This is a genomic window from Aromatoleum toluclasticum ATCC 700605, assembly GCF_000378245.1.
GTDB classification, from domain to species: Bacteria; Pseudomonadota; Gammaproteobacteria; order Burkholderiales; family Rhodocyclaceae; genus Aromatoleum; species Aromatoleum toluclasticum.
Map to the genome: position 1 here is coordinate 1 of NZ_KB899505.1, position 56176 is coordinate 56176.

Annotated in this window: 52 protein-coding genes, 1 rRNA gene and 1 riboswitch (1 of these 54 cut by a window edge); of the genes, 23 read left to right on the forward strand and 30 right to left on the reverse strand. The window is 67.8% G+C overall.

Features of this window, described 5'->3' with window-relative positions:
• The 10 genes from F464_RS0120780 to F464_RS0120820 all read right to left on the reverse strand — a co-directional run.
• A 16S ribosomal RNA gene (locus F464_RS0120780) occupies positions 1 to 115 on the reverse strand; the annotation flags it as partial.
• A 364-nt stretch (positions 116 to 479) separates the two neighbouring features.
• Complete coding sequence (gene dnaB, locus F464_RS0120785) at positions 480 to 1889, reverse strand: replicative DNA helicase (protein ID WP_018991785.1); 1410 nt, start codon at positions 1887 to 1889, stop codon at positions 480 to 482.
• Positions 1890 to 2005: 116 nt separating this feature from the next.
• Entirely contained in the window at positions 2006 to 2455 is a 450-nt protein-coding gene (gene rplI, locus F464_RS0120790) for a 50S ribosomal protein L9 (protein ID WP_018991786.1), read from the reverse strand.
• A gap of 16 nt (positions 2456 to 2471) precedes the next feature.
• Complete coding sequence (rpsR, locus tag F464_RS0120795) at positions 2472 to 2744, reverse strand: 30S ribosomal protein S18 (protein ID WP_018991787.1); 273 nt, start codon at positions 2742 to 2744, stop codon at positions 2472 to 2474.
• Entirely contained in the window at positions 2707 to 3060 is a 354-nt protein-coding gene (gene priB, locus F464_RS30565) for a primosomal replication protein N (RefSeq protein WP_084600565.1), read from the reverse strand. Before priB ends, rpsR begins: the two co-directional genes overlap by 38 nt.
• 1 nt (position 3061) lies before the next feature.
• On the reverse strand, positions 3062 to 3445 hold the full coding sequence (rpsF, locus tag F464_RS0120800) for a 30S ribosomal protein S6 (RefSeq protein WP_018991788.1): 384 nt from the start codon (positions 3443 to 3445) through the stop codon (positions 3062 to 3064).
• Positions 3446 to 3656: 211 nt separating this feature from the next.
• Complete coding sequence (gene hrpA / locus F464_RS0120805) at positions 3657 to 7739, reverse strand: ATP-dependent RNA helicase HrpA (protein WP_084600566.1); 4083 nt, start codon at positions 7737 to 7739, stop codon at positions 3657 to 3659.
• A 166-nt stretch (positions 7740 to 7905) separates the two neighbouring features.
• On the reverse strand, positions 7906 to 8931 hold the full coding sequence (locus F464_RS0120810; RefSeq protein ID WP_018991789.1) for a M48 family metallopeptidase: 1026 nt from the start codon (positions 8929 to 8931) through the stop codon (positions 7906 to 7908).
• Complete coding sequence (locus F464_RS0120815) at positions 8931 to 10376, reverse strand: YjgN family protein (protein WP_018991790.1); 1446 nt, start codon at positions 10374 to 10376, stop codon at positions 8931 to 8933. Before F464_RS0120815 ends, F464_RS0120810 begins: the two co-directional genes overlap by 1 nt.
• A 251-nt stretch (positions 10377 to 10627) precedes the next feature.
• Positions 10628 to 11224: a Yip1 family protein gene (locus F464_RS0120820; RefSeq protein ID WP_026296195.1), complete on the reverse strand. Its 597-nt coding sequence runs from the start codon at positions 11222 to 11224 to the stop codon at positions 10628 to 10630.
• A 138-nt stretch (positions 11225 to 11362) separates the two neighbouring features.
• Here F464_RS0120820 and F464_RS0120825 point away from each other — a divergent pair, with 138 nt between their 5' ends.
• Both F464_RS0120825 and F464_RS0120830 read left to right on the forward strand, forming a co-directional pair.
• Complete coding sequence (locus tag F464_RS0120825; RefSeq protein ID WP_018991792.1) at positions 11363 to 11857, forward strand: DNA-deoxyinosine glycosylase; 495 nt, start codon at positions 11363 to 11365, stop codon at positions 11855 to 11857.
• Positions 11854 to 13137: a TIGR03862 family flavoprotein gene (locus F464_RS0120830; protein WP_018991793.1), complete on the forward strand. Its 1284-nt coding sequence runs from the start codon at positions 11854 to 11856 to the stop codon at positions 13135 to 13137. Before F464_RS0120825 ends, F464_RS0120830 begins: the two co-directional genes overlap by 4 nt.
• A 46-nt stretch (positions 13138 to 13183) precedes the next feature.
• Here F464_RS0120830 and crcB read toward each other — a convergent pair whose 3' ends face one another.
• A complete protein-coding gene (gene crcB, locus F464_RS0120835; RefSeq protein WP_018991794.1) occupies positions 13184 to 13582 on the reverse strand; it encodes a fluoride efflux transporter CrcB in 399 nt (132 codons plus the stop codon).
• 218 nt (positions 13583 to 13800) lie between these two features.
• Between crcB and F464_RS0120840 the strand changes: the two genes are divergently transcribed.
• The 6 genes from F464_RS0120840 to F464_RS30570 all read left to right on the forward strand — a co-directional run bounded on the left by F464_RS0120840 (position 13801) and on the right by F464_RS30570 (position 20500).
• Positions 13801 to 15534 carry a glutamine--tRNA ligase/YqeY domain fusion protein gene (locus tag F464_RS0120840; RefSeq protein WP_018991795.1) on the forward strand — a complete coding sequence of 578 codons (1734 nt, stop codon included), beginning with the start codon at positions 13801 to 13803 and terminating at the stop codon, positions 15532 to 15534.
• 90 nt (positions 15535 to 15624) lie between these two features.
• Positions 15625 to 16788 carry an efflux RND transporter periplasmic adaptor subunit gene (locus F464_RS0120845; protein ID WP_018991796.1) on the forward strand — a complete coding sequence of 388 codons (1164 nt, stop codon included), beginning with the start codon at positions 15625 to 15627 and terminating at the stop codon, positions 16786 to 16788.
• An 8-nt stretch (positions 16789 to 16796) separates the two neighbouring features.
• Positions 16797 to 17489, forward strand: coding sequence for an ABC transporter ATP-binding protein (locus F464_RS0120850; RefSeq protein ID WP_018991797.1), 693 nt, complete (start codon positions 16797 to 16799; stop codon positions 17487 to 17489).
• Between the two features lie 169 nt (positions 17490 to 17658).
• A complete protein-coding gene (locus F464_RS0120855) occupies positions 17659 to 18867 on the forward strand; it encodes an ABC transporter permease (protein ID WP_018991798.1) in 1209 nt (402 codons plus the stop codon).
• Positions 18864 to 20063 carry an ABC transporter permease gene (locus F464_RS0120860; RefSeq protein WP_018991799.1) on the forward strand — a complete coding sequence of 400 codons (1200 nt, stop codon included), beginning with the start codon at positions 18864 to 18866 and terminating at the stop codon, positions 20061 to 20063. The genes F464_RS0120855 and F464_RS0120860 overlap by 4 nt, the downstream gene beginning before the upstream one ends.
• A 131-nt stretch (positions 20064 to 20194) precedes the next feature.
• Entirely contained in the window at positions 20195 to 20500 is a 306-nt protein-coding gene (locus F464_RS30570) for a hypothetical protein (RefSeq protein WP_084600567.1), read from the forward strand.
• On the opposite strand, the gene F464_RS31140 is transcribed toward F464_RS30570, so the two are convergent.
• Complete coding sequence (locus F464_RS31140) at positions 20444 to 21826, reverse strand: pseudouridine synthase (RefSeq protein ID WP_232429004.1); 1383 nt, start codon at positions 21824 to 21826, stop codon at positions 20444 to 20446. The two genes, F464_RS30570 and F464_RS31140, sit on opposite strands and share 57 nt — an antisense overlap.
• Here F464_RS31140 and F464_RS31910 point away from each other — a divergent pair.
• On the forward strand, positions 21825 to 21956 hold the full coding sequence (locus F464_RS31910) for a hypothetical protein (RefSeq protein WP_018991801.1): 132 nt from the start codon (positions 21825 to 21827) through the stop codon (positions 21954 to 21956). The two genes, F464_RS31140 and F464_RS31910, sit on opposite strands and share 2 nt — an antisense overlap.
• Positions 21957 to 22104: 148 nt before the next feature.
• Positions 22105 to 22836 (forward strand): IclR family transcriptional regulator, encoded by a 732-nt coding sequence (locus F464_RS0120875; protein ID WP_232429008.1) that lies wholly within the window; start codon positions 22105 to 22107, stop codon positions 22834 to 22836.
• A 42-nt stretch (positions 22837 to 22878) separates the two neighbouring features.
• Here F464_RS0120875 and F464_RS0120880 read toward each other — a convergent pair whose 3' ends face one another.
• The 3 genes from F464_RS0120880 to F464_RS0120890 form a co-directional block, all read right to left on the reverse strand.
• On the reverse strand, positions 22879 to 23949 hold the full coding sequence (locus tag F464_RS0120880; protein ID WP_026296197.1) for a serine hydrolase: 1071 nt from the start codon (positions 23947 to 23949) through the stop codon (positions 22879 to 22881).
• Positions 23950 to 24127: 178 nt separating this feature from the next.
• The gene (locus F464_RS0120885) at positions 24128 to 25258 is read right to left on the reverse strand and encodes a patatin-like phospholipase family protein (RefSeq protein WP_018991804.1); all 1131 of its coding nucleotides are present in this window, start codon (positions 25256 to 25258) and stop codon (positions 24128 to 24130) included.
• Between the two features lie 97 nt (positions 25259 to 25355).
• Positions 25356 to 27632 (reverse strand): NADP-dependent malic enzyme, encoded by a 2277-nt coding sequence (locus F464_RS0120890; protein WP_018991805.1) that lies wholly within the window; start codon positions 27630 to 27632, stop codon positions 25356 to 25358.
• Between the two features lie 333 nt (positions 27633 to 27965).
• Between F464_RS0120890 and F464_RS0120895 the strand changes: the two genes are divergently transcribed.
• Positions 27966 to 29813: a phosphoenolpyruvate carboxykinase (GTP) gene (locus F464_RS0120895; RefSeq protein ID WP_018991806.1), complete on the forward strand. Its 1848-nt coding sequence runs from the start codon at positions 27966 to 27968 to the stop codon at positions 29811 to 29813.
• Positions 29814 to 29920: 107 nt separating this feature from the next.
• Complete coding sequence (locus F464_RS0120900) at positions 29921 to 31081, forward strand: pyridoxal phosphate-dependent aminotransferase (protein WP_018991807.1); 1161 nt, start codon at positions 29921 to 29923, stop codon at positions 31079 to 31081.
• A gap of 43 nt (positions 31082 to 31124) precedes the next feature.
• Here F464_RS0120900 and F464_RS0120905 read toward each other — a convergent pair whose 3' ends face one another.
• The 4 genes from F464_RS0120905 to gcvA all read right to left on the reverse strand — a co-directional run bounded on the left by F464_RS0120905 (position 31125) and on the right by gcvA (position 36175).
• On the reverse strand, positions 31125 to 31853 hold the full coding sequence (locus F464_RS0120905; protein WP_026296198.1) for a transglycosylase SLT domain-containing protein: 729 nt from the start codon (positions 31851 to 31853) through the stop codon (positions 31125 to 31127).
• Between the two features lie 417 nt (positions 31854 to 32270).
• Positions 32271 to 32897 (reverse strand): 1,6-anhydro-N-acetylmuramyl-L-alanine amidase AmpD, encoded by a 627-nt coding sequence (gene ampD, locus F464_RS0120910; RefSeq protein WP_018991809.1) that lies wholly within the window; start codon positions 32895 to 32897, stop codon positions 32271 to 32273.
• Complete coding sequence (locus tag F464_RS0120915; protein ID WP_018991810.1) at positions 32890 to 35052, reverse strand: YgiQ family radical SAM protein; 2163 nt, start codon at positions 35050 to 35052, stop codon at positions 32890 to 32892. The genes ampD and F464_RS0120915 overlap by 8 nt, the downstream gene beginning before the upstream one ends.
• A 139-nt stretch (positions 35053 to 35191) precedes the next feature.
• Entirely contained in the window at positions 35192 to 36175 is a 984-nt protein-coding gene (gene gcvA, locus F464_RS0120920; protein WP_018991811.1) for a transcriptional regulator GcvA, read from the reverse strand.
• 130 nt (positions 36176 to 36305) lie between these two features.
• Between gcvA and F464_RS31420 the strand changes: the two genes are divergently transcribed.
• A complete protein-coding gene (locus tag F464_RS31420) occupies positions 36306 to 36482 on the forward strand; it encodes a hypothetical protein (RefSeq protein WP_018991812.1) in 177 nt (58 codons plus the stop codon).
• 28 nt (positions 36483 to 36510) lie between these two features.
• Here F464_RS31420 and F464_RS0120930 read toward each other — a convergent pair whose 3' ends face one another.
• Both F464_RS0120930 and F464_RS0120935 read right to left on the reverse strand, forming a co-directional pair.
• A complete protein-coding gene (locus tag F464_RS0120930; RefSeq protein ID WP_026296200.1) occupies positions 36511 to 36888 on the reverse strand; it encodes a DUF2784 domain-containing protein in 378 nt (125 codons plus the stop codon).
• A 22-nt stretch (positions 36889 to 36910) separates the two neighbouring features.
• Positions 36911 to 37879: an EamA family transporter gene (locus F464_RS0120935; RefSeq protein WP_026296201.1), complete on the reverse strand. Its 969-nt coding sequence runs from the start codon at positions 37877 to 37879 to the stop codon at positions 36911 to 36913.
• Between the two features lie 220 nt (positions 37880 to 38099).
• Here F464_RS0120935 and F464_RS0120940 point away from each other — a divergent pair, with 220 nt between their 5' ends.
• The 4 genes from F464_RS0120940 (at position 38100) to F464_RS0120955 (ending at position 41457) form a co-directional block, all read left to right on the forward strand.
• Complete coding sequence (locus F464_RS0120940; RefSeq protein WP_018991815.1) at positions 38100 to 38885, forward strand: (Fe-S)-binding protein; 786 nt, start codon at positions 38100 to 38102, stop codon at positions 38883 to 38885.
• The gene (locus tag F464_RS0120945; RefSeq protein ID WP_018991816.1) at positions 38885 to 40291 is read left to right on the forward strand and encodes a LutB/LldF family L-lactate oxidation iron-sulfur protein; all 1407 of its coding nucleotides are present in this window, start codon (positions 38885 to 38887) and stop codon (positions 40289 to 40291) included. Before F464_RS0120940 ends, F464_RS0120945 begins: the two co-directional genes overlap by 1 nt.
• On the forward strand, positions 40288 to 40929 hold the full coding sequence (locus F464_RS0120950) for a LutC/YkgG family protein (protein ID WP_018991817.1): 642 nt from the start codon (positions 40288 to 40290) through the stop codon (positions 40927 to 40929). The genes F464_RS0120945 and F464_RS0120950 overlap by 4 nt, the downstream gene beginning before the upstream one ends.
• Before the next feature lie 168 nt (positions 40930 to 41097).
• On the forward strand, positions 41098 to 41457 hold the full coding sequence (locus F464_RS0120955) for a hypothetical protein (protein WP_018991818.1): 360 nt from the start codon (positions 41098 to 41100) through the stop codon (positions 41455 to 41457).
• A gap of 21 nt (positions 41458 to 41478) precedes the next feature.
• On the opposite strand, the gene F464_RS0120960 is transcribed toward F464_RS0120955, so the two are convergent.
• The 9 genes from F464_RS0120960 to F464_RS0121000 all read right to left on the reverse strand — a co-directional run bounded on the left by F464_RS0120960 (position 41479) and on the right by F464_RS0121000 (position 50522).
• Positions 41479 to 42072 carry an acyl carrier protein phosphodiesterase gene (locus tag F464_RS0120960; protein ID WP_018991819.1) on the reverse strand — a complete coding sequence of 198 codons (594 nt, stop codon included), beginning with the start codon at positions 42070 to 42072 and terminating at the stop codon, positions 41479 to 41481.
• A 6-nt stretch (positions 42073 to 42078) separates the two neighbouring features.
• Positions 42079 to 42957 carry a LysR substrate-binding domain-containing protein gene (locus F464_RS0120965; protein ID WP_018991820.1) on the reverse strand — a complete coding sequence of 293 codons (879 nt, stop codon included), beginning with the start codon at positions 42955 to 42957 and terminating at the stop codon, positions 42079 to 42081.
• Positions 42954 to 43544 carry a DNA-3-methyladenine glycosylase I gene (locus F464_RS0120970; RefSeq protein WP_018991821.1) on the reverse strand — a complete coding sequence of 197 codons (591 nt, stop codon included), beginning with the start codon at positions 43542 to 43544 and terminating at the stop codon, positions 42954 to 42956. The genes F464_RS0120965 and F464_RS0120970 overlap by 4 nt, the downstream gene beginning before the upstream one ends.
• A 214-nt stretch (positions 43545 to 43758) precedes the next feature.
• Positions 43759 to 45045, reverse strand: coding sequence for a cobyrinate a,c-diamide synthase (locus F464_RS0120975; RefSeq protein ID WP_018991822.1), 1287 nt, complete (start codon positions 45043 to 45045; stop codon positions 43759 to 43761).
• Between the two features lie 70 nt (positions 45046 to 45115).
• Positions 45116 to 45961 (reverse strand): uroporphyrinogen-III C-methyltransferase, encoded by an 846-nt coding sequence (gene cobA / locus F464_RS0120980; protein ID WP_018991823.1) that lies wholly within the window; start codon positions 45959 to 45961, stop codon positions 45116 to 45118.
• A gap of 167 nt (positions 45962 to 46128) precedes the next feature.
• The gene (gene cobO, locus F464_RS0120985; RefSeq protein ID WP_018991824.1) at positions 46129 to 46740 is read right to left on the reverse strand and encodes a cob(I)yrinic acid a,c-diamide adenosyltransferase; all 612 of its coding nucleotides are present in this window, start codon (positions 46738 to 46740) and stop codon (positions 46129 to 46131) included.
• Positions 46741 to 46749: 9 nt separating this feature from the next.
• On the reverse strand, positions 46750 to 47535 hold the full coding sequence (locus F464_RS0120990; protein WP_018991825.1) for an ABC transporter ATP-binding protein: 786 nt from the start codon (positions 47533 to 47535) through the stop codon (positions 46750 to 46752).
• A gap of 90 nt (positions 47536 to 47625) precedes the next feature.
• Entirely contained in the window at positions 47626 to 48606 is a 981-nt protein-coding gene (locus F464_RS0120995) for a FecCD family ABC transporter permease (protein WP_026296202.1), read from the reverse strand.
• Positions 48607 to 48647: 41 nt separating this feature from the next.
• Positions 48648 to 50522 carry a TonB-dependent receptor domain-containing protein gene (locus F464_RS0121000; protein WP_018991827.1) on the reverse strand — a complete coding sequence of 625 codons (1875 nt, stop codon included), beginning with the start codon at positions 50520 to 50522 and terminating at the stop codon, positions 48648 to 48650.
• A gap of 143 nt (positions 50523 to 50665) precedes the next feature.
• Positions 50666 to 50888: riboswitch (cobalamin riboswitch) on the reverse strand.
• A gap of 91 nt (positions 50889 to 50979) precedes the next feature.
• Between F464_RS0121000 and cobU the strand changes: the two genes are divergently transcribed.
• The 6 genes from cobU to rfaE1 all read left to right on the forward strand — a co-directional run.
• A complete protein-coding gene (gene cobU / locus F464_RS0121005; RefSeq protein WP_018991828.1) occupies positions 50980 to 51531 on the forward strand; it encodes a bifunctional adenosylcobinamide kinase/adenosylcobinamide-phosphate guanylyltransferase in 552 nt (183 codons plus the stop codon).
• Between the two features lie 147 nt (positions 51532 to 51678).
• The gene (locus F464_RS0121010) at positions 51679 to 53115 is read left to right on the forward strand and encodes a diguanylate cyclase (RefSeq protein ID WP_018991829.1); all 1437 of its coding nucleotides are present in this window, start codon (positions 51679 to 51681) and stop codon (positions 53113 to 53115) included.
• Positions 53116 to 53178: 63 nt separating this feature from the next.
• Positions 53179 to 54228 carry a nicotinate-nucleotide--dimethylbenzimidazole phosphoribosyltransferase gene (cobT, locus tag F464_RS0121015; RefSeq protein ID WP_018991830.1) on the forward strand — a complete coding sequence of 350 codons (1050 nt, stop codon included), beginning with the start codon at positions 53179 to 53181 and terminating at the stop codon, positions 54226 to 54228.
• 25 nt (positions 54229 to 54253) lie between these two features.
• Positions 54254 to 55024: an adenosylcobinamide-GDP ribazoletransferase gene (locus F464_RS0121020; protein ID WP_018991831.1), complete on the forward strand. Its 771-nt coding sequence runs from the start codon at positions 54254 to 54256 to the stop codon at positions 55022 to 55024.
• A complete protein-coding gene (cobC, locus tag F464_RS0121025) occupies positions 55009 to 55560 on the forward strand; it encodes an alpha-ribazole phosphatase family protein (protein WP_018991832.1) in 552 nt (183 codons plus the stop codon). Before F464_RS0121020 ends, cobC begins: the two co-directional genes overlap by 16 nt.
• A gap of 85 nt (positions 55561 to 55645) precedes the next feature.
• A protein-coding gene (rfaE1, locus tag F464_RS29225) for a D-glycero-beta-D-manno-heptose-7-phosphate kinase (protein ID WP_018991833.1) crosses the window boundary here: on the forward strand, positions 55646 to 56176 show its 5' portion. Its footprint extends 420 nt past the window's final position; only the first 531 of its 951 coding nucleotides appear in the window; it begins with the start codon at positions 55646 to 55648; its stop codon lies beyond the right edge, outside the window.

Below are 56176 nucleotides of genomic sequence, written 5' to 3' on the forward strand. Positions count from 1 at the left end.
ATTACTCACCCGTTCGCCACTCGCCGGCAGGCCGAAGCCCCCGCTGCCGTTCGACTTGCATGTGTAAAGCATGCCGCCAGCGTTCAATCTGAGCCAGGATCAAACTCTTAAGTTCAATCCAACAAAGCACTCAAAGAAATCATTACTGACTTACATATGAGCACTCAATCTTTGCAACATTAAAACCGCCGAAGCAGTTCCGGTCGCGCCAACCAAGCACCCACACTTATCGGTTGTCCAATTTTTTAAAGAACCGCTGCCGTTGCAGCGAGAAAGAGATTCTGACAAACCCTACCGCTTTCGTCAAGCACCGCAGCAAACTTTTTTAAATCCGCCGCCGCACTACCCACCTCTTTCCACTACCCACCTCTTTCCACTCCCCACCGCCACCAACGAATCCGCTGCAGCGCTGAAGAGGCGCGAATTATATAGAGCTCAATTAAATCGTCAAGCACTTCGGCAAATAAAAACCGACTCGCTTATTCACTCTGATAAAAGCCGGAGCCGCCGGCGTAATTCTCGAACCGCGTACACTCGCCAATAAAGGTCATGCGCACAGTGCCGGTCGGGCCGTTACGGTGCTTGCCGATAATCAGCTCGGCCGTGCCCTTGTCCGGTGAATCGGGGTTATAGACCTCGTCGCGGTAGATGAACATGATGATGTCCGCGTCCTGCTCGATAGCGCCGGATTCGCGCAGATCGGACATCACGGGGCGCTTGTTCGGGCGTTGCTCGAGGCTGCGGTTGAGCTGGGAGAGGGCGACGATCGGCACATGCAGCTCCTTGGCGAGCGATTTGATCGAACGTGAGATCTCGGACAGCTCGGCAGCGCGGTTGTCGCTCTCCTTGGTACCCACCATCAGCTGCAGGTAGTCGATGACGATGAGACCGAGCTTGCCACACTGACGGGAAAGGCGCCGCGCACGGGCGCGCAGGTCGATGGGATTGAGGCCGGGCGTCTCGTCGATGAACAGGGGCGCGTCGTAGAGCTTGCCCATCGCCATCGTGAGGCGCTGCCAATCCTCGTCGCCGAGGCGGCCGGTGCGGATCTTGCCTTGGTCGATGCGCCCGACCGAGGAGATGAAACGGGTGGCGAGCTGCGTGCCCGGCATTTCCATCGAGAAGATGGCGACGGGCAGCTTGCAGTCGATCGCGACATGCTCGGCGATGTTGAGCGCGAAGGTGGTCTTGCCCATCGCAGGACGGCCGGCGACGATGATCATGTCGGACGGCTGCAAACCCGAGGTCTTGTCGTCGAGATCGACGAGGCCGGTCGGCACGCCGGTCACTTCCGTCGGACTGTCGCGGTCGTAGAGCTCCTGCACGCGGTCGACGACCTGCTTGAGGATGGGCTGGATCGACACGAAGCCGGTGGTGGTGCGCGCGCTGGATTCGGCGATCTCGAAGACCTTGGCTTCGGCTTCGTCGAGCAGGGTCTTCGCGTCGCGGCCGGTGGCGCTGAGCGCGGAGGCGGCGATCTCGTCGCCGACGCTGACGAGTTTGCGCAGGATGGCGCGCTCGCGGACGATCTCGGCGTAGCGGCGGATGTTCGCGGCCGACGGAGTGCTGTTGGCGATCTCGGCGAGATAGGCGAGTCCGCCCGCCTGCTCGGATTCGCCGTTCTTCTCCAGCGACTCGAAGACGGTGACGACGTCGGCCGGCTTGCCGAGGTCGAGGAGCTTGCTGATGTGGCGGAAGATGCGCCGGTGGTCGTCGCGATAGAAGTCGGCTTCGCTGGCGAGGTCGGCAACGCGCTCCCAGGCCTGATTGTCGAGCAGGATGCCGCCGATCAGGGATTGTTCGGCTTCGAGCGAGTGCGGAGGAAGCTTGATCGCCGAAATTTCGGGATCGCCGGGGTTCGCGGAAAAGCGACGCTTTTGAGTGGCCATCGGAGACGAGCCTCCAGGGGAGCGAGTGCGGAATTCTACCGAAGCGGCGGCAGCTACCGAAAAAGGAAAGGGGCTGCCGCGGCAGCCCCTTTTGCGATCACGTCAGCGCGGGCGGATTACTGTTCGCCGAGCACGGAGACGGTGACCGGAACGACGACATCGTGGTGCAGAGCGACGTCGATCTGCACGTCGCCGATGGCCTTGATCGGGCCTTCGGGCATACGGATCGCGCTACGCTCGACCTTGAAGCCCTGGGCGTCCAGCGCTTCGGCGATGTCGATGTTGGTGACGGAGCCGAACAGGCGGCCGTCCATGCCTGCCTTGCGGGCGATCTGCAGCATCAAGCCTTCGAGCTTGGTGGCGACTGCCTGGGCTTCGGCGAGCTTTTCGGCCTGGGCCTTTTCGAGTTCGGCGCGCTTGACTTCGAACGCAGCCATGTTGGCCTGGGTCGCACGCTTGGCCTTGCCTTGCGGGATCAGGTAGTTGCGGGCGTAGCCGTCCTTGACCTTGACCACATCGCCGAGGGTACCGAGGTTGGCGACTTTTTCGAGCAGAATGATTTGCATGTCCGATCTCTCCCGATTACTTGTGCAGATCGGTGTAAGGCAGCAGGGCGAGGAAGCGCGCGCGCTTGATCGCCGTCGACAGCTGACGCTGGTAGTGAGCCTTGGTGCCGGTGATGCGGGCCGGCATGATCTTGCTGTTTTCGGTGACGAAGTCCTTCAGGATATCGACATCCTTGTAGTCGACTTCCTCGATCTTCTCGGCGGTAAAGCGGCAGAACTTGCGACGCTTGAACAGGCCGCGATTGCCGCGGTCATCCTTTTTCTTTGCAAACTTCTTGTTGAACGCCATTTTCGTTTCCTTCCAGAAATTCGATCTTGCTCAGGTGCAGTACCGGACTGCGGCTGCGAAGACTCTTCGCGGCGAGAAATCCGGCGACCCTTATCCTCATGCCGGGGGATGCGCCGGCCAGTACGCTGGCCAGATCACCGACTGCAACCGCCTGCAGTTCCACCGAAACGTCGCGGACCAGGCCCGCTTCGATCTGTTTCGATTCGTGCGCGAGGCCGCATGCGGCGATCGGCACTCCTGCCGGGGTTCGACGCAGGGGCTGGAGTTCAGCGATCCGGGCGTCGAGGTGCAGCTGGTTGATCCCCTCGTCAGTCACCTCAGGCGGATTCGGCCTCGGGCTTCGCTTCTTCCGCGACGGGCGCGGCGGTCAGCGAGCGGGACTTCTCTTCCTTCATCATGGGCGACGGGGTGGCGACGGCGCCCTTCATCTTGACGACGAGGTGACGCAGGACGGCGTCGTTGAACTTGAAGGCGTGCTCGAGTTCGGCCAGCGATTCGCCGTCACATTCGATGTTCATGAGCACGTAGTGAGCCTTGTGCACCTTCTGGATCGGATAGGCCATCTGGCGACGACCCCAGTCTTCGAGGCGATGGATCTGGCCATTGCGGGCGGTGACGAGCGACTTGTAGCGCTCGATCATCGCCGGGACCTGTTCCGACTGGTCCGGGTGGACGATGAATACAACTTCGTAATGTCGCATGGAGACTCCTTGCGGTTGATGGCAGCTCCCCGGCATGCGGTCCGGTGGAGCAAGGGAAAGCCGGGAAGGATAGCAGGAAAGGCTTGACGGATCAAAGGGCGTTGTTTAACGGCGCGCGTTGCTCGGCACCTCGGTTGCCGTGCTGCTGATCCGGGCGTCCGGGCGGGGCTGGCCGGACACCCTCGCAACGGTTCCACCCTGGATGGCCTGCTTATCGGGGACGGGCGTCCCAGATTTTTTGCAGGCGCTTGACCGACATCGGCATGGGAGTCTTGAGTTCCTGGGCGAAGAGGCCGACGCGCAGTTCTTCGAGGAGCCAGCGGAATTCGTCGAGCGCGGGATCGTCGACGCCTGCCTTGCGCTTGGCGAGGCGCTCGCGCTCGAAGGGCTGGGCGAGGCTGCGCCAGTCGGCCTGCAGTTGCGCATCTCGCGCGGGGTTGTTGCGCAGCTTGTCGAGCCGTACGCCCGCGGCCTTGAGGTAGCGCGGGAAGTGGGCGAGGCGATCCCAGGGGTAGGCGACGAGGAAGTCCTTGGGCATCAGTTCGCGGACCTGGGCCTGGAGGTCGGTAGCGACTTCGGGGAAACCTTTCATGCCGGTGAGGCGTTTCTGCAGCGCGGCGTGCTCGGCGATGAGGGTCGTCGCGAGGCGCATGAATTCCTGCGCGACGAGGGTGATGCGCGATTTGGCTTCGGCGCAGCGCTTGTCGAAGCTCGCGGCATCGGACGGGAGCGGGTCGAGCAAGCAGGTGCGGTCGAGGGTGGCGGCGACGAGCTGCGCCTTGAGCTCGGCTTCGGTGCCGAAGGGGATGAAGGCGAGCGCGAGTTCGCGCAGGCCTGGCAGGCGTTCGACGGCGCGCACCTGATCCTTGAGGGTCAGGGCGAAGAGCCGGGTGAGGCCTTTGCGGTGGACCTTGGCGGCTTCTTCCGGTGTGTCGTAGGGGCGCAGCGAGACGCTGTCGCCGTCGTCGTGCAACGCGGGGAAGCCGATGACTTCGCGGCCGGCGACCTTGACTTCGAGGAGTTCGGGCAGCGTGCCGAAGGTCCAGGCGGTGAAGCCGGAGAGGGCGGCGGCGGCCGGCTCCGCGGCGGTTTTCGCGGGGGCGCCCTGCCCTTTCGGCCCTCGCTCGGCGGGCGGCGGGGGCGTCTTGGCGGCGGCTGCTTCGGGGAGCGTGATGCGCGCGCCGCGGAAACGTTCGGCGACCTGATCGCGCAGGCGCGTGCGCAGCTCGGCGAGGTTGCGCGACTGGCCGAGCACGCGGCCGTGTTCGTCGATGACGCGGAAGTTCATGAAACAGTGCGGGTTGAGATTCTCCGCACGGAAGGACTCCATCGGCAGCTTGAGCGACACGCGGTCCTCGACGAAGCGCTGCAGCGCGCGCAGAAGGGGTTCGTCGAGATCCCATTCGCCCGCGTCGTACTGCGCCATGAAGGCGCCGGCGCTTTCGCCGATCGGTTGCAGGCGGTGGCGGTGTTTCTGCGGCACGGTGCGCAGCAGCGCGGCGACCTTTTCTTCCAGCAAGCCGGGCACGAGCCATTCGCATCGGTTTGCGGGGATCTGGTTGAGCATCGCGAGCGGAACGGTAAGCGTGACGCCGTCGTCGGCTTCGCCGGGCTGGTGCAGGTAGCCGAGCTTGAGCTTCTGGCCGAGGACCTCGAAGTTCGCGGGGAAGCGGTCTGTGGTAATGCCTTCCGCCTCATGGCGCATGAGCTGGTCGCGCGACAGATGCAGGAGTTTGGGCTCGGCTTTCTCGGCCTGCTTGCGCCAGGCTTCGAAGCTCGGGACATCTAGGATGTCGGCGGGGAGCTTCGACTCGTAGAAGGCGTGGATCAATTCTTCGTCGACGAGGACGTCGGGGCGGCGCGATTTGTGTTCGAGGCGTTCGATCTCGGCGACGAGGCGGCGGTTGTGCTGCAGGAAGGGCATGCCGCGCGCCGGGCCTTCGGCGATCTCGCCCTCGACGAGGCCTTCGCGAATGAAGAGTTCGCGGCACATCCCGGGGTCGATGTCGCGGTAGGCGACGCCGCGGCGGGCGTAGAGGACGAGGCCGTGCAGGGTGCCGCGCTCCCAGGCGCGGACGGCGCCGGAGGTCTTGGACCAGTGCGGTTCATAGCCCTGGCGCTTGAGGAGGTGGGCGCCGACTTCCTCCAGCCATTCGGGTTCGATCTTCGCGAGGCAGCGGCCGAAGAGGCGCGAGGTATCGACGAGTTCGGCGCAGACGATCCATTTGCCGGCTTTCTTGGCCAGGGCAGAGCCGGGGTGGGGCCAGAACTTGATGCCGCGGGCGCCGAGGTAGCTGCCGGCCTGCGGGCCGCTGGCGTCCTCGATCTTGCAGCCGACGTGGCCGAGGAGGCCCGCCAGCAGCGCCTTGTGGATGGCTTCGTACTGCGCGGGCTTGTCGTTTTCCCTCCAGCCGTGTTCGGTGCACAGCGTGTGGAGCTGGGTGTGCACGTCGCGCCATTCGCGCAGGCGCATGTACGAGAGGTGGTGTTGCTTGGCCCACGCCTTCTGCTTGCTGCCGGTTTCGTGGCGGAGCACTTCGCTCCACGCTTTCCACAAGTTCCAGTACCACAGGAATTCGGAGCGCTGGTCCTGCTCGCCGCCGCGGAATTTCGCGTGCGCCTGGTCGGCGGCGCCGGGGCTTTCGGGATTGCGCTCGCGCGGGTCCTGCGTCGACAAGGCGGCTGCGATGACGAGGACTTCGGCGAGGCAGCCGCGGTCGCGCGCGGCGAGGATCATGCGGCCGATCTTGGGGTCGAGCGGGAGCTTCGCGAGCTCGACGCCGGTCGGCGTGAGTTCGCGGGCATCGTCGTCGGTGACTGCACCGAGCTCGCTGAGGAGCTGGTAGCCGTCGGCGATCATGCGCGGCAGCGGGGCGTCGATGAAGGGGAAGTCTTCGACGGCGCCCAGGCGCAGCGACTTCATGCGCAGGATCACGCCGGCGAGCGAGGAGCGCAGGATCTCGGGGTCGGTGTGCGCGCTGCGCCTGGCGAAGTCGTCCTCGTCGTAGAGGCGGAAGCAGACGCCATCCATGACGCGGCCGCAGCGCCCCGCGCGCTGCTTGGCGGCCGACTGCGCGATCTTCTCGACCTGCAGTTGCTCGACCTTGTTGCGATGCGAGTAGCGTTTTACACGCGCGAGGCCCGTGTCGACGACGTAGCGGATGCCGGGAACGGTGAGCGAGGTTTCGGCGACGTTGGTCGCGAGGACGACGCGGCGGCCCTTGCCGGGCGCGAACACGCGCGTCTGCTCCTGCGCGGACTGGCGCGCGTAGAGAGGCAGGATCTCGGTGCCGGAGGCGTGATGGGCCTTGCGCAGGGCTTCGGAGGCCTCGCGGATTTCGCGCTCGCCGGGGAGGAACACGAGGGTATCGCCGGGACCGCTGCGATGGGCTTCGTCGACGGCGTCGACGATGGCGTCGTAGAGGTCGCGGTCCTTGCGGCGGTCGGCGCCGGGGCGCCGGTCCTGTTGGGCGGGTTCGTCATCGGATTCGACGGGGCGGTAACGCAGCTCGATCGGATAAAGGCGGCCGGAGACTTCGATCACCGGGGCGGGCTTGCCGTCGGCGCTGGCGAAGTGGCGCGCGAAGCGGTCGGCGTCGAGCGTCGCGGACGTGACGATCACCTTCAGGTCCGGGCGACGCGGCAGCAGGGTCCTGAGGTAGCCGAGCAGGAAGTCGATGTTGAGGCTGCGCTCGTGGGCCTCGTCGATGATCAGGGTGTCGTAGGCGGCTAGGGTCGGGTCGCCCTGCGTCTCGGCGAGCAGGATGCCGTCGGTCATCAGCTTGATCGCGCTCGACTCGCTGAGGCGGTCGGTGAAGCGGATCTTGTAGCCGACGGCCTGGCCGAGTTCGCTTTTCAGCTCCTGCGCGATGCGGGTCGCGGTCGCGCGGGCGGCGAGACGGCGCGGCTGCGTGTGGCCGATAAGGCCCGCGCCGCCGCGGCCGAGCGTGAGGCAGATCTTGGGCAGCTGGGTGGTCTTGCCGGAACCGGTTTCGCCGCAGACGATGACGACCTGGTGGGCGGCGATGGCGGCGGCGATCTCACCGCGCTTTTGCGTGACGGGGAGTTCGGCGGGGAAGTCGGGTTTCGGCAGGCGGGCCAGGCGTTCGACCAGCGCCGCACGGGAGCGGGTGAGCAGCGCGTCGAAATCCGCCTGCGGGCGCTCGCGCTTCGCCCCCAGGTTGCGACCGAGATCGCGCGCGAGGCGACGCAGGCGCGGGCGGTCGGCGCTGAGGCAGTCGGAAAAATCATCGCGCCAGCGCGCGCTGGCGGGCCGGGATTCGGTAGTTGTCACGCTTGAAGTCGGCGGCGGGCGCCCGCATCCGGGAACGCGGGCGCGCTGTTAACGAGGACCTCCGCCGGCGCCTGGACGCCGCAGGGGCAATACGCCGATTATGCCAGAACGACTTGCGCGGACATGGAGGCGCCGGGCGAAGCTTGCCGCGCGGTGCGCGATGCGATTACGGCGTCAGCCCCTTCGCACCGGAAAGAATCCGTCTGACACGCTCCGGAGTGGGCGGGTGGGTCGATAGGTACGCGCCCTTCTCGTCTCCGGAGGGATCGAGCCTCTGCAGGATGTCTACGAAAGGTTGCGTGCCGATGCCATGGCGACGCAGCGTCTCGACTGCGTACTGGTCGGCTTCACGCTCGAAGGCGCGCGAGTAGCCGAGTTGGGTGAGGATCAGCGGCAACGCGGTGACAATCGAGGAAACGGACGACACGTCGCCAACGACGAGCGTGGCGACGAGACCGACGAAGGAGGCCTGCAGGGAGCTTCGCATCGCGTGGCGATGCCTGATATGGCCGATTTCGTGAGCGAGCACGCCCACGAGCTCTTCGTCATGCTGCGCCAGTTGCACGAGCGGGTCCGTGAGGACGACAGTGCCCGCCGGAAGGGCCAGCGCGTTGGCGCCGAGGGGGCCGGCGGCAGCGCGGAACAGCACGCGCACCGGCGGGTCTTGTGCTGCATCTTCCGTCAGCGGCGCGAAGACTGCGAGCAGACGGGCCTGCTCTTCCTGCGGCAGGCGACTGGGCTCGAACAGCTGGCGATCCATGATTTCCAGGGCCATCCGCTCCGCGTGGCCGGTGACTTCGGCGGGCAGGGAGAAGGCAGCGATCCGCGCAAGCGCGGGCACACCCCACTGCACGCTGCCCCATACGAAAGCAACGGCGACGAGGAGGCCGATGAGGACGTAGCGCAGCTTCGACTCCAACCGGTGGGCGAATCCGCCCACCGACGAGCTCGGGGCGGAAAGCCGGTCGACCGCGTCGTTGTCGTCCGTCTCGAAGCTTCCGCCGCCCGGAAAGCGTAGGAAGCGGGGCGTATTGCCGACACGCGAGGAAAACTCGAGGCGCTCGAGTTCGACGGCCGGCAGCAGCGCGTCGCCCGACGCCCCTTCGACACGGGCGCAACCATCCTCGACGAGGACGCTCGCGCGGTGGCTGCGCGAGCTGGCGCCATCGAAAAAGCGGCCTTCCAACCGCATCAGAGACCCAGATCGACGTCGAACATTTCGCCGATTTCCCCGCCGAGCGCGGAGATCTCTTCGCGCTGCGCGGCAGCGAATTCACCCGGATCGCCGTCGGCCACGAAAGCGATGTGGCGGGCAGCATAACGCGCGCTGCGCACCTTCGCCCAGGGGTAGAACAAGCCGAGGGTGAGTCCGATGCCCACCATGTTCGTGAGCATCAGCATGGTGTAGGAGCCGACGCGGTAGTCGGCCCGCAGGCCGTGCGCACCGAGCGCGGCGTTGTTGTAGCGCAGATTGGTGAACATGACGCTGGACAGCACGAAGATCACCAGATAGACGGCCACGACCGCCAGTGGGGTCAGCAGCGGGAGGACGGCGCCGACGAAGCCGGTAAGCAGGAATCCCCCAACGGCGACACCGGTCAGCACAAGCGCGATCATGTAGAACCCGCGGGGACGCGCTTCAAAGTGGAAGGACTCGGTACCGTAACGGCTGTTTTCGATGACGAACTGCTGCTGACGATAGACGGCGTATGGAAACAGCAGCCCGAGACTGAGCACGCCGACGAACGGCCACAGGGCGAAGACGCGATAGGCTTCGCCGAAGCGGCCGTCGAAGCCGAAGCGCACGCCGCGCCAGGCGGAGTTGCGGTTGCGGAACGCCAGCCCGCGCACCATGACCCACGGGAAGATCAGGGAAAAGACCAGCGCCAGCGCTGCACGGAGCGGTGGCGCGAACTTGTCCGCGAGCAGGTAGAGCACCAGCAGCGCAAACGCGATCAGGCGCCCCTTGAGGATGTTCAGCGGATCGGCGAGGTATTCGAAGCTCGCGCCGGCGCAACGGGTATTGCCGTAGAAGTAGCGCTGCGTGCGCACCTTGGCCCAGGCCGAGTAGATGCCCAGAGTGACGATGCTGAGCAACAGGTTGACGATCCAGATGCGGAAGAACTCGAAGCCGTTGCCGCTGAATTCGAAGGCGAGTTCGCGCGGCTCGTCGGTCGCATCAGCAACCGGCGTCGGCGCTGCGACAAAGGCGCTTGCCGCCTCCCTGCCCTGCCGCGCGGCGTCCGAAGCCGATGCCTGGTCGGCCGCTTCCGCCCGGGGCCTTGCGGCCATGGACGCCGGCACCACCGATTCCTCTTCCGCCAGCTGCCCTGGCTGCGACACCGCGGCCGCCCGGACAACAGGCGACGGCGCGGTTTCCGCTGTGGCGGCGTCGGCCGGCGGATGCACCGTGTCGAGACTGACCGCCATCCCGATCGCCCTGAGGCGGCCCATGTAGGCGTCGGCAGCAGCGCGGTCGAGATTGCGTTTGAGCACCACGCGTGGGTGCCCGAAGATCGTCTCGACGTCGGCCGCCGAGGCGCGGAACAGCTGGCCGAAGCGCTGCATGACCTGCTCGCGCTCGAACCCCGACAGGATGCCGCCGCCAAATACCAGGGTGTAGCTCGCCTCTGCCATCGTGTCTCCGTGGTTGCGCGGGGACCGCCGCCGGATGCGGAGAGCCCCTGTCGCGAAACGGAGCGCGCGCGACAGCGTTCCGGACATGACAAAATCGTAACACCGGACCTGCCCCACATCATAACCGCAGAGCATGTCATGTGCAGTCAGTCACATCGCGAATCGCGAAATACCCGCTGCGGGAGCCAAAAAGGGCGGGGGGCGGGGCGGGGGGAGCGAGGCTCCGAACCGCCCCGGACGTCGGAATTTGCTCAGCGCAAACCGACGATCATGCTCATCGCGAGCGCCAGTACGACCAACAGGGCGCACCATGCGATGACACCCGCCGTAAGCACAAAGGAACCCATCAGGCGCGACTTGCTCCGGTCCTCGAGCTTGAAGAGCGGGTAGACGCCGTGATAGATCAGCGCCGCCGAGGCGACCCACGCAGCCGCGACGACGATCCCTGCCGCCCAGGCGAACGGGATGAACAGCGCCAGCGCGGAGAGCCACAGCGGGGTCGGCGCGACCGAGGCGAGGATGAAGGACTCGGAGTATGGCGGTTTGGCATCCACGACGTCGCCCATCTGCTGGATGATGGACGCCATCAATGCCACCATCGCCAGCTCCGCGACATAGAACGCAATTGCCGCGGCGAGCGCCTCGCCGACGCTGATCTGTGGCACCAGTTCCGGGAATACCGCGCCCGGCGTGGCGAACATCGAGTACAGGAACATCGCCGGCGGAATCAGCGACATCGGCATCACGTACATCGTGAAGATCTTCGCGACGGTCGGATGCACCTGGATCAGGTCCTGCCAGCCCTCCGAGTATGAGTACAACATCTTGGGTAAGTTGTGGGTGTTCATTGCGACCTCCTTGTCTCCCTTGACGAGACTTTCGTTCGACTCCAAACAAAGCAAAGGATTCCCGGCGCGCGGACTTGCCCGACAGCACGCAGCCGACTACCGTGCGTCCCGTTGAGTCCCTGCCCGCCTGCCACGCCGATGTCCCGTCTCGAAGGTTTCCCGCCGATCGCCCTGCTGCACGCCCACACCCTGATCCTGGGCAGCATGCCGGGTGCGGCTTCGCTCGCGGCGGAGCAGTATTACGCGCATCCGCGCAACGGCTTCTGGCCCATCGTGTGTGCGGTGCTTGGCATCGACGCGGCGCTGCCGTATTCGGAACGTGCGCGACTCTTCGCCGAACGCGGCTATGCGCTATGGGACGTCCTCGGCGCATGCCGGCGCAAGGGCAGCCTGGACGCGGACATCGAACCGGAATCGATGGAAGTGAACGATTTCGCCGCCTTCTTTGCGGCGCATCCGGGTATCGCACGGGTGTTCCTCAACGGCACGGCGGCGGCGACGCTGTTCCGGCGGCACGTCGCGCCCGGGCTCGACGCGCGCATCGCGTGGCAGCGGCTGCCTTCGACGAGTCCGGCGAATGCGTCGCACTCATATGCGACGAAACTCACGGCCTGGCAGGAGATTGCACGATGAACGGCACGACCCAGTTGCGGGTTGCGGTGATCGGTGCCGGTCCGGCCGGGTTGATGGCGGCGGAGATGCTCGCGGAGCGCGGCTTCAGCGTAGACATTCATGACGCAATGCCTTCGCCGGGACGCAAGTTCCTGCTCGCGGGCATCGGCGGGCTGAACCTCACCCATTCGGAGCCGCCCGGAACCTTCATCACGCGCTACCGCGAACGGCAGGCCGACCTGGCGCCGCCGCTCGGCCGCTTCGGTGCGGCGGAATTGCGGGAATGGGCGCACGGCCTGGGCATCGAAACCTTCGTCGGCAGTTCCGGGCGGGTATTCCCGAAGGAGATGAAGGCTGCACCGCTGCTGCGCGCCTGGCTGCACCGCTTGCGACAGACAGGCGTCCGCCTGCATGTGCGCCATCGCTGGCTGGGCTGGGAGGATGGGGGCAAGAAACCGCCACGCGGCCTGCGTTTCGCGACACCCGAAGGGGAACGAACCATCGTGGCCGACGCGGTAATCCTCGCGCTGGGAGGCGGCAGCTGGGTGAAGCTTGGGTCGGACGGAAGCTGGATGCCCCTGCTGGCTGGACGCGGCGTCGAGCTTGCCCCGCTGCGTCCGGCAAATTGCGGCTTCGACGTCGGCCACCTGGCCGGCAACGCGCAGCCCGGATGGAGTCGGCATCTTGTCGACCGTTTCGTTGGCGCTCCGGTGAAATCGGTCGCGGCGCGCATTACCGATGCCCGCGGGCAGACGCACGAGCGCGCGGGCGAGTGCATGGTCTCCGCGACAGGCATCGAGGGGGGGCTGATCTACGCGCTGTCGGCACCGCTGCGCGACACGATCGAGGCGACGGGTTCGGCGACGCTATACCTCGATCTCGCGCCCGGACGCAGTCTCGCGCGCCTCACCGACGAGTTGTCGCGCCCGCGCGGCTCGCGCTCGATGGCGAGCCACCTGCAGAGCAAGGCCGGCATCGACGGCGTGAAGGCGGGTTTGTTGCGCGAATGCACGACCAAGGAGACCTTCGCCGACCCGGGCCGCCTTGCCGCCGCGATCAAGGCGCTGCCCATCGTGCTTGCGGCACCGCGACCGCTCGACGAGGCGATCAGCAGCGCAGGCGGGGTACGTTTCGAGGCTCTCGACGAGCGGCTGATGCTGCGCGCCCTGCCCGGCGTGTTCTGCTGCGGCGAGATGCTCGACTGGGAGGCGCCGACGGGCGGCTACCTGCTCACGGCATGCTTCGCGACCGGCCGGGCGGCGGGGCTGGGTGCAGCGGACTGGCTGGCTGGCCGCGAGTGAACACAACCGCGCGCAACCGCACACGACTGCACACAGCCGAGCGCGATCACCCCCGCCAGGCGTTGAACGCCGCGTAGCCCGCCCACGCCATCGCCAGCGCCCCCAGCACGTGCAGCAGCGTATGCAGCGCGAGCCAGACCCATTCGCCGCGCTGCACGAGGTGCAGCCCTTCCGCCGAGAAGGTCGAGAAGGTCGTCAGTCCGCCGAGGAAGCCGGTCGTGAGGAGCAGGCGCAGTGTCGGCGACATCTCGGGCACAGCATGGATCCAGGCAAGCGCACCTCCCATGAGCAAGCCGCCGAGCAGGTTGGCCGCGAGGGTGCCGAGCGGGATTGCGAGGAAGAGCGGGTTGAGCAGCATGCCGAGGCCCCAGCGCAGCCACGCGCCCACGGCGGCGCCGAGGCCGATCGCCGCAAAGGCCGGCAGTGGCGCGAGGGGTGCGCTCACTGCGGACCTCCCGGCAGTACAAGTGCGCACCGGATGCCGGGCCGGCCGTTGTAGCGAGGATTTGAACAGGAATGCATGAATCGTCCGCGAGATGGCAATCGGCTGGAATTCTAGCCGAGCGCAGCGCCTGAGGCAGGCCGAAAGCCTCAATCGCCGCGCCGACGCGCTAAAATCGCGGATTCGCGTAATTCCCGCCCTTTGAATCGAGGCTTTCCCCCGTGTCCGACACATCGAAATCCGCTGCCGCCGCAGCGCCCGCGAGCAACTTCATCCGCAACATCATCGACGAGGACATCCGGAGCGGCAAATGGGGCGGACGGGTCGAGACCCGCTTCCCGCCCGAACCCAACGGCTATCTGCACTACGGCCACGCGAAGTCGATCTGCCTGAACTTCGGCCTGGCGCAGAGCTACGCCGGGGTGTGTCACCTGCGCTTCGACGACACGAATCCGGAGAAGGAGGAGCAGGAGTACGTCGACTCGATCATCGAGGCGGTGACCTGGCTGGGCTTCGACTGGGGCAGGCACCAGTACTTCGCGTCCGACTACTTCGACCGCATGTACGCTTGCGCCGAGTACCTGATCGTCGCCGGCAAGGCCTACGTCGAGTCGCTGTCGGCCGAGGAGATGCGCGCCTACCGCGGCACACTGACCGAAGCGGGACGCGAGAGCCCCTACCGCAGCCGCAGCGTCGAGGAGAACCTCGACCTCTTCCGCCGCATGCGCGCCGGGGAATTCGCCGACGGCGAGCACGTGCTGCGCGCAAAGGTCGACATGGCCTCGCCCAACATCAACCTGCGTGATCCCGCGATCTACCGCATCCGCAAGGCACACCACCATCGCGCCGGCGACAAGTGGTGCATCTATCCGATGTACACCTTCGCGCACCCGATCGAGGATGCGATCGAGGGCATCACGCACTCGATCTGCACGCTCGAATTCGAGGATCAGCGCCCGTTCTACGACTGGCTGCTCGACGCGCTCGCGGCAGGCGGCTTCTTCCCGCGCCCGCTGCCGCAGCAGATCGAGTTCGCGCGCCTGAACCTGACCTATGTGGTGCTCTCGAAGCGCAAGCTGATCCAGCTGGTTGAAGAAGGCCACGTCGCGGGCTGGGACGATCCGCGCCTGCCGACGCTGGTCGGCGCGCGCCGCCGCGGCTTCACTGCGGGGGGCTTCCGCCTCTTCGCCGAGCGCATCGGCGTCACCAAGTCGGACACGTGGATCGACCTGAGCGTGCTAGAGGAATGCATGCGCGAGGATCTCAACAAGGCGGCCGAGCGCCGTGTCGCGGTGCTCGATCCGCTCAAGCTCGTGATCACGAACTACCCGGAAGGGCAGAGCGAGTTGTGCGAGGCGCCCAACCATCCGCTCAAGCCCGAGCTCGGCAAGCGCGAGATGCCGTTCTCGCGCGAACTGTGGATCGAGCGCGAGGACTTCATGGAGGCGCCGGCCAAGGGCTTCCATCGCCTCTACCCGGGCAACATGGCGCGCCTGCGCTACGGCTACATCGTGAAATGCACGGGCTGCGAGAAGGACGCCGACGGTAACGTGACTGCCGTGCTGTGCGAATACCTGCCCGACACCAAATCCGGCACGCCGGGCGCCGACAGCGTCAAGGTGAAAGGCAACCTGCACTGGGTGTCGGCCGCGCATGGCTACGAGGCCGAAGTGCGCCTCTACGACCGCCTGTTCGCCCATCCCTACCCTGGCAACCGCCGCGAGGGCGACCCGGAAGGCTTCGAACGCAGCTTCGTCGACGATCTCAACTACGACTCCAGGCGCACGCTCCGCGCCGTCCTCGAACCGGCGCTGCGCAAGGCCGCACCCGAGGAGCGCTTCCAGTTCGAGCGCCACGGCTACTTCGTCGCCGACCGCGCCGATTCGCAGGCCGGGGCGCCGGTGTTCAACCGCACCGTGACGCTGAAGGACTCGTGGGCCAAGGCCAAGGGCTGACGAACCGAGGCGCACTGCGCGGTTGCGCGCACCCGACGAAGGGCGGATCATCGATTCCGACATGCCGTTTGGAAACCGCGCAGGAGCCTCATGAAACCCTTCGTCCGACGCAGCCTGATCGTCTTCGTCGTCCTCGCCCTGATTGGCGGGGCGATCTGGTGGTTCACCCGCCCGAAGCCCATCCCGGTGCGGCTCGTCGAGGTCGCACGCGGCACGGTCGAGGCGACGCTGTCGAACACGCGCGCAGGCGAGATCGAGGCCTGCCAGCGCACGAAGCTGTCGACCATCATCGGCGGGCGCATCGACTACCTCGGCGTCAAGGAAGGCGACCGAGTGCAGGCGGGCCAGGTGCTGTTGCGGCTGTGGAACGAGGACCAGGAGGCGCGCCTCGCGGTGAATCGCGCCCAGCTCGAAACGGCGCGCAAGCGCGTGCAGGAGGCCTGTTCGCAGGCCGACAATGCCGAGCGCGAGGCGAAGCGGCAGGATGAATTGTTCGAGCGCAAGTTCGTCTCCGCCTCTCGCGTCGAGCAGGCCCGCACCGAGGCACGCGCGCGCCGCGCGGCCTGCGACACGGCGCGCGCCGACACGCGCACCGCGGAAGCGCAGATCGCCGCGACCTCGACCGACCGCCAGCGCACGGTGCTGATCGCGCCCTTCGCCGGCACCGTCGCGAAGATCACCGGCGAACTCGGCGAATACTCGACACCCTCCCCGCCTGGCGTGCCGACGCCGCCCGCGATCGACCTCATCGACGACAGCTGCCTGTACGTGAAGGCGCCGATGGACGAGATCGACGCCCCCAAGATCCACCCCGGCCAGCCGACACGCGTGACACTCGACGCGATGCCGGGCAAGGTCTTCGAGGCGCGCGTGAAACGCATCGCGCCCTACATCACGGCAGTCGAGAAGCAGGCGCGCACCGTCGAGGTCGACATCGACTTCGCCCGTCCCGAGGAAGTCAAAGGCCTGCTCGTCGGCTACAGCGCCGACGCCGAGATCGTGCTGGCCGTGCGCGAGAACACGCTGCGCGTGCCGACCTCCACGCTGCGCGAAGGCAATCGCGTGCTGCTTTACCGTGCCGATGACGGCAGGCTCGAAGAGCGCGTGGTCAAGGCCGGCGTCTCGAACTGGGAATTCACCGAGGTGCTCGAAGGCCTCGCCGAAGGCGACCGCATCGCCGCGTCGCTCGAACGCGAAGGGGTGAAGGACGGCGCCCGCGTGCGCCCGGAAGACGAGGCCGGGGCCTCGCGCTGAGGGCCGCGATGGCGCAGATCGAACTCTCGGGCATCGAGCGCGTCTTCAAGCTCGGCGACAGCGAGGTCCATGCGCTGCACGAACTGAGCGTGTCGATCGAACGCGGGGAGTACGTCGCCGTGATGGGCCCGTCCGGTTCGGGCAAGTCGACGCTGCTGAACCTGCTGGGCCTCCTCGACCGCCCCAATGCCGGCACCTACCGTCTCGAAGGGCGCGACGTGACGACGCTCTCACCGGACGAACAGGCCGAGGTGCGCCGTACCCGCATCGGCTTCGTGTTCCAGAGCTTCCATCTGGTGCCGCGCCTCACCGCCGCAGAGAACATCGCGCTGCCGCTGATGCTCGCCGGCATTGCGCCCGCCGAGCGCCATGCGCGCGTGGCGCAGGCGCTGAAGGACTTCGGTCTGGAAACCCGCGCGAGCCACCGGCCCGACGAACTGTCGGGCGGCCAGCGGCAGCGCGTCGCGATCGCGCGCGCGACGATCATGCGCCCGGCGGTGATCCTCGCCGACGAGCCGACGGGAAACCTCGACCGCTCGACCGGGCAGGACGTCACGCATCTGCTGGAAGAGTTGAACGCTTCCGGGGTGACACTGATCGTCGTCACCCACGACCCGGTCATGGGCGGACGCGCCCGCCGGCGCCTGATGATGGAAGACGGGCGCCTGCTGCAGGACGTCCGCGAACCCACTCCCGCATGAGATGAAACTTCCCCCACGCTCGCGTTACTCGCAGCCCCCCAAGGGGACGCAAGCTTCCCTTGGGGCGGCCCGGCGGGAGGCCTGAGATGAAACTACCCCCACGCTCGCGTTACTCGCTGCCCCCCAAGGGGGCGCAGGCCTCCCTTGGGGCGGCCCGGCGGGAGGCCTGATGACACCCGCCGACACGCTCCGCTTCGCGACCCGCGCCGCGACCGGCTATCCGCTGCGCACCGCGCTGATGGTGCTGGCGATGTCGATCGGTGTGGCGGCCGTCGTCGTGCTCACTGCGCTCGGCGACGGCGCACGACGTTATGTCGTCAACGAATTCTCCGCCCTCGGCAGCAACCTCGTGATCGTGCTCCCCGGACGCACCGCCACGGGCGGCCTGGGGCTCGGCAACCTCATCACGAGCACGCCGCGCGACCTCACCGTGCGCGACGCCGAAGCGCTGCTGCGCGCCCCGCTGGTCAACCGCATGGCGCCGCTGTCGGTGGGCAATTCCGAAATCGCCTGGGGCGGACGGCTGCGCGAGGCGATGGTCGTGGGCACCAGCGGCGACTACGTCGACATCCGCGCCTTCCACATGGCCGAAGGCAGCTTCCTGCCGCGCGAGGATCTCGGCCGCGCCTCGGCCGTCGCCGTGCTCGGCACGAAGGTCCGCGAGGAGCTCTTCGGTGGCGAACCGGCCATCGGTCGCATGGTGCGCGTCGGCGACCGGCGCCTGCGCGTGATCGGCGTGCTCGGCAAGACCGGCCAGGGGCTGGGCATGAACACCGACGAGCTGGTGTTCGTGCCGGTCGCCACCGCGCAGGCGATGTTCAACACCAACAACCTTTTCCGCATCATCGTCGAGGCGCGCAGCCGCGAGGCGATCGGACCGGCGAAGCAGCAACTCGAGCACATCATGCGCCTGCGCCGCGAGGGCGAACTCGACGTCACGCTGATCACGCAGGACGCCGTGCTCGGCACCTTCGACCGCATCCTCGGCGCCCTGACGATGGCCGTTGCGGGCATCGCCGCGATCAGCCTCGCGGTCGCCGGCATCCTCGTGATGAACGTGATGCTGGTCGCGGTCACGCAGCGCACCGCCGAGATAGGCCTGCTCAAGGCGCTCGGCGCCACCGGCCACAACATCCGTCTCGCCTTCCTCACGGAGGCCGCCCTGCTGTCGCTCGCCGGCGCGATCACCGGATTCGCGCTCGGTCACCTCGGCGCCTGGGGCCTGCGCATCGCCTTCCCGGTGCTGCCGGCGTGGCCGCCCGACTGGGCCGTGTTCGCCGGCATCGGCACGGCGCTCGCGACCGGCATCCTGTTCGGCGTGATGCCCGCGCGGCGCGCCGCCCGCCTCGACCCCGTGCAGGCCCTGTCCCGGCGATGAGCCTGCGTGACTTCGTCCAGCTCGCGCTGCGCTCGCTGCTCGCCCACCGCCTGCGCAGCTTCCTCACGCTGCTGGGCATCGGCGTCGGCATCGCCGCGGTGATCCTGCTGACCTCGATCGGAGAAGGGCTGCACCGCTTCGTGCTCAACGAGTTCACGCAGTTCGGCACCAACATCATCCAGATCACCCCCGGCCGCCAGGGCGCGCGCGGAGGCCCGCCGGGCCTGCCGAGCACCGCCCGCCAGCTCACCCTCGACGATGCATCGGCGCTCGATCGCGTGCCCCACGTCACCGGCGTGACACCGAGTGTATGGGGCAATTCCGACGTCGAGGGTGCCGGTCGCGTGCGTCGCACGAGCGTGTATGGCGTCGGCCCCGACATGCACCGCATCTTCTCGATGCAGGTGCGCGTCGGGCGCTTCCTCCCGCCCGACGACCCGAACGGCGCGCGCGCCTTCGTGGTGCTGGGCGCGAAGCTCAAGCACGAACTCTTCGGCTATGCCAACGCGCTGGGCGAACGACTGCGCATCGGTGGCGAACGCTACCGCGTGATCGGCGTGATGGAGGAAAAGGGCCAGTTCCTCGGCGTCGACCTCGACGACACCGCCTACATCCCGACCTCGCGCGCGCTTTCGCTCTACAACCGCGAAGGCCTGATGGAGATCAACGTCACCTACGCGGAAGCCGTACCGGCCGCGCGGGTCGCCGCCGACATCCGCAAGGTGCTCGTCGCCCGCCACGGTCAGGACGACGTCACGCTGACGACGCAGGAAGACATGCTCGCGCGCCTGTCGAACATCCTCGACATCCTCACCGCCGCGGTCGGCGCGCTGGGCGGCATCTCGCTGCTGGTGGGCGCCGTTGGCATCGTCACGATCATGACGATTGCGGTCACCGAGCGCACCAACGAAATCGGGCTGCTCGTCGCGATCGGTGCCCGGCGCACCACCATCCTGCGCCTCTTCCTCGCCGAGGCCATCGCCCTCGCAGCCATCGGCGGTGCGCTCGGACTGCTCGCAGGCGCGGGGGCCGCCCAGCTCGTCGGCCTGCTCGTCCCTGCCCTGCCCGTCCATACACCGTGGCATTTCGTGGCCATCGCGGAGGCGCTCGCGGTGGTGATCGGGCTAGTCGCCGGCGTGCTTCCCGCGATCCGTGCGGCGCGCCTCGATGCTGTCGAAGCGCTGCGCTCGGAATAACCATTATCACTACACGGTTTTTTGAGCCAGATCAATTCTGCGCGATTCGAGCAGGCACGCCGAACGGATGCTGACTAGATTGAAACTACAACAATTCCCTTTTTCCGCATAACCGCTTCAAGGAGTTCGTCATGACCTTCCTCGACTCTCCCATCGGCCGCTGCGAAGCGGTCCGGGAAATGGTATTGCTGGACGAAACGCAGAAGGAGTGCGCCCGCGAGCATGGCTGTCCGGACGGGCGCAATTGCCCGTTGAAAGGCTGGTTTACCGAGCAGTCCGGGGTCAGCGATCCCGCGAACCTGCCGGCCAAACGCGCGACACCGCGCCGTCGCAGCGCCGCGGCCGCCAAGCCCACGCCGGTGAAAGCGCGGGCGCGGAGGTCAAAACCGCTCGTCTTCGCGGAGAAAGCGCCATTGCCCGAGCGGAAGGTCGCCTAGCCGGACGCGTCCGATCCGGATGCGCTTGAGGCCGACCACCTTCAGGCCGACCAGTTCGCACATGCGGCGGATCTGGCGCTTGCGCCCCTCGCGCAGCACGAAACGCAGCTGATCCTCGTTGATCCACTCGACCTTGGCGTGCCGCAGCTTGCGGCCGTCGAGCTCGAGGCCGTGGTTCAGCAGCGCGAGTCCGTGTTGATCGAGGGAGCCCTCGACGCGGACAAGGTATTCCTTATCCACGTCGGAGTCGTCGCCGATCAGCTGGCGCGCGATGCGGCCGTCCTGCGTCAGCACGAGCAGGCCGGTCGAGTCGATGTCGAGGCGTCCGGCCGGCGCGAGACCCTTGAGGTGCGAAAAATCGAAGGGCTGCGCGGTTTCGCGGTCGAACTGGTTGCCAGCGCCGATCAGCGACACGGCCGGCTCGTAGCCGGGTTCGGGCTGACCCGACACGTAGCCGACCGGCTTGTGCAGCAGGATCGTGACACGTTGGGACTGGCGTCGGCTCGCCTGCGGCGCGAGCGTAATCTCCGCGTCCGGGTCGATGCGCGAGCCGAGTTCCGACACGCACTGGCCATCCACGAGCACCCAGCCACGTTCGATGAACTCATCGGCCTCGCGGCGCGAGCACAGACCGCGTTCGGCCATCACCTTCGACAGGCGCACCCCTTCCGGAGCGGCCGTCGCTGGCGCCTCGGCGCGGGCAGCGGGTCGTGCGGCCGCGGGGCGGTCCTCGCGCCGAACGAGGGACGCGCGGTCGGCCGGCGCGGCCGGCGCGGCCGGCTTGCGCACAGGGCGCTCGCCTCCCGGGGGCGTGCGCGGCTGTGCACCATCCTTGCGCGGACGGCGCTCGGCGCCGGCCACGCCAGCCGCCTTCGGACGCTCCGGCTTGCGGCCGCGCCCGGTCTCTTCAACACGCCCCGGTTCCTGCGGCCACCCGGCCCTGCCGCTACGCTCCTTTCCCTGGCCCTCGCCCGCAGGCGCTCGGCCACCCTGGCGCGGATGGCGCTCGGCGCCGGCCACACCGGCCGCCTTCGGACGCTCCGGCTTGCGGCCGCGCCCGGTCTCACCCGCACGCTCCGGTTCCTGCGGCCGCCCGGCCTTGCCCCCACGCGCCTTTCCCTGCCCCTCGCCCGCCTGCGCTCGCGTCGCTGCGATCGTCTTCGCATAGCCGGGCTGGAAGCGCGCACGCACGCCGGGCCGGCGCGGCTCCTCTGAGGCGGAAGCTTCGCCATCCCGCTTCACGCCGAGCGTGCGGCGCGGCGCGGCGACTGCATCTTCCTGTGCGGGGGCATCGCCGGGTGTTCCGGCTTCCTTCGAGCGCTTCATGGTGGCCATCCGGTTCGCAGGCGCGCCCGCGCGCAGCGCGGACGAAACCTTCAAAAAAACAATGCCCGGCATCGCCGGGCGCAACACTGTCCAGTATATCGGCTGCCCGCCGCAGCTTCCAGCGACGTAACGGCCGGCATTGCGACACGCGCCGCGGCATTTCACTAGGCGAAATCACCCCGGACGGCTAGAATGCGCGCAATTGCACAGCCCCCGACGCCCGCGTGAGTACCAACACCCCCACCGAAACCAAGAATCCGATCCAGGTCGTCGAGCGCATGATGAAGCTGCTCGACGTGCTGGCGCATCACCCGGACCCGGCAGCGCTCAAGCAGATCGCCCAGGAAACGGGATTGCACCCCTCGACGGCGCACCGCATCCTGAGTGCGATGGCACAGAGCGGCTTCGTCGAACGTGGAGAGGGCGGCACCTATCGCCTGGGGATCCGGCTGCTGGAACTCGGCAGCCTGGTCAAGTCGCGCATCTCGCTGCGCGAAACCGCGATGCCCGCGATGCTCAAGCTGCACGCGGCCACCGGGGAGAGCGTGAATCTCGGTATCCGCGCCGGTGACGAGATCGTCTATGTCGAGCGGACCTCCAGCGGCCGCTCCGCGGTGCGCGTCGTGCACATCGTCGGCGCGCGCGCCCCGCTCCACACGACCGCGACCGGCAAGCTCTTCCTCGTCGAGGACGGCATGGAACGCGTGCGCGACTATGGCCGACGCACCGGCCTGCCCGGATCGACGCCGGCCTCGATCACGGAGATCGGCTCCCTCGAGAAGGAGCTCGACAAGGTCCGCCGCCACGGCGTGGCCTTCGACCTGGAAGAGGTGGAGATCGGCGTGCGCTGCATCGCCGCGGGGGTGCGCGATGACAGCGGCGAACTGATCGCCGGCCTGTCGGTATCCACCCCGTCGGAGCGCTTCAACCCGGACCGCGCCCCGCTCGTGCGCGAGGCCGCGGACGAGATTTCACGCGCCCTGGGCTACGTCAGGCGCCCCGCACGCTGACCATCGCCCCGGACCGGCCGGGGCGCGCACTTTCGCCGACCCTCAGATGTTTTCCTTCCCGACCGCCGTCGCCATGCGCTGCGGGCCGGCGGCTTCGAGCCATTTCTTGATGCGCACGGCGTCCGCGGTGCGCGAGTAGCGGCCGTCGGAGTCCATCAGCACGATGATCACCGGCTGCTTCAACAGCCACGCCTGCATCACGAGACAACGCCCCGCCTCACGGATGTAGCCCGTCTTCTGCACGCCGATTTCCCAGTCCGGGCTGCGCACCAGCGAATTGGTGTTGCCGAAGCGGTGCATGCGCGAACCGATCTGCACATAGCGCTCGGATGTCGTCGAGAATTCACGGATCAACGGATACGTCGATGCCGCGGACACCATGCGCGCGAGATCGTGCGGGCTCGACACGTTCTCCGGCGTGAGCCCGGTCGGATCGCTGAAGTGCGTCTCCGTGAGGCCGATCATGCGCGCCTTGACGTTCATCGCCGCAACAAACGCGGCCTCGCCGCCCGGATAGTGACGCGAGAGCGCGGAAGCGGCGCGGTTTTCCGACGACATCAGCGCGAGCTGCAACATCTCCTCGCGCGTCAGACGGGTGCCCAGCGACAGGCGTGACCCCGTGCCCTTGAGCGTGTCGATGTCGCCTTCGGAGATCGAGATTTCCTCCGACAGGCTCTGCCCCGCATCGAGCACGACCATCGCGGTCATCAGCTTGGTGATCGAGGCAATGGGCAGAACCGAATCGCCCTTCTTCTCGAGGATCACGTGGCCGGTATTCTGATTCATGACGAAGAAGGCCGCCGAGCGCAGATGAGGCAGGCCGGCGGAGTCGAGCTGCAGCGGCGTGCTGTCGATCGACGCATCCGGAATCACTGCATCGCGGCGCAGCGAAACCTTGACGCGCCGCGCTTCCTGCTGCGCAACCGCCTTGCGGCTCACTCGCTTCTTCACCGCTTTCTTTGCCGGCGCGCTGACGGAACGCTTGACGGACTTCTTCACAGTCTTTGTCGCGGCTCCTTCGGAACCGGACGCGGCGGCCGACGCGGGGAGACTCCAACCCGCCTGCATCAGCGCGAGACTGATCATCGCAATCGCCAGATTACGGAATTTCATGTTGTGGCCTGAAACAAAAGAAACAATAGGGAGGACAACGCCAGACTCATTATTATTTTTATACAAATTAAGCAGATATCAAGTCTTTTTGAAGTATTCCGCGAAAAATTTCTTACATCGCGTCACACGTTCATCCAAGTTAATAGTTTAGATGACCCTGCGTTAGGCATGGAGTTCGTTACACACGGAGAAAAGCCGCAACTTCGCCGCGCCGGTCCATCGTGTCCTTGTAGCCGAGTTCCATCAACGCCTGCGTGAAGGACGGTTCGAACAGCAGGTAAGACAACAGCGTCGAGCCGTCGCGCCGCATGGCGCCGACGCCGCGCAGCACGGTGCGCAGTGCGAGCGGAAGGCACTCGCGGTTCCGTCCCGCGATTGCGTCGAGACGCTGCGACGGCGAGATCACCAGCGTTTCGATGGGCCGCAGGTAGATGCCCGCTGCCGCGCGCTGTTCGGGACTCATCGCGCCCGCCGTGATGTTGATGCGCTGGAGCCGCTCGAGGTCCACCGACAGGCCGTCGAGGAAGATGCTCGACAAGGCGTGGCCGGCGATCTGCGCGAGCGAGGGGTAACCCTCCGTGCGCTGACGCCCCTCTTCGACCAGCCGCCCCGAACCGATCACGAGGATGCGGTCTGCGCCGAGGTGGATTGCGGGGCTGATCGGTGCAAGCTGGCGCATCGAGCCGTCACCGAACCATTCGCGGTTGATGCGCACCGGGGGAAACACGAAAGGGATCGCGCTCGTCGCCAGAAGGTGGTCGACACAGATCGAAGTGCGCACACCCAGCCGCTGCATGCGCCGCCAGGCCTGCACTTCGGGCACGGCCTCGAAGAAGGCCAGACTCTCGCCCGACGAATAGCCCGACGCCGCCACGCTCACCGCATGCAGGTGCCCCTGCTCGATGCTGCGGCCGATGGCGGAAAAATCCAGCACCTCGCCGAGCAGGCGGCGCAACGGGGAATTGTCCAGCAGCGAGTGCGGCGTCTGGTGCACCGCCCAGCCCAGCGTCAGCGCCGAAGCCCAGCGCAAGCCGGTCGCGAGCAGCGCCAACGCATCGGCGCGATACACCTGGTCCACGTGGAACTGCCGCCAGATGCGGGCGAGCATGCGCACACCGCGGCTGAAGTCATTGGAAAACACCGCCAGCGCGACGGCGTTGATGCCGCCCGCCGACGTGCCGCACAGAATGGGAAACGGATTGCCGGCGCGGCGCCCGCGGATCTCGCGGATCGCCGACAGCACACCGACCTGGTAGGCCGCGCGCGCGCCGCCTCCCGTCAGTACCAGCGCAGCCTTGCCTTCAGCCATCCAGCCTCCGGTCGCTTGCGGACACTTCCGGGGAAATCTTGCCACGCGGGCACCCGGCCGGGGAAGCCGGGCGCCCGCGTTTTAACGGCATGGTGCGTCAGATTTGACGCTGCGCCGCTTCGACCGCCGTAAGGGCAGTCATATTGACGATGCGGCGCACGGTCGCCGAAGGCGTGAGGATGTGCACCGGCCGGGCCGCACCGAGCAGGATCGGACCGACCGTCATGCCTTCGCCCGCCGCGGTCTTAAGCAGGTTGAAGGCGATGTTGGCCGCATCCAGCGTCGGGAAGATCAGCAGGTTGGCGGTATCACGCATACGCGCATTGGGGAAGATGCGCAGGCGCAGTTCGGCGTCGAGCGCCGCGTCGCCGTGCATCTCGCCTTCGACCTCGAGTTCCGGATGACGCTCGTGCAGCAGGCGCAGCGCGGTGCGCATCTTCTCGGACGTGGGCGAATCGGCGCTGCCGAAGGACGAATGCGACAGCAGCGCGACCTTCGGCGTCATGCCGAAGCGCGACATCTCCTCGGCCGCCAGCAGCGTCATCTCCACGATCTGCTCCGGCGACGGGTCGTAGTTGATGTAGGTGTCCGCGAGGAAGAGCGTGCGCTCGGGCAGATTCACGACGTTGAGCGCATAGCAGTGCTTCACGCCCTCGCGCCGGCCGATAACCTTCTCGATGAAGTCGAGGTGCAGGCGGTGCATGCCGTAGGTGCCGCAGATCAGGCCGTCGCCGTAGCCCTGCTTGAGCAGCAGCGCACCGATCAGCGTCGTGCGGCGGCGCACTTCCTTCTTCGCGTACTCGACCGACACGCCCTCGCGCTCCATCAGGCCGTGGTAGTAGGTCCACAATTCCTTGAAGCGGGGATCGGAATCCGGGTTTACGAGCTCGAAGTTCTGCTCGGCGCGCATGCGCAGCCCGAAACGCTCGATGTTGGCGCTCACGACGTCGGGGCGACCGATCAGGATCGGACGCGCCAGGCCTTCGTCGACGACCGTCTGCACCGCACGCAGCACGCGCTCGGACTCGCCTTCGGCGAAGATGATGCGCTGGTTCGTGCCGCGCGCGGCGGCGAACACGGGCTTCATGATGAGGCCCGAGTGCCACACGAAGTTGTTGAGCTGGGTGCGATATGCGTCCCAGTCGCTGATCGGACGCGTCGCGACGCCGGAGGCCATGCCGGCCACTGCGACCGCCGGTGCGATCTTGACGATCAGGCGCGGATCGAAGGGGCGCGGGATGATGTATTCGGGACCGAAGCCCGACACCTTCTCGCCGTAGGCCGCGGCGACGATGTCGCTCTGCTCGGCGCGCGCGAGCTCGGCGATCGCCTTGACGGCAGCGAGCTGCATCTCGTCGGTGATCGTGGTCGCGCCAACGTCGAGCGCCCCGCGGAAGATGAAGGGGAAGCATAGCACGTTGTTGACCTGGTTCGGATAGTCCGAACGGCCCGTCGCGATAATCGCGTCGTCGCGCACTCCCTTGACCAGCTCCGGCAGGATCTCCGGCGTCGGGTTCGCGAGGGCGAGAATCATCGGCTTCGCCGCCATCTTCGCGACCATCTCGGGCTTGAGCACGCCGCCGGCCGACAGGCCGAGGAACACGTCCGCGCCCTCGATCACCTCGGCGAGCTTGCGTGCGCTGGTAGCCTTCGCGTAGCGCGCCTTGATCGGGTCCATCAGGACCGTACGGCCCTCATAGACGACGCCTTCGAGGTCGGTGACCCAGATGTTCTCGACGGGGATGCCGAGCTTCTCAAGCAGGCCCAGGCAGGCCAGCGCCGCGGCGCCTGCGCCGGAGGTCACGAGCTTGACCTTCTTCAGGTCCTTGCCGAGCAGATGCAGGCCGTTGAGGATCGCCGCGCCGACGACGATCGCGGTGCCATGCTGGTCGTCGTGGAAGACCGGGATCTTCATCCGCTCGCGCAGGCGCGCCTCGATGTAGAAGCACTCCGGCGCCTTGATGTCCTCGAGGTTGATGCCGCCGAAGGTGGGCTCCAGCGCCGCGATCATGTCGATCAGCTTGTCGGGGTCGTTCTCGGCGATCTCCAGGTCGAACACGTCGATGCCGGCAAACTTCTTGAACAGCACGCCCTTGCCTTCCATCACCGGCTTGGCGGCGAGCGGGCCGATGTTGCCCAGGCCCAGTACGGCGGTGCCGTTGGTGACAACACCGATGAGGTTGCTGCGCGCGGTCAGGTTCGCGGCCTCGCCCGGCTCCTCGACGATCGCATCGCACGCGGCGGCGACGCCCGGCGAATAGGCGAGCGACAGGTCGCGCTGGTTGGAAAGCACTTTCGTGGGGGTGACCGAGATCTTGCCCGGCCGCGGATAGCGGTGATAGTCGAGCGCCGCAGCGCGGATCAATTCGTCCATGTAATGCCCCGTAATTGTTGTAATCAATCTCTCGCGGCCGTTGCCGACCGTCTCCCAAGGCTGCCATGATGCCGCGGAATGCGGCGGAGAGACAGTCCCGCCGGGCTACGGCGGCACGGCCGAACGCCAGGGGACGAAGAAGCTGTTTTCCGTCGAGCCCGCTGCCGTGGCATAATATTAGGCTTTCGCCGACTGCGGTTTACCCTAGTAGTTTCCGCAAGGCCGGTACAACAAGAAGGTCCAAAGGCCCGTTCAAGACCCCGCCGGGACGCGTGGCTGCGAGCTCCAGGCGGGTTACCGCTTTTGCTTCTGCAATCTGGAGAGCTTTTCACCATGACTCAACGCTTGTCCGCCGAGGCCATCCTGGCCGGCGCGCCCGCTTACATCCGCCACGCCGGCCTGAAGAAGTGGGTCGCCGAAATCGCCGCATTGACCGAACCTGACCGGGTCTACTGGTGCGACGGATCGGCCGAGGAATACGACCGCCTGTGCGCCGAAATGGTCGAGGCGGGCATGCTGATCAAGCTCAATCCGGAAAAGCGCAAGAATTCCTACCTCGCGTGGTCCGACCCCTCGGACGTCGCGCGCGTCGAAGACCGCACCTACATCTGCTCGAAGAACAAGGACGACGCCGGTCCGACCAACAACTGGGAAGATCCGGCCACGATGCGCGACAACCTCAACGGCCTGTTCAAGGGCTGCATGCGGGGTCGCACGCTGTACGTGGTGCCGTTCTCGATGGGCCCGCTCGGTTCGCCGATCGCCCACATCGGCGTCGAGATCTCCGACAGCCCCTACGTCGTCACCAACATGCGCACGATGACGCGCATGGGCAAGGCCGTGTATGACGTGCTCGGCACCGACGGCGAATTCGTGCCCTGCGTGCACTCCGTCGGCGCCCCGCTCGGACCGGGCGAGAAGGATTCGCGCTGGCCGTGCAACCCGGACACCAAATACATCGTCCACTACCCCGAGACCCGCGAGATCTGGTCCTACGGCTCGGGCTACGGCGGCAACGCGCTGCTGGGCAAGAAGTGCTTCGCGCTGCGCATCGCCTCGACGATGGCGCGCGACGAAGGCTGGCTCGCCGAGCACATGCTGATCCTCGGCGTCGAGTCGCCCGAAGGCGAGAAGACCTACGTCGCGGCGGCTTTCCCGTCGGCCTGCGGCAAGACCAACTTCGCCATGCTGATCCCGCCGAAGTCCTTCAACGGCTGGAAGATCTACACCGTTGGCGACGACATCGCGTGGATCAAGCCGGGCAAGGACGGCAAGTTCTACGCCATCAATCCCGAAGCGGGCTTCTTCGGCGTCGCCCCGGGCACGTCGGAAAAGACCAACTTCAACGCGATGGCGACGCTGAAGGAAAACATCATCTTCACCAACGTCGCACTGACCGACGACGGCGACGTGTGGTGGGAAGGCATGAGCAAGGAAGCCCCCGCTCATCTGGTCGACTGGCAGGGCAAGGACTGGACGCCAGAGCTGGCCAAGGAAACCGGCCGCAAGGCGGCGCACCCGAACTCGCGCTTCACCGCTCCGGCCAGCCAGTGCCCGTCGATCGACCCAGCCTGGGAAGATCCGGCCGGCGTGCCGATCTCGGCCTTCATCTTCGGCGGCCGCCGCGCGACCACCGTGCCGCTGGCCTACCAGGCCTTCAACTGGAACTTCGGCGTCTACATGGCCGCGACCCTGGGCTCGGAAACCACTGCCGCCGCCTTCGGCGCGCAGGGCGTGGTGCGCCGCGACCCGTTCGCGATGCTGCCCTTCTGCGGCTACCACATGGGCGACTACTTCAACCACTGGCTGAAGATGGGCCACGTGGTCGAGCAGACGCCGAAGATCTTCTGCGTAAACTGGTTCCGCATGAACGAGAAGGGCGAGTTCATGTGGCCGGGCTTCGGCGAGAACATGCGCGTGCTGAAGTGGATCGTCGACCGCGTGCGCGGGCGCATCGGCGCGAAGGAAACCTCGCTCGGTTGGATGCCCAAGTTCGAGGACATCGACTGGACCGGCTCCGACGTGACCAAGGAAGAATTCGAGGGCCTGACCCAGGTCGACGCCGACGCCTGGAAAAAGGAACTCGAACTGCACAAGGAATGGTTCGACAAGCTGCAGGATCGCCTGCCGCGCGCGCTGACGCTCAAGCGCGAGATGTTCGAACTCGCCCTGTCGGTCTGAGCTTCCCGGCCGGCCACGGCCGGCTGAGTCAACAAAAGCGCCGCGCGTCGGCGCTTTTGTTTTTTCGGTCCCCTACAATTTCACATCGATCGCCCCGAGGAACAGGCATGACACCGCATCTCGCCCGCCGCACCGCCGACATCCAGCCCTTCCACGTGATGGAATTGCTGCGACGCGCACGCGAGCTGGAGGCCCAAGGGCGCGACATCATCCACATGGAAGTCGGCGAGCCGGACTTCGCGACGCCGCAGCCGATGATAGACGCGGCGATGCGCTTCCTCGCCGGCGGCGACGTGCATTACACGGCGGCCCTCGGCCTGCCGGCCCTGCGCGAGGCGATCGCACGCTTCTACCATGACCGTTTCGGGGCGGACGTCGCCCCCGAGCGCATCATCGTCACCCCGGGCGCCTCGGGCGCACTGATGCTGGCGCTCGCCGCGACGACCGACCCGGGCGACGAGTGGCTGCTGCCCGACCCCGGCTATCCGTCGAACCGCCATCTCGTGCGCAGTTTCGAAGGCGTGCCGCGGGCGCTGCCGGTGGGTGCGGAGACGCGCTACCAGCCGACGCCCGATCAGGTCGCGGCTGCGTGGACGGAGCGCACGCGCGGCCTGATCGTCGCGAGCCCGTCGAACCCCACCGGAACCCTGCTCGATCAGGCGGAACTCGCAGCGCTGCGGGCGACGGTGATCGCACGCCGGGGCACGCTGATCGTCGACGAGATCTACCAGGGCCTGACCTACGGCGTCGAAGCGAGCACCGTGCTGAAGTCGATGGACGACGTGTTCGTCGTGAACAGCTTTTCCAAATACTTCGGCATGACGGGCTGGCGCCTCGGCTGGCTGGTCGCACCGCAGGCCTATGTGCGCGAAATCGAGAAGCTCGCGCAGCACTTCTTCATCTCGCCCTCGACGCCGGCCCAGCATGCTGCGCTGGCCGCCTTCGCGCCCGCGACGATAGCGATCCTCGAGGCTCGCCGGCACGAGTTCGCGCAGCGCCGCGACACGCTGCTGCCGGCACTGCGCGAGCTGGGTTTCGTCGTCGCAGCGGAGCCGCAGGGAGCCTTCTACATCTACGCCGACGTGTCGCGCCTCGCCGACGACAGCGAAGCGCTCGCACACCGGCTGATCGAGGAAGCCGGGGTCGCGGCGACGCCGGGACTGGACTTCGGCGACAACCAGCCGCGCCGCCATCTGCGCATCGCCTACACGAACCGCTGCGAACGCCTGCTGGAAGCGACGGAACGCATCGCGCGGATGCGCGGCTGAGAAACAGGACCGTGCGGCGGGGAGCTCACCCCGCCGCTGCGGATCAGGCGCCGGTTTCGGTCTTGGCGCGGGTTGCCGCCGTGACGAGGCGCTTCTTCATCGCGAGCACCTTGTTCGCGTAGCTCGCGTTCGGATCGCTGAGCGCACCACCGTAGTACTGCAACGCGTTTTGCAGGCTGCCGAAACGCTGCATGCCCTCGACGAGCACCATCGTGCCGACGCGGATGTTGAGCGCGGGATCGAAGAGGGCGTCCTCGCCGGCGTTGCGGCCGATCTTGTCGAGATGGAAGCGCGGAATCACCTGCATCAGCCCCTGCGCGCCCATGTTGCTCTCGGCGAAGGGGTTGAAGCTGGATTCGATTGCCATCACCGCGACGATCAGCAGCGGGTCGATGCCGAGCTTGCGGCCGCTGAGCTCGGCTGCCGTAAGCAAGGGTTCGAGCGTGCGCGTGGAAATGTTGTAGCGTTGCGCGACGAAATCGCGCACGCCGCGCATCTCGGTCGACAGCCCCACCGCAGATACGACGGCCTTCGGGCCCGGCATTTCGGCGGGCACATGCACGACCGGGGCCTGCGCAGTGTCGCTGGCGGCGACAGCCGCCGAAGCACCGACGCCGAGGTCTGCATAGCTGACGGGGCTCTTCAGCAGGTAGCCCGCTCCGACAAACGCGACGAACGCGAAGGCGGTGAGCATCAGACTGCCGTGAACGAAATGCACGAAGAACGTGGCCGCGTCGTGAACCCTGCGGCCAGGACAAGTTGCGTGAGTCATCGGTACCTCCCTGCTGCGACCATGCGCCCCCGACCACGGCGCCAACAGCACGCCCGGGCAGACTTCGCCCGTCGGTCGGAAGAACACGTCTTCAGTGGTTGTTCGAGCGCGCGATCGCAACCAGACCTCACGCCCGGCGGGGATGGGATGCGCTCTGCGACGCTGCCCCGGGGCGCCCGATTCCGCTGGGAATCGCGCGCCGCCCCGCTGCCTACTATTGAAAATTGCGATTGAAAACTACGTTGCTGCAGCGCAGCAACAACCCTACTTTATTGATTTGATTGGGCTTGGTCAACCAGGCGCACGACCTGGGAAGTCCCTCCGCCCTCCTCCCGGTGGCGAAGTTTTGCACAGACGGGCGTTTGCAAGGCGTGGAATAATTGTCACAAAAGATGTAACAACGATTTCCGGGAGCGTTCAGGCCGGCTCGGACAGGGGGCCGCAGGCGAGTTCGGGCAAGCCCAGCGCCAGTTGCACTCGCCGCCAGTCGAAGCATGGACCGGGGTCGGTTTTGCGCCCTGGTGCGATGTCCGAGTGGCCGGTAACCGCCTCGATCGGGTAGTGCGCACACAGCACGCGCAGCAGGGCGGCAAGGCGGGCGTACTGCACCGACTCGAAGGGCTGCGTGTCGCAGCCTTCCAGCTCGATGCCGATGGAGAAGTCGTTGCAGCGCTCGTGCCCGCGCCAGTTCGACACGCCGGCGTGCCACGCGCGCAGGTCCGTGGGCACGAACTGCATCACGCTACCGTCCCGGCGGATGTAGAAATGCGCCGACACGCGCAGGTGGCCGATCGTCGCGTAGTATGGGTGCGCGGCGGGATCGAGGGCATTCGTGAACAGTTGCTCGACGCCGGGACCGCCGAACTCGTCCGGCGGCAGGCTGATCGCGTGCACGACGACCAGCTTCACCGTCGTGTCGGCGGGACGCGCATCGCAGTTCGGCGACGGGCAGCGCTGCACCCCCTCGAGCCAGCCGCCGCCGAGGCACCCGAGGGCGTCAGCGAGGGGCTCACGGGGCGCGACGTCCGCCGTCGGCTTACGCATGGCGCTTGCCCGTGCGGGCGGGCTTGCCGGCCGATGCCGGGCCGGTCCGTGCCGGCGAGCGCCCCGGCTGCGGACCGCGGCTGCCTGCCGGCGCCGGCCTGCCGCCGGTGGTGCCCTTGGCCGGTCCGCGCGCCGCAGACGTCGCGCTGCGCTCGTTCGCCGCGAGCGGCACCCCCGGCTGGTGGCGCGGCACGAGGCAGTTCGGGCCGTTGCCGACGAGGTCCGCCCGCCCCATCTGCAGCAGCGCCTCGCGGATCAGCGGCCAGTTCTCCGGGTCGTGCCAGCGCAGCAGCGCCTTGTGCAGCTTGCGGACCTTGCCCGCGCGGGCGGTCTCGACGATCTCGGAGTCGGCCGATATCTTGCGCAGGGGGTTGCGGCGGCTGTGGTACATCGTCGTCGCCATCGCCATCGGCGTGGGCAGGAAGGTCTGCACCTGGTCCGGCTTGAAGCCCTGCTTCTTCAGCCACAGCGCGAGGTTCACCATGTCCTCGTCGGTCGTACCGGGGTGCGCGGCGATGAAGTAGGGCACGAGGTGCTGCTTCTTGCCCGCCTCGTTCGAGTATTTCTCGAACATCGCGGCAAATTTCTCGTAGGTGCCGATGCCGGGCTTCATCATCTTCGACAGCGGCCCTTCCTCGGTATGTTCGGGGGCGATCTTGAGGAGCCCGCTGACGTGGTGCGTGACGAGTTCCTTCACGTACTCGGGCGAGCGCACCGCGAGGTCGTAGCGCAGGCCCGAGCCGATCGTCACGCGCTTCACGCCGGGAAGCGCGCGCGCCTTGCGGTACAGCGAGATCAGCGGCGCGTGGTCCGTGCCGAGGTTCTCGCAGATGCCGGGATATACGCACGAGAGGCGGCGGCACGAGGACTCGATCTTCTTGTCCTTGCACGCGAGGCGGTACATGTTCGCGGTGGGCCCGCCGAGGTCGGTGATGTGGCCCTTGAAGTCGGGCGTCCTGTCGCGGATCTCCTCGATCTCGTGCAGGATCGATTCCTCCGAACGGCTCTGGATGATGCGCCCCTCGTGCTCGGTGATCGAGCAGAAGGTGCAGCCGCCGAAGCAGCCGCGCATGATGTTGATCGAGAACTTGATCATGTCCCAGGCCGGGATGCGCGCGTCGCCATAGGCGGGATGCGGCCGGCGCGCATAGGGCAGGCCGTAGACGAAATCCATCTCGGGCGTCGTGAGCGGGATCGGCGGCGGGTTGAGCCACACGTCGCGCCGGCCCGGGCCTTCGCCGTGGGCCTGCACGAGGGCGCGGGCGTTGCCGGGGTTAGATTCGAGGTGGAAGATCCGCGAGGCGTGGGCGTACATCACCGGGTCGGTGCTGACGGTCTCGTAGGCCGGCAGGCGCACGACCATCTTGCCGCGGGCGGCGCGGCGCGCGGCGACGCGTTCCGCGGCCGGGACGATGCGCACGGCCTGGGCGCCGTCCGCCGCGGTCGGGGCGGACGCCTTTTCCGGCTCCATCGCGTAGGGGTCGGGATGCGGCTCGACGCGGCCGGGACGGTCGAGGCTCAGCGAGTCGATCTCGCTCCACTCCTCGTCCGGCAGCCAGCCCGGTCTGACCATGAAGGCAGTGCCGCGCAGGTCGCGGATCGCCTCGATCGGTTCGCCGGCGTCGAGGCGGCGCGCGAGGGCGACGAGCGCGCGCTCGGCATTGCCGAAGATCAGCAGGTCCGCCTTGGAGTCCGGCAGCACCGAGCGGCGCACCTTGTCGGACCAGTAATCGTAATGCGCGATGCGGCGCAGCGAGGCCTCGATGCTGCCGACGACGACGTTAGCGTCGGGAAAGGCCTCGCGCGCGCGCTGCGCGTAGACGGTCACCGCGCGGTCGGGGCGCTTGCCGGCTTCGGCGCCGGGCGTGTACGCGTCGTCGGAGCGGATCTTGCGGTCCGACGTGTAGCGGTTGACCATCGAGTCCATGTTCCCGGCCGTGATGCCGAAGAACAGGCGCGGCCGGCCCAGCGCGCGGAAGGGCTCGGCGCTCTTCCAGTCGGGCTGGCTGATGATGCCGACGCGCAAACCCTGCGCCTCGAGCATGCGACCGATGAGGGCCATGCCGAAGCTGGGGTGGTCGATGTAGGCGTCCCCGGTCACGAGGATCACGTCGCACGCGTCCCAGCCGAGCGCGCGCATCTCGGTGCGGGACATCGGCAGGAAGGGCGCGGGGCGGGACGGCGGACGGGCGCCCGCGGCGATGCTGGGGGGAGAGCTGGGGGGAGAGCTGGGGGGAAAATCGGGATTCATTGTCGGATGCATTGTACTCGGACGCCCGGGCGCCCTCTCGGGTTCAATCGGCGAGCGCCGGCTGCGCGTCGGCGAGGCGGATCGCGTCGCGGCGCGCCTCGTCGAGCAGCCATTCGCGGAAGGCGGCGACGTTGGGCCGCGGGACGGCTGCCTGCGGCGTCACGATGTAATACGCGAAGCGGCGCCGCAGGCTGATGCCGAAGGGCACGACAAGGCGGCCGGCGGCGACCTCCGCCGCGACCAGGGGCTTGGAGACCAGCGCTACGCCCAGCCCGTCGAGCGCGGCGGCGATGGCGAGGCCCGAGTCGCTGAAGTGCAGGCCGGCGTCCGCGCGCACCGAGGTGACGCCTGCGGCATGCAGCCATTCGGCCCAAGTCGGCCGCTCGCGCGTGTCGGGCACGGTGTCGTCGTGGATCAGGTTGTGGCGGTGCAGGTCGGACGGCTGGCGCAGCGGGATCTTCGCGCGCAGCAGCGCCGGGCTGCACACCGCGGTGTATTCGGGCTCGAGCAGGATCTCGCTGCGATAGCCGGGATAGGCGCCGGTGCCGAAGCGTATCCACAGCTGGCCGTCGCCGGAGTGCCGGGTGAGCGGCTCGATGCCCAGCCCCGCGGCGTCGCGGCCGTCGATCGCCTTGGTCGCGCTCGCGAGGTGCAGTTCGATCTGCGGGTGCTGTTCCGCGAAGCGCTGCAGCCTTGGGACGAGCCAGCGCGACGCGAAGGACGGCGGCGCGACGACCGACAGCCGGCTCAAGGGGCGCATCGCGCGCACCGTCTCGACCGACTCGGCAATCGCGCTCATCGCTTCGCGCAGCTTGGGCAGCATCGCCTCGCCTTCCGGAGTGAGTTCGAGCGCGCGCGTCAGGCGCCGGAACAGGGGCGCGCCCAGGTCGTGCTCGAGACCGCGAATCTGATGGCTGATCGCGGTCGGCGTGACAGAGAGCTCCTCGGCGGCATGCTTGAAGCTCAGGTGACGCGCGGCGACCTCGAAGGCGCGCAGGGCGTTGAGCGGCGGGAGACGGATGGCCATACGCGAACGGTCAGACGGATGAGATTTTCTAATGCATCACATGATGAACGATCGTTTGTTGCAATGCAACAAGCTCCGTAGAGTCGCGTCCATGCCCTCACGACGGGCTGCACTGTCAAGGAGCCGCACAATGGACAACGACTATCTCTTCTATCAAGGCCGAATCCGCGAAGCGCAGCGTCTGCGCAACGAAGCCCTGGGCCAGATCCTGGTCGACGGCTGGAACGGTACAAAACGTCTGGTCACCCGCATCGCACGGGCCGCGGTCGGCTTGCTGCTGGGCGTGCGTTACCCCCAACCCCACTGAAACGAAACGCGCCCCATGAGGGCGCCGCTCAATCGCCCGCCCTGCGCCGCCCCCGACGCAGGGCGACGATGCCGTACACGAGCACGTTGATCGCCAGCACCAGGAGTCCGAGCACGAGCTGGACCCGGGGTGTGAGCCCCGCCGGGTAGATCAGCGGGATCAGGTAATGCTCGATGAAGCCCCCGCGGTAGTCCACGCCCCCCGCCGCCCGGCGCAGCGCGTTCTCGAGCGGGGTCAGCGGGCAGGTCCAGCCGATCAGTTCGATGCCCGCTCCGTAAGCGGCGACGGGCAGATGCACCCACACCGTGTGCGGCCAGCGCAGCGTGAGCAGGCCGCCAAGCACGACGAAGGCGATGAAGAGCGCGTGCACGAGCACGACGAGATCGGCCGCCATCAGAGCAAGCACGGTGTTTTCCTCAAGAGTTGCTTCAGGCCGGCCGGAACACGCGCACGCCCAGCAGTACGCCCACGACCAGCAGCACGATGCCGGCCGCCTCGCCGACGCCCGGCCAGCGCCCGTACCACAGGAAAGCATAGAGCAGCGCCGACAGGGTTTCGAACACGATGAGCTGGCCCGCAAACGCCGGGGGCAACAAATGACTCGCGCGGTTCCACAGCAGCGTGCCTAGCCAGGACGCGGCAAGCCCGACGAGCAGCATCAGTCCGGCGAAAGCCCACGGACGCGGCCCCAGCGGCCAGTCGAACGCCTGCGTCGGCGCAACGAGGCCCTGCCACAGCGCGAAGCCGGCCGCGGCGGCGAGTGCCAGCGGCAGCGTCACGAGCCCCTGCGCGGTCGCCCAGGGCCGCGCCATGCTCGGCGCGCGCGCGCGCAGCCAGCGCGCATTGCGGATCGGATACCAGGTCCAGGACGCGACCGCGACGAGGGCCAGCAGCAGCCCCAGCGCGTAGCGCAACCCGCCGCGGGCGCCCTGCCCTGCCGCATCCGCCGCATGGGCGGACGAATCGAACTGCACGACGACGAGGCCCGCAAGGATCACCACGAGCGGCAGCGCGAGGCGCCGCCATGCGACGACGTCGGCGGCATTGCCGGCCCGGCGCTCGGCAAGGTTGGCGCAGATCGCGATCACCACCGGCAGCGTGCCGATCATCAGCGTCGGCACCGGTGCGCCGGCGAGCTGGATCGCGCTCGCGAGCGTCGTGTAATAGATGAGGTTGCCGACCAGTGCGAGCTTGCCGGCCTCGATCCAGTCGGCGCGCGTGAGCTTCGCCAAGGCCGCGCGGTCCATCCAGGCCAGGGCGACGGCGAGCACGCCGAAGGCGATGTAGCGGCCGAACGCGAGCACGATGCCGGGGTAGTCCCCGAGCATGAGCGGCACGACGAACACGAGCCCCCACAACATCCCCGCACCGAGCGCGGCGAGCAAACCAGCCAGCATGGACTCCATCCCCGATTCGAAGGCGCGCAGTGTGCCATGCAACACCCCCTCGCGGGTGCGGGGAAACCCTGAGCACGCACGAATCGGCGCTGCCAGCTGCTATGCTGGCCAGGACATGAACCGGGCTCATCGCGGGGCTGAAAATCCCTCGCCGCACATCCGCGCGGAGCTTGTTAACATCGCCTCACCTCATTCCGAACAAGAACCGGAGACCTCCCACATGACCGAATCGCCCACCCGCGGGCCGCGCGTCGGACTGTTCGCCACCTGCCTGATGAACGTGTTCCGGCCGAACGTCGGCTTCTCGGCGGTGAAGCTCCTCGAAGACGCCGGCTGTAGCGTCGAGGTGCCCGCGAACCAGACCTGCTGCGGCCAGCCCGGCTACAACAGCGGCGACTACGACGCCGCGCGCGCGCTCGCCCGCCAGGTGATAGAGACCTTCGAGAACTACGATTACATCGTCGGCCCCTCCGGCTCGTGCATGGCGACGATCCGCCACGACTACCCGGTACTGTTCCAGGATGACCCCATGTGGCTGCCGCGCGCGCAGGCGCTGTCGGAGAAGGCCTGGGAGCTGCTGTCCTTCCTCGCCGACGTGCTGCACGCCGCGCCGGCCGACTCGCACTATGACGGCACGGTGACCTACCACGACTCCTGCTCGGGCCTGCGCGGCCTGGGCATCAAGGGCCAGCCGCGCGCGCTGCTGGGCGAGGTCGACGGCCTGAAGCTCAAGGAGATGGAGGACAGCGAGGTGTGCTGCGGCTTCGGCGGCACCTTCTGCGTGAAGTACCCGGAGATCTCCGAGAAGATGGTCGAGGACAAGGTGCGCAACGTCCTCGCGACGGGGGCCGACACGCTCGTCGGCGGCGACCTGGGCTGCCTGATGAACATCGCCGGGCGCCTGAGGCGTATCAACGCGCCGGTGAAGGTCTTCCACACCGCCGAAGTGCTCGCCGGGCTGGCCGACGGGCCGGGCCTCGCCGGCGCCGCGAAGGAGTCCGACTGATGGAAATCCGTTCGAAGGAATTCAAGCAGCGCGCAGTCTTCGCGATCCACGATGCGAGCCTGCAGCAGGCGCTGGGCAAGGCGCGCGGCGGCTTCGTCGGCAAGCGCGCGCAGCAGGCGGCGGAGCTGCCGGAGTTCGAGCAGCTGCGCGAGGAAGCGAAGAACACGAAGAATCACATCCTCGACAACCTCGACCACTACCTCGAACGCTACGAGGCGGCGGTGACGGCCGCGGGCGGCCACGTGCATTGGGCGCGCGACGCCGAGGAGGCACGCAGGATCATCCTCGACATCTGCAAGCGCGTCGACGCGAAGACCGTCACGAAGGGCAAGTCGATGGTGTCGGAGGAGATCGGCCTGAACGAGGCGCTGATCGAGCACGGTATGGAAGTCGTCGAGACCGACCTCGGCGAATACATCATCCAGCTCGCACACGAACCGCCCTCGCACATCATCGCGCCGGCGGTGCACAAGACCAAGGACCAGGTCTCGGACCTCTTCGAGAAGGCCCACGGCGGCCCGCGCAAGACCGAGGTTGCGGACCTCGTCAATGAGGCGCGCAGGGTGTTGCGCGACAAATACTTCAAGGCCGACGTCGGCATCACCGGCGGCAACTTCCTCGTCGCGGAGACCGGCTCGTCCATCATCGTCACGAACGAGGGCAACGGCGACCTGACGCAGACGCTGGCGAAGGTGCACATCGTCACCTCCGGCATCGAGCGCGTGGTGCCGACGCTCGACGACGCGACACTGTTCCTGCGTCTGCTGGCGCGCAGCGCGACCGGTCAGGAGACGGAGACCTACACGACGATCTCGACCGGCCCGCGCCGCGCCGGGGATCTCGACGGCCCCGAGGAGTACCACGTCGTGCTGGTCGACAACGGCCGCTCGAAGATGCTCGCCGGACGCTTCAAGGACATGCTGCGCTGCATCCGCTGCGGCGCGTGCATGAATCATTGCCCGGTGTATGGCGCGGTCGGCGGACACGCCTACGGCTGGGTGTATCCGGGACCGATGGGCTCGGTGCTGACGCCGCTGATCAAGGGGCTGGACAACGCCTACGACCTGCCCAACGCCTGCACGCTCAACGGGCGCTGCGCCTCGGTGTGCCCGGTGAAGATTCCTCTGCCCGACCTGCTGCGCGAGCTGCGCCACATGCAGCACCAGCAGGACATCACGCCGGTGATGCAGAAGCGCGCGCTGCAGGTGTGGCGCTACGTCGCGACGCGGCCGAAGCTCTACCACGCGCTCGAACAGGTCGGCGCGCGTTTCCTGTCGGCGATCGCGAAGAACGGCAGCATCCGCCGCCTGCCGCTCGCCGGCGCCTGGACCGACGTGCGCGACCTGCCGGCTCCAGCCGGGCGCACCTTCCTCGAACTGTGGCAAGGCAAGCGAGGCCAGAAATGACTGCAGCAACGAACGCCCGCGAGGCGATCCTCAATTCCGTCCGCTCCGCGCTGCGACGCGGACCGCTCGACGACGCACGGCGCGCCGAACTCGACGCGCGCCGCCCCCACCACACCCGCCCCGCGCAGGACGAGGAGCTCGTCGCGCGCTTCATCCGCAAGTTCGAGAGCCGCGCCGGCACGACCGTGCGCGTCGCGAGCCGTGCCGACGTTCCGGCTGCGGTCGAAGCCTATCGCGCCGACAAGGGCCTGCCCGCGCACGCCGCGGTCGGCGCCGCGCTGCAGGACCTGGCGTTTCCGGGCCTGGAGATCCACCACGACCCGGCCGGCATCAGCGAGACGATGGCGGTGTCGCAGGCGCTCGCCGGCATTGCCGAACCCGGCAGCCTGATGATGGCCTCCGGCCCGGCGAGCCCGATCACGCACAACTTCGTGCCCGACGATCACGTCGTCGTGCTCGACGCGGGCGCGATCGTCGGGCACTTCGAGGAGGCCTGGGAAGTCCTGCGCGCGCGCGCCGAAGGCATGCCGCGCGCGACCAACATCATCTCGGGCCCGTCGCGCACGGCCGACGTCGAGCAGACCATCCAGCTCGGCGCGCACGGCCCGCGGCGCGTACATGTGATCATCGTCGGCTGAGGCCGGCGCTCACGCTCCCGGGGGCGGCTTCATGCTCCCGGCCTAGTCCCTTTCATGCATATTCGCTTACAACTCGACGACAACCTCTCCGCTCGATCTCGCGTTTAATGCGCATGGGGACAACGATACGCGCTGCGTGACGATGTCCGGTCAGTCAGGAGAAGAACCATGAAATCGAAAACCCTCAAACTGCTTGCTGCAATGATCGCCGGGGGTGCCCTGATCGCTGCCACGCCCGCCCATGCCGACCGCGACCACTGGCGCGACGACGGCTATCGCGAATGGCGCGGCGACGGCCACCGTCACGGCCATTACAAGAAATTCCGCGACTCGGAGCGCGTCGTGATCCGCGAACGGATCGTCGAACGCCGCCCGGTGGTGCGCGAATACCGCTACTACGAGCGTCCGATCGGCTACTACGCTCCGGCGCCCGTCTATGCCCCGGTCTACGCGCCGCGCATCTATCCGCGCGATCCTGCGATCACCATCGGCGTCGACATCCCGCCGCTGGTCATTCCGTTGCGCTGACACAACACTTCGCAACACCCGCTAGCCGGGTCCGCGCAGGGCCCGGCTCTTCGCCGCGAACGCTTCGGCGGCGGCGATGAACTCGAAGAAATCCGCCTCGAAACCAGCGTAGTCGGCGAGCAGTTCCCCACCGCTGCCGGTGAGCGGGTTCGCCCGGCGCAACCGCTGCGCCATGCGGTCGAGCGCCATCGCGATGACGTCCGCCGAGCGGTAACTCCCCAGCCAGTCCGATTCGCGCATGCGCGGCAGGATCACCTCGAGCCGCGGCGGCAGCAGCACGCCGTTGGCGTCCATCAGCGCGTACATCGCCGCACTGAAACGCTCGAGCGGCTCGTCGTGGAAGCGCTCCCAGTGCAGGGCGAGGAAATGGTCATAGAACATGTCGACCATCACCCCGGCGACGCGGCGCCGCTCGGGTGACACCCGCGCCCGGCTGCGCACGAAGGCGGGGTGGGTTTCTGCGAAGACGTCGATCTGGCGATGCAGGCGCACGCCCGCCGCGACGTCCGGCGGCAGCCCCGCCGGCAGCGGCCCCTTGACGAAGTCGCCCATCAGGCCGCCGAGGCGATCGGCGGGCGACTCTCCGGCGAGCCAGGCGTGGGCGAGGAAGTTCATGCTTGCCTATGCGAACGCGGCCGCGAGCCAGTCGATGAATTCCCGCACGACGGCGCGCTTGCTCTGCACCGGCGTCGTGACGGCGTAGTAGGTGAAAGGCGCGGGCGCGGACACGCCGAAGAGCGGCACCAATCGGCCCGTTTCGACCCACGCGGCAGAAAGACGCCGCGTGCACACCGCCGCGCCCAGCCCGGCCGCGGCGATCTCCATCAGCATGCCCAGGTCATTGAACACGGCGCCGCGCTCGGGCTCCGCCCAGTCGAGCCCGGCCGCGGCAAAGCACGGCCGCCAGGGCAGCAGCGGCGACCGCAGCAGCTCCAGACCGGCGAGATCTGCCATGCCGGCCGGCGCATGCGCCGCGACCCACGAAGGCGCGGCGACCGGCACCATCGTGTCGTCGAAGAGCTTGCGCACGACACGCTCGGGGTAGTCGCCCTTGCCCCAGCGCACCTCGACGTCGGCCGCCTCGGCGGTGACGTCCTGCAGCGGAATCGACAGGTGTGCCTCCACTTCCACCTCGGGATGAGCGCGCAGGTATTCGGGCAGGCGCGCCATCAGCAACTGACGCGCGAAGGTCGGCGGCAGCGACACGCGCAGACGCTCGCGCTCGGGCCGCAGCACCGCGCCCGCCTGCGCGAGCCGGTCGAAGGCGTCGCGCACGCTGTCGAGATACAGACGCCCGGCGGTAGTCGGCCGAACGCCGCCCGGACCGCGCTCGAACAAGGCGGTGCCGAGCTGGGTTTCGAGCTGGCGGATGCGGTGGCTCACGGCGCTCGGGGTCACGCACAGCTCTTCGGCCGCCTGTGCGAAGCCGCCCAGGCGCGCTGCCGCCTCGAAGGCCGCCAGCGCATGCATCGGCGGCACGTGGCGCAAGGGCGTGCTCAAGCCCGGCTCCGCAAACGGGCGATTGCGGCGACCTCGCGGTGGCGCGGGCAGGCGATGACGTGGTCGTTGGTCATGCCTGCCGCCTGCATCAGCGCGTAGCAGATCGTGCTGCCGACGAACTTGAAGCCGCGGGCCTTCAGCGCCTTGCTCATCGCGTCGGACTGCGGCGTCGTCGCGGGGATCTCGGCGAGCGCGGAGAAGGCGTTCTGCACCGGCTCGCCGTCGACGAAACTCCACAGCCAGGCGACGGGATCGGTTCCGGCGTCCCGAAGGTCGAGCCACGCACGCGCGTTGAGGATCGCCGCGTCTATCTTCGCGCGGTTGCGGATGATGCCGGGGTCGGCGAGCAGTTCCGCCTTCTTCGCGTCGTCGTAGCGCACGATGCGCTCGGGGTCGAAGCCGTCGAACACCGCACGATAGCGTTCGCGCTTTCGCAGCACGGTGATCCACGACAGACCCGCCTGCGCGCCTTCGAGGACGAGGAATTCAAACAGCGTGCGCGCATCGTCGGTGGGCACGCCCCATTCGGTGTCGTGGTAATGGACGTAGAGCGGATCATTGCCCGCCCAGGCGCAGCGCTCAGTCATGTGGCTCCTCCGGCGGGCGCGCATCAACGGCCCGGCTCAAGCTGAAGTTTATTGAACCAACCATCAAACGCAATCGTTCGCGCCCGATGCGTCGATGCGGATCGTGGGAGCGGCTTCAGCCGCGAATCGGCGGTTTCGCATGCGTTGCGGCCCATTCGCGGCTGAAGCCGCTCCCACACTGCAGCTCCCACACTCCGCACCCCACACCCCGAACTCAGCCAAAGATCCGGGCCACCGCCGCTGGGTCCGACGGGAAGTAGAAATGCACGTAGGACGCGGTGAGCCGTCCCTGCCGGTAGATCGCCTCGCCCTCGCGCCCGTCAGGCGTGCGCGCACGCACGAGGGGCGCGAGCGGGGTGTCGCTCTTCGAATAGTGGAAGGTATGGCCGCGCAGACGCCCCTCGGGCAGTTCCGCGACCTGCATCCCGAGCGCCGCGAGCCGCTGCTGCATCACCGCACGCCCCGGCAGCAGGCCGGCGAAAGCGTGCGCCTGCCCCGCCTTGTCGACGACCGTCTCGAACAGGCTCATCATCCCGCCACACTCGGCGAGCAGCGGCTTGTCCGCTGCCGCGTGCGCGCGCAGACCGGCGAAGAAATGCGGGTTCGCCGCGAGCGCCGCGCCGTGCAGCTCGGGATAGCCACCCGGCAGCCACACGGCGTCGCAGTCGGGCAGCGCGTCGCCGGCCAGCGGCGAGAAGAATTCGAGCCGCGCGCCCAGTTCACGCAAGGTGTCCACATTGGCCGGATAGATGAAACCGTAGGCCGCGTCGCGCGCGATCGCGATCGTCCGCCCGGCCAGCAGCGGCGCCTGCCCGGGCGCAGCGGCGGCGGGAAATGCGACCGGTTCCGGCAGATCGGCCGCGCCGGTCGCCGCGATGCCGTCGGCGAAGCGGTCCAGCCGCGTTTCGAGGTCGGCGATCTCGGCCGCCTGCAGCAGGCCCAGGTGGCGTTCCGGCAGGCCCGCCTGCACATCCCGCGATAGCGCGCCGTACCAGCGCATGCCGGCGGGCAGTGCGTCGCGCAGCATCTCGGCGTGGCGCGCGCTGCCGATGTGGTTCGCGAGCACGCCGGAGAACGGCAGGCCCGGCTGGTAGTGGGCAAGGCCGTAGGCGACGGCGCCGAAAGTCTGCGCCATGGCGCGCGCGTCGATCACGGCCATCACCGGCAGGCCGAAGCGGCGTGCGATGTCGGCGCCGGAGGGCGCGCCGTCGTAGAGGCCCATCACGCCTTCGACGAGGATCAGGTCGGCGTCGCGCGCCGCATCGAACAGGCGCCACGCGGCATCCGCCTCGCCGCACATGCCGAGGTCGAGGTTATATACAGGCGCGCCGCTCGCGACGGCGTGGATCTGCGGGTCGAGGAAGTCCGGCCCGCACTTGAACACGCGCACGCGGCGCCCCTGACGGGCGTGCAGGCGCGCGAGCGCGGCGGTGACGGTGGTCTTGCCCTGGCCGGAAGCGGGGGCGGCGACGAAAAGGGCGGGACAGGCGACGATGCTCACTGGACGGGCCTTTGTTTCACTGGAAGCATTGGGGACAGGGCAGGACGGCGGGCAGGAAATCCGCGGGCGATCAGTCGCCCTGCTCCCCGCGCACGGCCGCACACCCTGCGTGCGGAGGGTGCGACGCCGATACGGCCTCGGGCGCGAACCACGCGAGCCGCGGATAGAGGCCGACGACCTCGCCGACGATGGTCAGCGCGGGCGGACGGATGCCTTCGGCCGCGACGACTTCGGGCAGGTTCGCGAGCGTGCCGACGGCGACGCGCTGCGCCTGCGTCGTGCCGCGCTCGATGACGCCTGCCGGCGTCTCGGCCGGCAGGCCGTGCGCGACGAGCTCGCGGCAGATGTCGGGCAGACGCGAGATGCCCATGTAGATGACCAGCGTCTGCCCGCGTCGCGCGAGCATCGGCCAGTCGAGATCGAGCGCGCCGTCCTTGAGGAAGCCGGTCGTGAACACCACCGACCGTGCATGGTCGCGGTGCGTGAGCGGGATGCCGGCGTAGGCGGCAACGCCCGCCGCGGCGGTGACGCCGGGCACGACTTCGACGGTGATCCCGGCCGCGACGAGCACTTCCATCTCCTCGCCGCCGCGCCCGAAGATGAAGGGGTCACCCCCCTTCAGGCGCACGACGCGCTTGCCGGCCTGCGCGAGCCGCACCAGCAACTGGTTGATGTCGTCCTGCGGCAGCGTGTGGTCGGCGGCCTTCTTGCCGACGTAGTGGCGCTCGGCCGATGCCGGGGCGAGATCGACGATCGCCGGGCTGACGAGGTTGTCGTAGACGATCGCGTCGGCACCGGCGACGAGGCGCGCACCGCGCAGCGTCAGCAGTTCGGGGTCACCCGGGCCGGCGCCGACGAGGTAGACGTGGCCCGCAGCCGGACCGGGGCGGGGATTCGGGAGGTCGGGAAGGGACATGGGGACTTCTCGTGTTTGTTTACCGAGCAAGTAATCAGGCTATGTCGGCGGGGCGCTGCGCGGCTTCTCCCTCCTCTTGAAGGGGGAGGAACGTCCCGGCCTTCGAAGACTTCATTTGTACTCGTGCCTGAACCGTATGGCTGCCAGGAAAGCGACGATCGAGTTGCTCAGAACTCCAGGCCCGGCATCGCCTTCACGCCGGCCGCGAACGCGTGCTTGACGAGCCCCATGTCGGTGACCGTATCGGCGGCCTCGACGAGCTCCGGCGGCGCCGCGCGGCCGGTCACGATCACGTGCTGCATCACGGGGCGCGCGCGCAGGTCGGCGACGACGGCATTCACGTCAAGATAGCGGTACTTCAGCGCGATGTTCAACTCGTCGAGCACCACCAGTCCGACCGCGGGATCGCGCAGCAGCGTCCGCGCCCTTTCCCACGCAGCCTCGGCGCTCGCGACGTCGCGCTCGCGGTCCTGCGTGTCCCAGGTGAAGCCTTCGCCCATCACGTGCCACACGACGCCGGGCTGGCGGCGGAAGAAAGCCTCCTCTCCGGTGTCCGAGCGCCCCTTGATGAACTGCACGACGCCGACCTGCATGCCGTGGCCGAGCGCGCGCGCGACGACGCCGAAGGCGGCGCTCGATTTGCCCTTGCCGTTGCCGGTATTGACCAGCAGCACGCCGCGCTCGTTCTGCGCCGCAGCGATCTTCTCATCCACGACCGTCTTCTTGCGCTGCATGCGCTCGGCGTGGCGGGTGTTCCTGTCGGTGTCGGGAGTATTCATGTCTTTCCTCTAGTCGGGAATGAAAAGCGTGCGCCCGTCGACATCGAGCCGACGGATCGGGTGGTCGAAGGCGCGGCTGAGGTGGTCCGCCTGCAGGACGTCCTCGCGCGTGCCGGCCAGCACGCCGCCCTTGCCGTCGAGCAGGATCACATGGTCGGCGAAGCGCGTCGCGAGGTTGATGTCGTGCAGCACCATCACGACGCCGCGCCCCTCGCGCCCGAGGCGGGCGAAAAGCTCAAGCACGGCGACCTGGTAGTGCAGGTCGAGGTGGTTCGTCGGCTCGTCGAGCAGGAAGAGCCGCGGCGCCTGCGTCAGCAGCGTCGCGATCGACACGCGCTGGCGCTCGCCGCCGGACAGGCTGAGGATGTCCCGTCCCGCGAGCTCCGCGAGGCCCACTTCGGCCAGCGCCGCCTGCGCGATGGCAACGTCGGCCGCGCTCTCCCAGCCCCAGCGGCCGAGATGCGGGTGGCGGCCGATCAGCGCCGTCTGCAGCACCGAGGCAGAAAAATGATCCGGCTGCTGTTGCGGGAGCAGCCCGCGAAAGCGCGCCGCCGCGAGACTGTCCCAGTCCGCGTAGGGGCGGCCGCCGAGGCCCACGCTGCCCACCGTGGGCGCACGCAGGCCGGCCAGCGTGTGCAGCAGCGTCGTCTTGCCGGCGCCGTTGGGCCCCAGCAGCACGAGGCACTCTCCCGCCGCCAGCCGCAGGCTGAATTCGCAGCACAGCCAGCGCTCGCCCACCTGCAGCGCAATGCCGTCGGCTTCCAGCAGGACGAGGGAAGAATCCGTCGCAGCCATCACGCCCTCCGCCGCGCCGTCCCGGGGAGGATGCGCCCCCCTTGGGGGGGTAGCGGAGAACCGTCAGTTGCGGGCACGGGGCACACCATCTCAACGCGGATTGCGCGACAGCAGGAAGAGGAACACCGGCACGCCGATCAGTGCGGTCAGCACCCCGACCGGCAGCTGCACGGGCGCCATCACGGTGCGCGCGGCCGTGTCGGCGAGCGTCAGCAGCGTGCCGCCCGCCAGCAGCGCCGCCGGCAACAGCTGGCGCTGGTCGTTGCCGAGCACGAAGCGCACGAGATGCGGCACGATCAGGCCGACGAAGCCGACGGAACCGACCAGCGTCACCGCAGCCGCCGTGAGCAGCGACGCCAGCACATACAGCAGGTAGCGCAGCCGCCGCACACGGACGCCCAGCGCGGAGGCGGCGGTCTCGCCGCGCGCGAGGACGTTGAGGTCGCGCGCAACGGGCAGCACCGCGACGAGCCCCGCAACGAGCACGACGAGCGCCGGCCACGGCCGGCTCGCGCCGCTCGCGTCGCCCATCAGCCAGAACAGCATCGACTGCAGGCGCGTGTCGGTCGCCAGCGACAGCATCAGCGTCACCGCCGCGCCGCAGCCGGCCGCGACGATGACGCCCGTGAGCAGCAGCCGCGTCTGCGTCCACGAGCCGTCGCCATGCGCCAGCCCGAACACCACCAGCATCGCCGCCAATGCGCCGCCGAAGGCCGCGCCATCGACGGCCCAGGGCGAGAGGCCGGCCAGCATCGCCGCCAGCGCACCGACCGCCGCCCCACCCGACACGCCCAGCACGTAGGGATCGGCGAGGGGGTTGCGCAGCAGCACCTGCATCAGCGCGCCGGCCAGCGCCAGCAGCCCGCCGCATACGAACACCGCCACCGCACGCGGCAGGCGCAGCTCGCGCACGACGTCGGCCCCCATGCCCTCGGCGCCGCGGAAGAGCGCATCGAAGACCTCGCCGGGGCCGATGGTCAGATCGCCGGCGGACAGGGCCCATGCCAGCGCGCACACGCCCGCAAGCATCAGCGCTGCGATCACGAAGCCGGCAGATGTGCGCCTTGGCATGGGTCGCCCGTCTTACGGTCAGGGTTGCCTAAATACGTCGGTCACTTCGGTGCGTAACGCACGCCTACGAAGACCGCGGCGCCGAGCGTATTGAACCCTTTCGCGAGCTCGTAATCGCGATCGAGCACGTTGTTCGCCCTGGCTTCGATCGCCCAGTCGCGATTGACGGCATAGCGCGCAAAAAGGTTCAGCAGCGAATAGCCCGACAGCTCATTGACCTCGCCGGCGCGGTCGAATCGCTTGCCGACGCCGATGAGCTCGCCGCCGAAGCGGAACGGCCCCACTTCGCGCGAAATCGCCAGCCGGCCCTGCTCCCGCGCGCGCCGATGCAGGCGCTTTCCGGTCTCGAGGTTCTTCGCATCCATCAGGTCGATACTCGTCGAAACGTCGAAACCATAAAGCTTGGCTGCGTATGCGAATTCCCAGCCCTCGATCCGGGCGTCATCGGTCTGCTCCGGCACAAACGCGAAGGTGGGGGGTGCAGCATTCCATTCGATGAGGTTGGATATCCTGTTGTTGAAATAGGTCGCGGACGCGCTATGGCGCCCGTCGTCGTACTTCAGCGCCGCCTCCCGATTGCGTGAGCGTTCCGGCTTCAGCGACGGATCGCCGTGGTTTCCGAAGGCGTCCTCGTAATAGAGATCATTCAGCGTCGGCGCCTTGAACGCGGTCCCCAGGGCTGCCGAAACGGACCACAGGGGCGTCAACTTGTATCCGTAAGACGCGAAATAGGTCGTTTCGTCACCGAACTGGCTGTTCTTGTCCTGGCGCACATTGAGTTGCCACTGATGCTGGCCGAGGCTGGCATTCCAACCGGCAAGCAGCGACTCGATCCGGCGCCCCTTCTTCGCGAAGGCGGTGGTGCTGTCTACGCGCTGGTCCAGGTACTCGTAGGCGAGAAGCGCCGACCCGAGCGGCAGCTTGACGTCGTTCTGCCATACTGCTTGGCTCTGACGCGTATCGAACTGGAATGAATCGCGGAAGCCGCTCGACTCGTCCTTCGATTGTGCGATCCGGACTGTGCTCGTCCAGTTCGACGTCAGCCGGTTGCGGCTCGCCAGGCCGATCGACTCCGCCACGTCATCATTGCCCACGTCCGCACCGCCGCGGGAATTGAAGCCGTTCCCGTCATACCAGTTGCGCGTTTGCGCGTGCAGGACATTCAGTTCGAGATCGTGGTCGTTGTTGAACTTGAAGCCCAGGCTGCCCGAGGCCGTCGTGGCACGGAAGCCGTCGCGGTCCGCGTCGAGGGCCGGATCGTAATCGTGAAAAACCCGGCGGGCAGCGAAAGGTCCCTTCTTGGCTGACACGCCGTCGGTCTCGTACTGCCCTGCCCGGAAGGCGTACGACCACGCGCCGGCAGCGCCCGAGACGCCGGCGCTCACATCGGTCGTCTCGTAGGTGCCCGCGCCGACAAAGAGTTCGGGCCGGAAACCGCCCTCCCCCTTCTTCGTGAACACCTGCACCACGCCGCCGACAGCGTCCGCGCCATACAGGGCAGATGCCGGTCCGCGCAGAATCTCGACACGCTCGATCTGGTCGAGCGGAATGTTCTGGAACGGCGCCTGCCCGGTCGTCGCTGAACCGACGCGCACGCCGTCGACGAACAGCACCGTGTGGTTCGAGTTCGTGCCACGCATGAACAAGGACGATGTCTTTCCGGGCCCACCATTGCTCGAAATCTGCACGCCGGCCCTGTTGCCGAGCAGTTCGAGCAGTGAGGACTGTCCGGATTCCTCGATTTCAGCGCGCTCGATGACGTCCACGCTGGCGAGGACTTCGGACGCGCGCTGAGGCTGACGGGCTGCGGTCACGACCACGGTCTCGCCGATCTTCTCTTCGGCAGCCAGTGCACCGGTAGCAAACGGCAATGCGGCGGCCACCGCGACGGCGGTAGCGGACAGACGGATGTTCATCTGGGGTTATCTCCCTGCGCCAGCGGTCGCGTCCCCGCGCCACTGGTCATCTTCACAATGGAAGCGCCGCCCGGGGAAATACGTGTTGAGCCGCTGCGAAGCACGCCCGTCGCCGCCTCCCCGCGGACTTCCGCCTTCTCGTGTCCGGGCCGGTATCCGGGCTCGTGGGCTGGCCGGCGCTCCATCGTGGAGTGCCGGACCGGACGCATCGCCTTCCCGGACTCTCGTCCAGTGGCGGTTGGATGCGCCTTGCGTCCACTTACCGTTGCGGGGGCAGCACAGGCCTTGCGTCGCCGGCTCCGGGAGCCGTTCGCGCACCTGTTTCCCGTTTAACCCTATGGCGTGAGCCGCCGTCGGGCACCTGAAACACGTCGCGCCCGAAAAAGCGGACGCGGGGCGGATAATAGCGCGTTCCGCAATTTCCCGCAGCGCAAAAAATACGCGCAATTCCAAAGACATGCCCGCACATCTGATCCTCGGCGGCGCCCGCTCGGGCAAGAGCCGCCACGCCGAAAGCCTCGCCATTGCCAGCGGACTACCCGTCACCGTGATCGCCACCGCCGAAGCCCTCGACGACGAGATGAAGGCCCGCATCCGACGGCATCAGGACGACCGCCCGGCCGGCTGGCGCACCGTCGAAACACCGCTGGCACTCGCGGCGACGCTCGCACGCGAAGCCGCCGCCGGGCGCTGCGTGATCGTCGACTGCCTGACGCTGTGGCTCACCAACCTGATGGCCGATGTTGGCGACCTGCCCGATCCTGCCGGGGCCGGACTGCCGCCGGTCCTCCATGCGGAGCGCGCGGCGCTGCTGGAAATCCTGCCGACCCTGCGCGGCGAGGTCCTACTCGTCGCCAACGAGGTCGGACTGGGACTCGTCCCCGATACCGCGCTCGGGCGCTTCTTTCGCGACGAAGCGGGCCGCCTCAACCAGATGGCTGCCGCTGCCTGCGAGCGCGTCACCTTCGTCGCTGCAGGTTTGCCCCTGGCACTCAAGGGCGGCGCCTGAGTGCAAACCGCAACAATGCGGCACGTCGCTGCCTATGACGTGTCGTATTTTTTGTACGCCGGAGGCGATTGCCTCCTAGAATTGTATTTCCGTAACCAGATTTTCGATCAGGCAGGCATGGACGTTGCGGCGCAACCGGATGACACAATGGACGAACGTCTCAGGGCGTTCACCGGCGCACGGCTGCGGGTCATCCTGCCGGTGGCGTTGGCGCTTCCGCTCGCGGCCTTCGCGCAGCCCGATGCGCAAGCCGGAAGCGGCGACCTCCTGACCAACCTGATAGCCACCGTCTTCTACGTCGGCTTCACGGCAGCCCTGCTACTCAAAAGCCTGTTGCAGTTCTTCACCAACCGCGACCGCTGTTATGTCGTCTACGCCGGATTCGCGTTCGGCACTGGCCTCGGCCTGCTGGCCCTCGGACTGCTTCACGGCTTTGCGTCGGGCGAACCCGCCGGCCGCTGGACCACGACCGCCGAACCCTTCGGTCTCGCGCTCGCGGGCCTGTGCGCCGCACTGTTCACCCGCGAATACCTGCACACTGCAGCACGCTCGCCGCGCCTCGACCTTGCGCTCAAGGTCTTCGCGGCACTTTTCGCCATCGCGCTGGCCAGCACCTTCGTGCTGCCGGGCGATTACCCCAGCACGCTCATCGCCGGCATCAGCCCGGCCTTCGCGCTGCTCGCCACCGCTTGCGCCATCCATGGCCGCCAGCAGAGGCGGCCGGGCGCGACGATTCTCATTGCCGGCTGGACCGCGATGCTCGTCGGCGCGCTCCTGTTCCTGGCCACCCACAGCGGGCTGTTGCGTCCCGCGGGGCTTCCGATTCACGCACTCCAGCTCGCATGGACGTTCGGCGTGCTGACGATGTCGCTCGCGCTCGCCGAGCGCACCGGTTCGAACTGGCGCGAACGCGTCGCCCGTCACGCCGAAGAACTCGCCAGCCTGGAGCACTCGATCGAATCCCTGCAGGCATCCGAACAGTTCCTCACCCAGGGCATGGCGCAGCGCAGCCAGGAGATCGAATCCCTCACCCATCGCCTGCAGGAAAGCGAGCAGCGTTTCCAGCAGATGGCGCACCACGATCCGCTCACCGGCCTTGCGAACCAGTTGCTGCTCACCGACCGCATCGACCAGGGCATCATCCGCGCCAAGCGCCACAACACCCGCATCGGCGTCGTGATGCTCGACTTCGACGAGTTCAGCGCGATCAACGACAGCTACGGGCAGGATGTCGGCGACGAGATCCTCAGGATCGCCGCGCAGCGGCTGCGCAGCATCGTGCGCGAACAGGACACCGTCGCACGCCCCGAGAACGACCAGTTCGTGATCGTGCTCGAGGAAGTGTTCGACATGAACGACCTGCAGCGCGTCGCGAACGCGGTCACCCTGGTGGCCGGCGAGGCAATCCAGGTCGAGGGGCAGACCTTCATGCTCGACGTCTCGATGGGCAGCGCGATCTCCGGCAACGAAGGCTCCAATGCCGTCACGCTGCTCAAGCAGGCCAGCAAGCTCATGCGCCGTGCCAAGGAAGGCAAACGCCTCAACCGCCAGCAGGGTGGCCCCCGCAGCATTGCCCGGGCGTGAGGCTCGCAGCACGCGCTGCGTGCTACCATCGCAGCCCTTTCAGGGCAAACGCATACCGCAATCATGACCTTCCAGATCTGCGCACCCGCGCGCACGCTCGCGGCCGACCTCCAGCAACGCATCGACAACAAGACCAAGCCACAGGGCGCGCTCGGCCGCCTGGAGCCGCTGGCGCTGCAGCTGGGACTGATCCAGCAGACGCTCAGCCCCGAGATCCGCCAACCCCACATCATGGTCTTCGCCGGCGATCACGGCGCGGCGCGCGCGGGCATTTCCGCCTTCCCGCAGGACGTCACCTGGCAGATGGTCGAAAACTTCCTCGCCGGCGGCGCGGCGATCAACGTCTTCAGCCGTCAGATGGGGCTCGGGCTCACCGTCATCGACTGCGGCGTGAACCACGAATTCGGGCAGCGCCCGGGCCTCGTCAACGCCAAACTCGGACCGGGCACCGAGAACTATCTGGAACAGGCGGCGATGAGCGCCGAGCAGTGCGAGGCGGCGCTCACCCGCGGACGCGAACTTGCGCACGCGCTCGCCGCCAACGGCTGCAATCTGGTCGGCTTCGGCGAGATGGGCATCGGCAACACCGCGTCGGCCTCGCTGCTGACGCACTGCCTGATCGGCGAGGGGGGCGGCGCCGACCTCGTCACCGTGACGGGACGCGGCACCGGCCTCGACGATGCCGGCCTCGTGCGCAAGCGCGAACTGCTGGGCCAGGCACTCGCCCGCGGCGGCCGCCCGACCGATCCGCGCGCGGCGCTCGCCGAATACGGCGGCTTCGAGATCGCCGTGATGGCCGGCGCGATGCTCGGCGCGGCCGAAAAGCGCATGACGCTGCTGATCGACGGCTTCATCGTCACCTCCGCGCTGCTCGTCGCCCACGCGATCGCCCCCGAAATCCTCGACTACTGCGTGTTCGCCCACCGCTCGAAGGAGCCGGGCCACACCGCACAGCTCAAGCACTTCAGTGTCGATCCGCTGATGGAACTGGACCTGCGCCTGGGCGAAGGCACCGGCGCCGCGCTCGCCTTCCCGCTCGTGCAGGCGGCGGCAAACTTCCTCAACGAGATGGCGAGCTTCGAGTCGGCCAGCATCAGCGGGAAGGACGACTGAGGGGCTCCTGAACGCCGCCCGCACGATGCGCTACCAGCTCGAACTCTTCTTCACCGCGCTCGGCTTCTTCACGCGCCTGCCGGTGCCCGCCTGGGTGCCGTGGTCGCCTGAGCGGCTGAACCACGCGGCGCGCTACTTCCCGCTCGTCGGCTGGGTCGTCGGCGCAATCGGCGCGGCGAGCTGGCTCGCGCTCGCGCAGATCCTGCCGCCGACCGTCGCCGTGCTGCTGTCGATGGCGGTGACGATACGCGCGACCGGCGCCTTCCACGAGGACGGCTGGGCCGACGCCTGCGACGGCCTGGGTGGCGGCTGGGACAAGCTGCAGGCACTGACGATCATGAAGGACTCGCGCATCGGCAGCTACGGCAGCGTCGGGCTGCTGCTGATGCTGCTCACCAAGGCCGCCGCGCTGGTCGAACTGGCCGCGGCGGGCAGCGCCGGGGTCGCGACCGCCCTACTCGTCGCGCATCCGCTCTCGCGGCTCGCCTCGACGAGCCTGATCCACACCCTCGAATACGTGCGCGAGGACGAAACGGCGAAGGCGAAGCCGCTCGCACGCCGCTTGTCCGGCACCGAACTCGCGCTCGCGGCCGGCTTTGGCGCACTGCCGCTCGCCCTGCTCGCGCCCGCCGCGGCCGCGAGCGCCCTCGCCGCCGCCATCGCGGTCACGCTGTGGGGCGCCCGCTATCTGCGCCGGCGCCTCGGCGGCTACACCGGCGACTGCCTCGGCGCCGTGCAGCAGGCGACCGAACTGGCGATCTATCTGGGCCTCCTCGCGGCATGGAACTTCACCTGATCCGCCACCCGCGGCCGGACGTGCCGGCCGGGGTGTGCTACGGCCAATCCGACGTGGGCCTCGCCGAAGCACCGGATGCCGTCGCCGCGCGCCTGCGCCCGATCCTGCCTGCGCGCTTCGTGCTGCACGCGAGCCCGCTGGCGCGCGCGCGCCTGCTCGCTGCCGAACTCGGTTCGCCCCTGCTCGACGATCGCCTCAAGGAGATGCACTTCGGCGAATGGGAACTGCGCCCGTACGCCGAACTCGGCCCGGCGATCGACACCTGGGTCACGGATCCGATGGGCTTTCGCGCCCCGGGCGGCGAGTCGGCGCACGACATGAGCGAGCGCGTGCTGCAGTGGCTCGACGCCCTCCTCGCCAACGCGCCCGCCGACCCCGTCGTCGTGATCGCCCACGGCGGTCCGCTGCGCGCAATCGCCGGCCACCTGCTGGGAATCCCCGCCGAACGCTGGCTGAGCCTCGACTTCGCCTGCGGCCACGCCGCGCGCCTCGACGTCGAGGAATGGGGCGTCGTGCTGAAGTGGTTCAACCGCTGAAACATCGCGCACTACCCGGTTCGTGGGATAATTGCCGACTTTTCAACGCGCTGCCCCGCCTTCCATTTTGCCCGCCACCCCGTCCATGCTGCCGCCCCTGCCCGATTTCTCTACCGGTCGCGTCCTCGTCGTCGGCGACGTGATGCTCGACCGCTACTGGCACGGCTCGACCACCCGCATCTCGCCCGAGGCGCCGGTGCCGGTCGTGAAGGTCGAGGGGGACGAGTACCGCGCCGGAGGTGCCGGGAACGTCGCACTCAACGCAGCCTCGCTGGGTGCAGGGGCCGAACTCGTGGGCCTCGTGGGCCGCGACGAAGCGGCGCGCCTGCTGCGTGAACAGCTCGAATCGGGCGGCGTCGCGTGCCGCCTGCTCGAGGCGCCGCAGCACCCGACGATCACCAAGCTGCGCATCATCAGCCGCCACCAGCAGCTCATTCGCCTCGACTTCGAGGACAGTTTCGCAGTGCTGGAAAGCGCCGGCATCGAACAGGCCTTCGAGGACGCGGTCGGCGCGTGCGGCGCGGTGGTGCTGTCCGACTACGGCAAGGGCACACTGGCGCAGGTCGGCGACCTGATCCGCGTCGCGCGCGAGCGCAAGGTGCCGGTCGTCGTCGAT

Coding starts and splice junctions, on each gene's coding strand:
- dnaB (WP_018991785.1), bottom strand. CDS start 1,889: ATGGCCACTCAAAAGCGTCGCTTTTCCGCGAACCCCGGCGATCCCGAA.
- rplI (WP_018991786.1), bottom strand. CDS start 2,455: ATGCAAATCATTCTGCTCGAAAAAGTCGCCAACCTCGGTACCCTCGGC.
- rpsR (WP_018991787.1), bottom strand. CDS start 2,744: ATGGCGTTCAACAAGAAGTTTGCAAAGAAAAAGGATGACCGCGGCAAT.
- rpsF (WP_018991788.1), bottom strand. CDS start 3,445: ATGCGACATTACGAAGTTGTATTCATCGTCCACCCGGACCAGTCGGAA.
- F464_RS0120810 (WP_018991789.1), bottom strand. CDS start 8,931: ATGCGGTTGGAAGGCCGCTTTTTCGATGGCGCCAGCTCGCGCAGCCAC.
- F464_RS0120815 (WP_018991790.1), bottom strand. CDS start 10,376: ATGGCAGAGGCGAGCTACACCCTGGTATTTGGCGGCGGCATCCTGTCG.
- F464_RS0120820 (WP_026296195.1), bottom strand. CDS start 11,224: ATGAACACCCACAACTTACCCAAGATGTTGTACTCATACTCGGAGGGC.
- F464_RS0120825 (WP_018991792.1), top strand. CDS start 11,363: ATGTCCCGTCTCGAAGGTTTCCCGCCGATCGCCCTGCTGCACGCCCAC.
- F464_RS0120830 (WP_018991793.1), top strand. CDS start 11,854: ATGAACGGCACGACCCAGTTGCGGGTTGCGGTGATCGGTGCCGGTCCG.
- F464_RS0120845 (WP_018991796.1), top strand. CDS start 15,625: ATGAAACCCTTCGTCCGACGCAGCCTGATCGTCTTCGTCGTCCTCGCC.
- F464_RS0120850 (WP_018991797.1), top strand. CDS start 16,797: ATGGCGCAGATCGAACTCTCGGGCATCGAGCGCGTCTTCAAGCTCGGC.
- F464_RS0120855 (WP_018991798.1), top strand. CDS start 17,659: ATGACACCCGCCGACACGCTCCGCTTCGCGACCCGCGCCGCGACCGGC.
- F464_RS0120860 (WP_018991799.1), top strand. CDS start 18,864: ATGAGCCTGCGTGACTTCGTCCAGCTCGCGCTGCGCTCGCTGCTCGCC.
- F464_RS30570 (WP_084600567.1), top strand. CDS start 20,195: ATGACCTTCCTCGACTCTCCCATCGGCCGCTGCGAAGCGGTCCGGGAA.
- F464_RS31910 (WP_018991801.1), top strand. CDS start 21,825: ATGGTGGCCATCCGGTTCGCAGGCGCGCCCGCGCGCAGCGCGGACGAA.
- F464_RS31140 (WP_232429004.1), bottom strand. CDS start 21,826: ATGAAGCGCTCGAAGGAAGCCGGAACACCCGGCGATGCCCCCGCACAG.
- F464_RS0120875 (WP_232429008.1), top strand. CDS start 22,105: ATGATGAAGCTGCTCGACGTGCTGGCGCATCACCCGGACCCGGCAGCG.
- F464_RS0120880 (WP_026296197.1), bottom strand. CDS start 23,949: ATGAAATTCCGTAATCTGGCGATTGCGATGATCAGTCTCGCGCTGATG.
- F464_RS0120885 (WP_018991804.1), bottom strand. CDS start 25,258: ATGGCTGAAGGCAAGGCTGCGCTGGTACTGACGGGAGGCGGCGCGCGC.
- F464_RS0120890 (WP_018991805.1), bottom strand. CDS start 27,632: ATGGACGAATTGATCCGCGCTGCGGCGCTCGACTATCACCGCTATCCG.
- F464_RS0120895 (WP_018991806.1), top strand. CDS start 27,966: ATGACTCAACGCTTGTCCGCCGAGGCCATCCTGGCCGGCGCGCCCGCT.
- F464_RS0120900 (WP_018991807.1), top strand. CDS start 29,921: ATGACACCGCATCTCGCCCGCCGCACCGCCGACATCCAGCCCTTCCAC.
- F464_RS0120905 (WP_026296198.1), bottom strand. CDS start 31,853: ATGACTCACGCAACTTGTCCTGGCCGCAGGGTTCACGACGCGGCCACG.
- ampD (WP_018991809.1), bottom strand. CDS start 32,897: ATGCGTAAGCCGACGGCGGACGTCGCGCCCCGTGAGCCCCTCGCTGAC.
- F464_RS0120915 (WP_018991810.1), bottom strand. CDS start 35,052: ATGTCCCGCACCGAGATGCGCGCGCTCGGCTGGGACGCGTGCGACGTG.
- gcvA (WP_018991811.1), bottom strand. CDS start 36,175: ATGGCCATCCGTCTCCCGCCGCTCAACGCCCTGCGCGCCTTCGAGGTC.
- F464_RS31420 (WP_018991812.1), top strand. CDS start 36,306: ATGGACAACGACTATCTCTTCTATCAAGGCCGAATCCGCGAAGCGCAG.
- F464_RS0120935 (WP_026296201.1), bottom strand. CDS start 37,879: ATGCTGGCTGGTTTGCTCGCCGCGCTCGGTGCGGGGATGTTGTGGGGG.
- F464_RS0120940 (WP_018991815.1), top strand. CDS start 38,100: ATGACCGAATCGCCCACCCGCGGGCCGCGCGTCGGACTGTTCGCCACC.
- F464_RS0120945 (WP_018991816.1), top strand. CDS start 38,885: ATGGAAATCCGTTCGAAGGAATTCAAGCAGCGCGCAGTCTTCGCGATC.
- F464_RS0120950 (WP_018991817.1), top strand. CDS start 40,288: ATGACTGCAGCAACGAACGCCCGCGAGGCGATCCTCAATTCCGTCCGC.
- F464_RS0120955 (WP_018991818.1), top strand. CDS start 41,098: ATGAAATCGAAAACCCTCAAACTGCTTGCTGCAATGATCGCCGGGGGT.
- F464_RS0120960 (WP_018991819.1), bottom strand. CDS start 42,072: ATGAACTTCCTCGCCCACGCCTGGCTCGCCGGAGAGTCGCCCGCCGAT.
- F464_RS0120970 (WP_018991821.1), bottom strand. CDS start 43,544: ATGACTGAGCGCTGCGCCTGGGCGGGCAATGATCCGCTCTACGTCCAT.
- cobA (WP_018991823.1), bottom strand. CDS start 45,961: ATGTCCCTTCCCGACCTCCCGAATCCCCGCCCCGGTCCGGCTGCGGGC.
- cobO (WP_018991824.1), bottom strand. CDS start 46,740: ATGAATACTCCCGACACCGACAGGAACACCCGCCACGCCGAGCGCATG.
- F464_RS0120990 (WP_018991825.1), bottom strand. CDS start 47,535: ATGGCTGCGACGGATTCTTCCCTCGTCCTGCTGGAAGCCGACGGCATT.
- F464_RS0120995 (WP_026296202.1), bottom strand. CDS start 48,606: ATGCCAAGGCGCACATCTGCCGGCTTCGTGATCGCAGCGCTGATGCTT.
- F464_RS0121000 (WP_018991827.1), bottom strand. CDS start 50,522: ATGAACATCCGTCTGTCCGCTACCGCCGTCGCGGTGGCCGCCGCATTG.
- cobU (WP_018991828.1), top strand. CDS start 50,980: ATGCCCGCACATCTGATCCTCGGCGGCGCCCGCTCGGGCAAGAGCCGC.
- F464_RS0121010 (WP_018991829.1), top strand. CDS start 51,679: ATGGACGAACGTCTCAGGGCGTTCACCGGCGCACGGCTGCGGGTCATC.
- cobT (WP_018991830.1), top strand. CDS start 53,179: ATGACCTTCCAGATCTGCGCACCCGCGCGCACGCTCGCGGCCGACCTC.
- F464_RS0121020 (WP_018991831.1), top strand. CDS start 54,254: ATGCGCTACCAGCTCGAACTCTTCTTCACCGCGCTCGGCTTCTTCACG.
- cobC (WP_018991832.1), top strand. CDS start 55,009: ATGGAACTTCACCTGATCCGCCACCCGCGGCCGGACGTGCCGGCCGGG.